Annotated in this window: 57 protein-coding genes (2 of these 57 only partly in view); 15 read left to right on the top strand and 42 right to left on the bottom strand. The window is 53.9% G+C overall.

The genetic code is table 11. The features are described 5' to 3' along the window. The 3 genes in view from lolE to lolC are tightly spaced (each overlapping or abutting the next) and all read right to left on the bottom strand, a layout consistent with a single transcriptional unit that may run on beyond the window. Positions 1-778 carry the 5' portion of a lipoprotein-releasing ABC transporter permease subunit LolE gene (gene lolE, locus ACLD3P_RS01135; RefSeq protein ID WP_000168092.1) on the bottom strand. Its footprint begins 467 nt before the window's first position, so only the first 778 of its 1,245 coding nucleotides appear in the window; the start codon lies at positions 776-778; its stop codon lies off the left edge, out of view. Further along, complete coding sequence (lolD, locus tag ACLD3P_RS01130; protein WP_001033714.1) at positions 778-1,479, bottom strand: lipoprotein-releasing ABC transporter ATP-binding protein LolD; 702 nt, start codon at positions 1,477-1,479, stop codon at positions 778-780. The genes lolE and lolD overlap by 1 nt, the downstream gene beginning before the upstream one ends. Next, complete coding sequence (lolC, locus tag ACLD3P_RS01125) at positions 1,472-2,671, bottom strand: lipoprotein-releasing ABC transporter permease subunit LolC (protein ID WP_001518787.1); 1,200 nt, start codon at positions 2,669-2,671, stop codon at positions 1,472-1,474. Before lolC ends, lolD begins: the two co-directional genes overlap by 8 nt. A gap of 337 nt (positions 2,672-3,008) precedes the next feature. Between lolC and mfd the strand changes: the two genes are divergently transcribed. Next, on the top strand, positions 3,009-6,455 hold the full coding sequence (mfd, locus tag ACLD3P_RS01120) for a transcription-repair coupling factor (protein WP_001114323.1): 3,447 nt from the start codon (positions 3,009-3,011) through the stop codon (positions 6,453-6,455). 147 nt (positions 6,456-6,602) lie between these two features. Beyond that, positions 6,603-7,568, top strand: coding sequence for a L,D-transpeptidase family protein (locus tag ACLD3P_RS01115; protein WP_411006345.1), 966 nt, complete (start codon positions 6,603-6,605; stop codon positions 7,566-7,568). 96 nt (positions 7,569-7,664) lie between these two features. On the opposite strand, the gene bhsA is transcribed toward ACLD3P_RS01115, so the two are convergent. After that, positions 7,665-7,922 carry a multiple stress resistance protein BhsA gene (gene bhsA, locus ACLD3P_RS01110; RefSeq protein ID WP_080223039.1) on the bottom strand — a complete coding sequence of 86 codons (258 nt, stop codon included), beginning with the start codon at positions 7,920-7,922 and terminating at the stop codon, positions 7,665-7,667. Between the two features lie 241 nt (positions 7,923-8,163). Here bhsA and comR point away from each other — a divergent pair, with 241 nt between their 5' ends. Next, a complete protein-coding gene (gene comR, locus ACLD3P_RS01105; RefSeq protein WP_000205986.1) occupies positions 8,164-8,799 on the top strand; it encodes a TetR family copper-responsive transcriptional repressor ComR in 636 nt (211 codons plus the stop codon). 74 nt (positions 8,800-8,873) lie between these two features. Here comR and ACLD3P_RS01100 read toward each other — a convergent pair whose 3' ends face one another. The 8 genes from ACLD3P_RS01100 to hinT all read right to left on the bottom strand — a co-directional run bounded on the left by ACLD3P_RS01100 (position 8,874) and on the right by hinT (position 14,946). Next, positions 8,874-9,413: a glycine zipper 2TM domain-containing protein gene (locus ACLD3P_RS01100; protein ID WP_001043449.1), complete on the bottom strand. Its 540-nt coding sequence runs from the start codon at positions 9,411-9,413 to the stop codon at positions 8,874-8,876. Between the two features lie 178 nt (positions 9,414-9,591). Continuing rightward, positions 9,592-10,896, bottom strand: coding sequence for an NADH-quinone dehydrogenase (gene ndh, locus ACLD3P_RS01095; RefSeq protein WP_000211053.1), 1,305 nt, complete (start codon positions 10,894-10,896; stop codon positions 9,592-9,594). A gap of 253 nt (positions 10,897-11,149) precedes the next feature. Next, positions 11,150-11,692, bottom strand: a complete 543-nt coding sequence (gene ycfP / locus ACLD3P_RS01090; protein WP_000587945.1) for an alpha/beta hydrolase YcfP — start codon at positions 11,690-11,692, stop codon at positions 11,150-11,152. 24 nt (positions 11,693-11,716) lie between these two features. Beyond that, positions 11,717-12,742: a beta-N-acetylhexosaminidase gene (gene nagZ, locus ACLD3P_RS01085; RefSeq protein WP_000529336.1), complete on the bottom strand. Its 1,026-nt coding sequence runs from the start codon at positions 12,740-12,742 to the stop codon at positions 11,717-11,719. 10 nt (positions 12,743-12,752) lie between these two features. Then, positions 12,753-13,577: a thiamine kinase gene (gene thiK / locus ACLD3P_RS01080; RefSeq protein ID WP_131046397.1), complete on the bottom strand. Its 825-nt coding sequence runs from the start codon at positions 13,575-13,577 to the stop codon at positions 12,753-12,755. After that, complete coding sequence (gene lpoB / locus ACLD3P_RS01075) at positions 13,558-14,196, bottom strand: penicillin-binding protein activator LpoB (RefSeq protein WP_000164359.1); 639 nt, start codon at positions 14,194-14,196, stop codon at positions 13,558-13,560. The genes thiK and lpoB overlap by 20 nt, the downstream gene beginning before the upstream one ends. A 13-nt stretch (positions 14,197-14,209) precedes the next feature. Then, complete coding sequence (locus tag ACLD3P_RS01070; RefSeq protein WP_000589563.1) at positions 14,210-14,584, bottom strand: YcfL family protein; 375 nt, start codon at positions 14,582-14,584, stop codon at positions 14,210-14,212. A gap of 2 nt (positions 14,585-14,586) precedes the next feature. Continuing rightward, positions 14,587-14,946, bottom strand: a complete 360-nt coding sequence (gene hinT, locus ACLD3P_RS01065) for a purine nucleoside phosphoramidase (protein WP_001532068.1) — start codon at positions 14,944-14,946, stop codon at positions 14,587-14,589. A gap of 341 nt (positions 14,947-15,287) precedes the next feature. Here hinT and fhuE point away from each other — a divergent pair, with 341 nt between their 5' ends. Beyond that, positions 15,288-17,462: a ferric-rhodotorulic acid/ferric-coprogen receptor FhuE gene (gene fhuE / locus ACLD3P_RS01060; protein ID WP_131046398.1), complete on the top strand. Its 2,175-nt coding sequence runs from the start codon at positions 15,288-15,290 to the stop codon at positions 17,460-17,462. An 85-nt stretch (positions 17,463-17,547) separates the two neighbouring features. Here fhuE and ptsG read toward each other — a convergent pair whose 3' ends face one another. The 6 genes from ptsG to pabC form a co-directional block, all read right to left on the bottom strand. Beyond that, positions 17,548-18,981, bottom strand: coding sequence for a PTS glucose transporter subunit IIBC (gene ptsG / locus ACLD3P_RS01055; RefSeq protein ID WP_000475705.1), 1,434 nt, complete (start codon positions 18,979-18,981; stop codon positions 17,548-17,550). A gap of 294 nt (positions 18,982-19,275) precedes the next feature. After that, the gene (locus ACLD3P_RS01050; RefSeq protein WP_000480268.1) at positions 19,276-20,073 is read right to left on the bottom strand and encodes a metal-dependent hydrolase; all 798 of its coding nucleotides are present in this window, start codon (positions 20,071-20,073) and stop codon (positions 19,276-19,278) included. A 10-nt stretch (positions 20,074-20,083) separates the two neighbouring features. Next, complete coding sequence (gene holB, locus ACLD3P_RS01045; RefSeq protein ID WP_000872450.1) at positions 20,084-21,088, bottom strand: DNA polymerase III subunit delta'; 1,005 nt, start codon at positions 21,086-21,088, stop codon at positions 20,084-20,086. Continuing rightward, entirely contained in the window at positions 21,085-21,726 is a 642-nt protein-coding gene (gene tmk, locus ACLD3P_RS01040; protein WP_076935121.1) for a dTMP kinase, read from the bottom strand. The genes holB and tmk overlap by 4 nt, the downstream gene beginning before the upstream one ends. Further along, positions 21,716-22,738 (bottom strand): cell division protein YceG, encoded by a 1,023-nt coding sequence (gene yceG / locus ACLD3P_RS01035; RefSeq protein ID WP_131046399.1) that lies wholly within the window; start codon positions 22,736-22,738, stop codon positions 21,716-21,718. Before yceG ends, tmk begins: the two co-directional genes overlap by 11 nt. 2 nt (positions 22,739-22,740) lie before the next feature. Beyond that, on the bottom strand, positions 22,741-23,550 hold the full coding sequence (gene pabC, locus ACLD3P_RS01030) for an aminodeoxychorismate lyase (protein WP_076935119.1): 810 nt from the start codon (positions 23,548-23,550) through the stop codon (positions 22,741-22,743). Positions 23,551-23,964: 414 nt separating this feature from the next. Here pabC and ACLD3P_RS01025 point away from each other — a divergent pair, with 414 nt between their 5' ends. The 6 genes from ACLD3P_RS01025 to ACLD3P_RS01000 all read left to right on the top strand — a co-directional run bounded on the left by ACLD3P_RS01025 (position 23,965) and on the right by ACLD3P_RS01000 (position 29,950). Further along, positions 23,965-24,507, top strand: a complete 543-nt coding sequence (locus ACLD3P_RS01025; protein WP_076935118.1) for a fimbrial protein — start codon at positions 23,965-23,967, stop codon at positions 24,505-24,507. Between the two features lie 75 nt (positions 24,508-24,582). Further along, a complete protein-coding gene (locus ACLD3P_RS01020; RefSeq protein ID WP_131046400.1) occupies positions 24,583-25,260 on the top strand; it encodes a molecular chaperone in 678 nt (225 codons plus the stop codon). Positions 25,261-25,283: 23 nt separating this feature from the next. Beyond that, positions 25,284-27,860 carry a fimbria/pilus outer membrane usher protein gene (locus ACLD3P_RS01015; protein WP_131046401.1) on the top strand — a complete coding sequence of 859 codons (2,577 nt, stop codon included), beginning with the start codon at positions 25,284-25,286 and terminating at the stop codon, positions 27,858-27,860. A gap of 14 nt (positions 27,861-27,874) precedes the next feature. Beyond that, on the top strand, positions 27,875-28,870 hold the full coding sequence (locus ACLD3P_RS01010; RefSeq protein ID WP_076935115.1) for a fimbrial protein: 996 nt from the start codon (positions 27,875-27,877) through the stop codon (positions 28,868-28,870). Between the two features lie 16 nt (positions 28,871-28,886). After that, complete coding sequence (locus tag ACLD3P_RS01005; protein WP_076935114.1) at positions 28,887-29,408, top strand: fimbrial protein; 522 nt, start codon at positions 28,887-28,889, stop codon at positions 29,406-29,408. A 17-nt stretch (positions 29,409-29,425) separates the two neighbouring features. Further along, positions 29,426-29,950, top strand: a complete 525-nt coding sequence (locus tag ACLD3P_RS01000) for a fimbrial protein (protein WP_076936394.1) — start codon at positions 29,426-29,428, stop codon at positions 29,948-29,950. 307 nt (positions 29,951-30,257) lie between these two features. Here the strand turns inward: ACLD3P_RS01000 and fabF are convergent, their stop codons facing one another. From fabF to yceD, 8 genes are all read right to left on the bottom strand, one after another. Further along, complete coding sequence (gene fabF / locus ACLD3P_RS00995; protein WP_411006612.1) at positions 30,258-31,499, bottom strand: beta-ketoacyl-ACP synthase II; 1,242 nt, start codon at positions 31,497-31,499, stop codon at positions 30,258-30,260. An 85-nt stretch (positions 31,500-31,584) separates the two neighbouring features. Then, positions 31,585-31,821, bottom strand: a complete 237-nt coding sequence (acpP, locus tag ACLD3P_RS00990; protein WP_000103754.1) for an acyl carrier protein — start codon at positions 31,819-31,821, stop codon at positions 31,585-31,587. A 155-nt stretch (positions 31,822-31,976) separates the two neighbouring features. Then, positions 31,977-32,711 carry a 3-oxoacyl-ACP reductase FabG gene (fabG, locus tag ACLD3P_RS00985; RefSeq protein WP_000007236.1) on the bottom strand — a complete coding sequence of 245 codons (735 nt, stop codon included), beginning with the start codon at positions 32,709-32,711 and terminating at the stop codon, positions 31,977-31,979. 12 nt (positions 32,712-32,723) lie between these two features. Next, positions 32,724-33,653, bottom strand: a complete 930-nt coding sequence (gene fabD / locus ACLD3P_RS00980; protein WP_000191343.1) for an ACP S-malonyltransferase — start codon at positions 33,651-33,653, stop codon at positions 32,724-32,726. Positions 33,654-33,668: 15 nt separating this feature from the next. Then, positions 33,669-34,622: a beta-ketoacyl-ACP synthase III gene (gene fabH, locus ACLD3P_RS00975; protein WP_000288148.1), complete on the bottom strand. Its 954-nt coding sequence runs from the start codon at positions 34,620-34,622 to the stop codon at positions 33,669-33,671. Positions 34,623-34,701: 79 nt separating this feature from the next. Next, positions 34,702-35,781: a phosphate acyltransferase PlsX gene (gene plsX / locus ACLD3P_RS00970; protein ID WP_001518286.1), complete on the bottom strand. Its 1,080-nt coding sequence runs from the start codon at positions 35,779-35,781 to the stop codon at positions 34,702-34,704. A gap of 133 nt (positions 35,782-35,914) precedes the next feature. Beyond that, a complete protein-coding gene (rpmF, locus tag ACLD3P_RS00965; RefSeq protein ID WP_000290727.1) occupies positions 35,915-36,088 on the bottom strand; it encodes a 50S ribosomal protein L32 in 174 nt (57 codons plus the stop codon). 51 nt (positions 36,089-36,139) lie between these two features. Then, positions 36,140-36,661: a 23S rRNA accumulation protein YceD gene (gene yceD / locus ACLD3P_RS00960; protein WP_001174492.1), complete on the bottom strand. Its 522-nt coding sequence runs from the start codon at positions 36,659-36,661 to the stop codon at positions 36,140-36,142. A gap of 197 nt (positions 36,662-36,858) precedes the next feature. Between yceD and ACLD3P_RS00955 the strand changes: the two genes are divergently transcribed. After that, entirely contained in the window at positions 36,859-37,443 is a 585-nt protein-coding gene (locus tag ACLD3P_RS00955) for a Maf family protein (protein WP_001137603.1), read from the top strand. A gap of 82 nt (positions 37,444-37,525) precedes the next feature. On the opposite strand, the gene rluC is transcribed toward ACLD3P_RS00955, so the two are convergent. Further along, positions 37,526-38,485: a 23S rRNA pseudouridine(955/2504/2580) synthase RluC gene (gene rluC / locus ACLD3P_RS00950; protein ID WP_114050821.1), complete on the bottom strand. Its 960-nt coding sequence runs from the start codon at positions 38,483-38,485 to the stop codon at positions 37,526-37,528. 573 nt (positions 38,486-39,058) lie between these two features. Here rluC and rne point away from each other — a divergent pair. Continuing rightward, positions 39,059-42,262 (top strand): ribonuclease E, encoded by a 3,204-nt coding sequence (gene rne / locus ACLD3P_RS00945; protein ID WP_411006613.1) that lies wholly within the window; start codon positions 39,059-39,061, stop codon positions 42,260-42,262. Between the two features lie 256 nt (positions 42,263-42,518). On the opposite strand, the gene flgL is transcribed toward rne, so the two are convergent. The 11 genes from flgL to flgB all read right to left on the bottom strand — a co-directional run bounded on the left by flgL (position 42,519) and on the right by flgB (position 52,369). Continuing rightward, entirely contained in the window at positions 42,519-43,472 is a 954-nt protein-coding gene (flgL, locus tag ACLD3P_RS00940) for a flagellar hook-associated protein FlgL (RefSeq protein ID WP_001223032.1), read from the bottom strand. A gap of 14 nt (positions 43,473-43,486) precedes the next feature. Beyond that, positions 43,487-45,148: a flagellar hook-associated protein FlgK gene (flgK, locus tag ACLD3P_RS00935; RefSeq protein WP_411006614.1), complete on the bottom strand. Its 1,662-nt coding sequence runs from the start codon at positions 45,146-45,148 to the stop codon at positions 43,487-43,489. A 64-nt stretch (positions 45,149-45,212) separates the two neighbouring features. Further along, complete coding sequence (gene flgJ / locus ACLD3P_RS00930) at positions 45,213-46,163, bottom strand: flagellar assembly peptidoglycan hydrolase FlgJ (protein WP_000578685.1); 951 nt, start codon at positions 46,161-46,163, stop codon at positions 45,213-45,215. After that, entirely contained in the window at positions 46,163-47,260 is a 1,098-nt protein-coding gene (locus ACLD3P_RS00925) for a flagellar basal body P-ring protein FlgI (RefSeq protein ID WP_001518955.1), read from the bottom strand. Before ACLD3P_RS00925 ends, flgJ begins: the two co-directional genes overlap by 1 nt. An 11-nt stretch (positions 47,261-47,271) precedes the next feature. Then, entirely contained in the window at positions 47,272-47,970 is a 699-nt protein-coding gene (gene flgH / locus ACLD3P_RS00920) for a flagellar basal body L-ring protein FlgH (RefSeq protein ID WP_001174897.1), read from the bottom strand. A gap of 54 nt (positions 47,971-48,024) precedes the next feature. Then, on the bottom strand, positions 48,025-48,807 hold the full coding sequence (flgG, locus tag ACLD3P_RS00915) for a flagellar basal-body rod protein FlgG (RefSeq protein WP_000625851.1): 783 nt from the start codon (positions 48,805-48,807) through the stop codon (positions 48,025-48,027). 13 nt (positions 48,808-48,820) lie between these two features. Beyond that, positions 48,821-49,576, bottom strand: a complete 756-nt coding sequence (locus ACLD3P_RS00910; RefSeq protein ID WP_000349278.1) for a flagellar basal body rod protein FlgF — start codon at positions 49,574-49,576, stop codon at positions 48,821-48,823. Positions 49,577-49,596: 20 nt separating this feature from the next. Continuing rightward, positions 49,597-50,808 carry a flagellar hook protein FlgE gene (flgE, locus tag ACLD3P_RS00905; protein WP_000010567.1) on the bottom strand — a complete coding sequence of 404 codons (1,212 nt, stop codon included), beginning with the start codon at positions 50,806-50,808 and terminating at the stop codon, positions 49,597-49,599. 26 nt (positions 50,809-50,834) lie between these two features. After that, complete coding sequence (flgD, locus tag ACLD3P_RS00900) at positions 50,835-51,533, bottom strand: flagellar hook assembly protein FlgD (protein ID WP_000020450.1); 699 nt, start codon at positions 51,531-51,533, stop codon at positions 50,835-50,837. An 11-nt stretch (positions 51,534-51,544) separates the two neighbouring features. After that, a complete protein-coding gene (gene flgC, locus ACLD3P_RS00895) occupies positions 51,545-51,949 on the bottom strand; it encodes a flagellar basal body rod protein FlgC (protein WP_001196448.1) in 405 nt (134 codons plus the stop codon). 3 nt (positions 51,950-51,952) lie between these two features. Then, positions 51,953-52,369: a flagellar basal body rod protein FlgB gene (gene flgB, locus ACLD3P_RS00890; protein ID WP_000887043.1), complete on the bottom strand. Its 417-nt coding sequence runs from the start codon at positions 52,367-52,369 to the stop codon at positions 51,953-51,955. Positions 52,370-52,525: 156 nt separating this feature from the next. On the opposite strand from flgB, the gene flgA reads away from it, so the two are divergent. From flgA to flgN, 3 genes are all read left to right on the top strand, one after another. Further along, on the top strand, positions 52,526-53,185 hold the full coding sequence (flgA, locus tag ACLD3P_RS00885) for a flagellar basal body P-ring formation chaperone FlgA (protein ID WP_001194086.1): 660 nt from the start codon (positions 52,526-52,528) through the stop codon (positions 53,183-53,185). Between the two features lie 91 nt (positions 53,186-53,276). Next, on the top strand, positions 53,277-53,570 hold the full coding sequence (gene flgM, locus ACLD3P_RS00880) for a flagellar biosynthesis anti-sigma factor FlgM (protein WP_000020893.1): 294 nt from the start codon (positions 53,277-53,279) through the stop codon (positions 53,568-53,570). Positions 53,571-53,574: 4 nt separating this feature from the next. After that, positions 53,575-53,997: a flagella biosynthesis chaperone FlgN gene (gene flgN / locus ACLD3P_RS00875; protein ID WP_000197547.1), complete on the top strand. Its 423-nt coding sequence runs from the start codon at positions 53,575-53,577 to the stop codon at positions 53,995-53,997. A gap of 81 nt (positions 53,998-54,078) precedes the next feature. Here flgN and murJ read toward each other — a convergent pair whose 3' ends face one another. From murJ to rimJ, 4 genes are all read right to left on the bottom strand, one after another. Beyond that, positions 54,079-55,614, bottom strand: coding sequence for a murein biosynthesis integral membrane protein MurJ (gene murJ / locus ACLD3P_RS00870; protein WP_001537775.1), 1,536 nt, complete (start codon positions 55,612-55,614; stop codon positions 54,079-54,081). Positions 55,615-55,915: 301 nt separating this feature from the next. Then, a complete protein-coding gene (locus tag ACLD3P_RS00865) occupies positions 55,916-56,839 on the bottom strand; it encodes a Gfo/Idh/MocA family protein (protein WP_131046404.1) in 924 nt (307 codons plus the stop codon). Between the two features lies 1 nt (position 56,840). Next, positions 56,841-57,488 (bottom strand): YceH family protein, encoded by a 648-nt coding sequence (locus ACLD3P_RS00860; protein WP_131046405.1) that lies wholly within the window; start codon positions 57,486-57,488, stop codon positions 56,841-56,843. A gap of 35 nt (positions 57,489-57,523) precedes the next feature. After that, positions 57,524-57,671, bottom strand: partial view of a ribosomal protein S5-alanine N-acetyltransferase gene (gene rimJ, locus ACLD3P_RS00855; RefSeq protein WP_000468204.1) — the 3' end only. It continues 437 nt past the right edge of the window; the window shows 148 of its 585 coding nt (coding positions 438-585); its start codon lies off the right edge, out of view — the gene reads right to left on this strand; it ends in the stop codon at positions 57,524-57,526.

Genomic DNA, 57,671 nt, shown 5'->3' with positions numbered 1-57,671 from the left:
AGCCGTAGGTGCCGATCCAGCTCTTAATGTAGACATAGCTGTTAGTCACTTCACCCGCATCACGCACCAGTTTGTTCGCATTAAACACGTCGTGGACTTTAAGCGCGATACCGGAAACGCTGGACCCCATATCCAGATACTGCTGCGCATCCTCAAGCGGGATCATGGCGAAGCTGTGATCGAGCTGGCCGCTCAGTTGCAGAATCCCGATGACATGCAAACGCACGCGTTTGGGCTGGAGCAGCTTATGGTCGGCATTCGCATTGGGGATCATGATGGACACCCAGTCGCCCTGTTTCACGTTCAGCGCATCGGCGACGCCTTTACCGATAATGATCTGCTGCTCGCCCGCTTTGAAATGATCCCAGGCGTGATTTTGCACAAATGACGGTAACGCGCTAAGCTGCTGCTCTTGCTTAGGGTCGACGCCTTTAACCTGAATGGCGCGCAAATTCGCCCCGCTCTCTACCAGGCCGGTAAAATTGATATACGGCGCGGCGGCGGCAATGCCCGGCACCTTCTGCACTTTTGCCAGCGCTTCACGCCAGTTGGTCCACGGCTGATTGACCGCTTCAATCTCCCCGTGCGGAACCACCGCCAGAATACGGTTATTCAACTCGCGTTCGAAACCGTTCATCGCGCTTAAACCGACAATCAATACCGCCACGCCCAGCGCGATACCGATGGTAGAAATGACGGAAATGAGCGAAACCATACCGCCGCGCCGCCGTCCACGGCTGAAACGCAAGCCAATTAACAATGATAAAGGCGACGCCATTACTCCGCCCCCATCAGGCTCAGTTCCGCCGTCAGGCGGCCATCGCGCATCTCAAGCTGGCGGCTCATACGTTTCGCCAGTTGCAAATCGTGAGTCACCACCAGAAACGCGGTTCCCTGCAGACGATTTAACTCGCCCAGAAGCTCAAAAATACTGTCGGCATTACGCGCATCCAGATTACCGGTCGGCTCATCCGCCAGTACCAGACGCGGATTATTCACCAACGCGCGCGCTATCGCGACACGCTGGCGCTCACCGCCGGAAAGTTCCGAAGGTCGATGGGTTGCGCGATGCTCCAGCCCTACAGCATGCAACATTTCTCGCGCCCGAGCGTCAATCTCCGCCGGTTTCTTTTTGCCAATCAATAATGGCATCGCCACGTTTTCCAGCGCCGTAAAATCCGGCAGGAGATGATGAAACTGATAGATAAACCCCAGTTTCTGGTTACGTAATTCCGCTTTTGCCGCAGAAGAGAGTTTGCTCATCGGCTGGCCGCTAAAAATCACATCGCCAGAGGTAGGCGTATCCAGCCCGCCTAACAGATGCAGCAACGTACTTTTACCCGAACCGGAACTGCCGACGATCGCCATCATTTCGCCTTCGCCGATACTGAAGCTGACATCGTGCAACACGTCGGTTTGTACGGTGCCTTCCTGATAGCGTTTGCACAGGTTGTCGCATTGCAACAGGATCTTATTCATAACGTAAAGCCTCAGCGGGTTGAGTGGCGGCAGCGCGCCAGGAAGGATAAAGCGTAGAAAGCAGCGCGATGGCCATTGCCACCAGAGCGATAACGATCACCTGTAACGGCTCTATCGCCACGGGCAACGCAGCGCCATCCAGAAACGCGCCGATGATCGGCATCAGGTTATTCAGTTGGCTGGCAAGCAATGCGCCCAGCGCGGCGCCCAACAGCGCGCCGATAATCCCGGCGCTGGCGCCCTGCACCATAAAGACCATCATAATTTGTCGCGGCGTCAGCCCTTGAGTTTGTAAAATCGCCACTTCGCCCTGCTTCTCCATGACCATCAGGCCCAACGAAGTAATAATGTTAAAAGCCGCGACCGCCACGATGAGGCTCAGCAACAATCCCATCATATTCTTTTCCATGCGCACAGCCTGGAACAACTCGCCTTTGCGTTCGCGCCAGTCCTGCCACTTCGTACCTTGCGGCAGCGTCTGTTGGCTGAGGGTATCGACTTGCAGCGGTTCATCCAGCCACAGACGCCAGCCGGTAATATTGCCTGCCGGATAGCGCATTAAACGCGACGCGTCCTGAATATTGACCAGCATTTCATAGCCATCGACCTCGCTATTGGCGGCAAATGTGCCAATCACCGTAAACAGACGCTGACTGGGCAGGCGTCCCATTGGCGTAAACTGGCTGGCAGATGGCACCATTAGCCGAATCTGATCGCCGCGGTTGACCCCTAACTGTCCGGCGAGCTGCTCGCCGAGGATGACATTATACTTACCCGGCTGTAATTCGCTTTGCTTCACATTGACCAGATACGGCGTTAATGGATCTTTTTGCGCCGGATCGATACCCAACATCACGCCAACCGCAACGCTACGCGCGCTTTGCAGTACGACATCGCCCGTCGTCAGCGGCGCAATACGGTTAACGCCTTGCAGATTCACCGCTTTTTCCGGCATCTGATTCGGGTTAAGAGAGCCATGTTCAGCAGAGAGGATGGCCTGAGGCATCAAACCAAGAATGTTATTTTGCAGTTCGCGCTCAAAACCGTTCATCACCGACAATACCGTGACCAGCGCCATCACCCCCAGGGTAATGCCGATAGTGGAAAGCCAGGAAACGAAGCGACCGAAGCGATCTGCTGCACGCCCGCGCATGTAACGCAGGCCAATGAATAGAGCGACAGGTTGATACATGTAATCCGTCTGGTTGCTGTTAGCAAAGTCCCGAGTATATAAGCGAAAGCGGAATGCGTAAATGTCTGAACCGTAAGAGTTCGTCAGCGTTATTCTGAAAAAGGCCGACAAATCAAGTCACTTACATGTTCATACTTTACCTGTTCGGCGTGTTATCCGGCGGATTCAATTTGCTAATAAACAACGATCGCGGATAATAAAGAACATTGCTTATCAGTCATATGCCCCTGAATACCTGAGTCCTTCATGCTGTCCCGGCGCGCAGCCAACCATGAAGCAGCCTGAAGGGTGACGCGTAGAGTGCGGCGTAAAACAAAAAGAGATACTGACAACCGTTATGCCTGAAAAACAACGTTACACGCTGCCGACAAAAGCGGGCGATCAGCGCCAGTTGGGCGAACTTACCGGCGCCGCCTGCGCTACGCTGGTGGCGGAGATAGCCGAACGCCATGCCGGTCCGGTGGTACTCATAGCGCCTGACATGCAAAATGCTCTGCGATTGCATGATGAAATCCGCCAGTTTACCGATCAGATGGTCATGAACCTGGCGGACTGGGAAACGCTACCGTATGACAGCTTCTCCCCGCATCAGGAAATTATCTCTTCGCGCCTGTCCACGCTCTACCAGTTGCCGTCAATGCAGCGCGGCGTCTTGATTGTACCGGTAAACACCCTGATGCAGCGCGTTTGTCCGCATAGCTATCTGCATGGTCATGCGCTGGTGATGAAAAAAGGCCAGCGGCTGTCCCGCGACGCTCTGCGCGCGCAGCTTGACAGCGCCGGTTATCGGCATGTCGATCAGGTGATGGAGCATGGCGAATACGCGACGCGCGGCGCGCTGTTGGATCTCTTTCCGATGGGCAGCGAACAGCCTTATCGCCTCGACTTTTTTGATGATGAAATCGACAGCCTGCGTCTGTTTGACGCGGATACCCAACGTACGCTGGAGGAGGTCGAGGCCATCAATTTGTTGCCCGCGCACGAATTTCCTACCGACAAAGCCGCTATTGAGCTTTTCCGTAGCCAGTGGCGCGATACCTTTGAGGTAAAACGCGACGCCGAGCACATCTATCAGCAGGTCAGCAAAGGCACCCTGCCCGCCGGGATCGAATACTGGCAGCCGCTCTTTTTCAGCGAACCGTTACCGCCATTATTTAGCTATTTCCCCGCCAATACTCTGGTGGTGAATACTGGCTCGCTGGAAACCAGCGCCGAACGCTTTCAGGCCGATACGCTGGCGCGTTTTGAAAATCGCGGCGTCGATCCTATGCGCCCGCTTTTGCCGCCGGAAGCCCTCTGGCTACGGGTAGATGAGCTCTTTTCCGAGCTTAAACGCTGGCCTCGCCTCCAGCTTAAAACCGACCATCTGCCGGAAAAAGCCGCCAATACCAATCTTGGTTTCCAGAAATTACCGGATTTGGCTATCCAGGCGCAGCAGAAAGCGCCGCTGGACGCGCTGCGTAAATTCCTCGAATCTTTCAGCGGTCCGGTGATTTTTTCGGTGGAAAGCGAAGGACGCCGCGAAGCTCTGGGAGAGCTCCTGGCTCGCATAAAAATCGCGCCGAAGCGAATATTACGCCTGGACGAGGCGCAGGATGCGGGACGCTATCTGATGATTGGCGCCGCAGAACATGGCTTTATCGACACCCAACGCAATCTGGCGCTGATTTGTGAAAGCGATCTCTTGGGTGAGCGGGTCGCGCGTCGCCGCCTGGATTCCCGCCGCACGATCAACCCGGATACGTTGATTCGTAACCTGGCGGAGCTCCACGTCGGTCAACCGGTAGTGCATCTGGAGCACGGCGTCGGACGCTATGCCGGCATGACCACTCTGGAGGCTGGCGGCATCAAGGGTGAGTATCTGATGCTCACCTACGCCAATGACGCCAAACTGTATGTGCCGGTTTCCTCATTGCATCTGATTAGCCGCTATGCCGGCGGCGCGGAAGAAAGTGCGCCGCTGCATAAACTGGGCGGCGACGCCTGGTCGCGCGCCCGGCAGAAAGCGGCGGAAAAAGTGCGCGATGTCGCAGCGGAACTGTTGGATATTTATGCGCAACGGGCGGCAAAAGAGGGTTTTGCCTTTAAGCATGATCGTGAGCAGTATCAGTTATTCTGCGACAGCTTCCCGTTTGAAACGACGCCCGATCAGGCACAGGCGATTAACGCCGTATTGAGCGATATGTGCCAACCGCTGGCGATGGACAGGCTGGTGTGCGGCGACGTCGGCTTCGGCAAAACCGAAGTGGCGATGCGCGCCGCGTTCCTGGCGGTGGAAAACCATAAACAGGTGGCGGTACTGGTGCCGACTACGCTGCTGGCGCAGCAACACTATGACAACTTCCGCGACCGTTTCGCCAACTGGCCGGTACGCATTGAGATGCTGTCTCGCTTTCGCAGTGCCAAAGAGCAGACGCAAATCCTGGCGGAAGCCGCCGAGGGTAAGATCGATATTCTGATCGGTACGCATAAACTGCTACAAAGCGATGTGAAGCTGCGCGACCTCGGCCTGCTGATTGTCGATGAAGAGCACCGTTTCGGCGTGCGCCACAAAGAGCGAATTAAGGCGATGCGCGCCGATGTCGATATTCTGACGCTCACGGCGACGCCGATCCCGCGGACGCTGAATATGGCGATGAGCGGTATGCGCGATCTCTCCATTATCGCCACCCCCCCTGCCCGTCGTCTGGCGGTAAAAACCTTTGTCCGTGAGTATGATAGCCTGGTGGTAAGGGAAGCGATTCTGCGTGAAATCCTGCGCGGCGGTCAGGTTTACTATTTGTACAATGACGTCGAAAATATTCAGAAAGCCGCAGAGCGGCTGGCGGAACTGGTGCCGGAAGCGCGAATCGCTATAGGCCACGGGCAGATGCGCGAACGTGAGCTGGAACGGGTCATGAATGATTTCCACCATCAACGTTTTAACGTGCTGGTGTGTACTACCATTATCGAAACGGGGATCGACATTCCCACCGCTAACACGATCATCATTGAACGCGCGGATCATTTCGGCCTCGCGCAGTTGCACCAGCTGCGTGGCCGCGTTGGGCGCTCGCACCACCAGGCCTACGCCTGGCTGTTGACGCCACATCCTAAGGCCATGACCACCGATGCGCAAAAACGGCTGGAGGCGATTGCGTCGCTGGAGGATTTAGGCGCCGGGTTTGCGCTGGCGACCCACGATCTGGAGATCCGCGGCGCGGGCGAACTGCTTGGCGAAGAGCAAAGCGGCTCAATGGAAACCATTGGCTTCTCACTCTACATGGAACTGCTGGAAAACGCCGTCGATGCGCTGAAAGCAGGCCGCGAACCCTCGCTGGAAGATCTCACCAGTCAGCAAACGGAAGTCGAGCTGCGAATGCCGTCGTTACTGCCGGATGATTTTATTCCGGATGTTAATACCCGACTGTCATTCTATAAACGCATTGCCAGCGCGAAGAACGAAAACGAGCTGGAAGAGATCAAAGTGGAATTGATCGATCGCTTCGGCCTGCTGCCCGATCCAGCGCGTAATCTGCTGGATATCGCCCGCCTGCGCCAACAGGCGCAAAAGCTCGGCATCCGAAAACTGGAGGGTAACGAGAAAGGCGGAACGATTGAGTTCGCCGAGAAAAACCACGTTGACCCTGCCTGGCTTATCGGGTTGCTGCAAAAACAACCGCAGCATTTCCGTCTGGATGGCCCGACGCGCCTCAAGTTTATTCAGGATTTAAGCGAACGTAAAACGCGTATAGACTGGGTACGCCAGTTCATGCAGCAACTGGAAGAAAACGCTATTGCATAAGCGTCAGGCCGGGCGTCATTACCCTGCGTCCGGCCTAATCTTTACAAATTCTTTGCACTTCCCTGCAGTTCCAGACACAGCCAGCCGCCATAATTCTTATTTCCTCTTTTATAAAAATAACCACATAATAATCATGGGTTTATTATAATGTTCAACAATACGCGACTCTCTCGCTGGTGGGCGTTGTTTGCGCTTACCGCGACCATCATGCTTGCCCTTCCCGCGCAGGCGAATACGTGGCCTCTTCCACCCCCCGGCAGTCGACTGGTGGGAGAAAATAAATTCCATGTCGTTGAAGACGACGGCGGCTCGCTGGAGGCGATCGCCAAAAAATATAACGTGGGCTTTTTAGCCCTGTTACAGGCCAACCCCGGCATTGATCCTTACGTGCCACGCGCAGGCAGCGTGCTAACGATTCCGCTGCAAACGCTGCTACCGGACGCGCCACGTGAAGGTATCGTCATTAACCTCGCGGAATTACGGCTTTACTATTATCAACCGGGGAAAAATACGGTCACGGTCTACCCTATCGGGATTGGCCAACTAGGCGGCGATACCCTGACGCCAACGATGGTGACGACCATTTCGGATAAACGCGCCAATCCAACCTGGACGCCGACCGCCAATATTCGCGCCCGTTATAAAGCGCAAGGCATCGATCTCCCCGCCGTGGTGCCTGCCGGTCCCGATAACCCAATGGGGCATCACGCGATTCGTTTAGCGGCCTACGGCGGCGTCTATCTGTTACATGGCACGAATGCCGATTTTGGCATTGGTATGCGCGTCAGTTCCGGCTGTATCCGTCTGCGCGACGGTGATATAGAGACATTGTTCCGTCAGGTCACGCCGGGAACCAAAGTGAATATTATCAATACGCCGATTAAAGCCTCGGTGGAGCCAGGCGGCGTGCGACTGGTGGAAGTTCATCAGCCGCTGTCTAAAAATATAGGCGACGATCCGCAGGTGTTGCCGATTGTGCTGAATGGCCCGATGCAGGCCTTTAAGGACGCGCCGCAGACCGATGCTGCGGTGATGGAACATGTTATGGAAGTGCGCTCCGGAATGCCGGTGGATATAACCCGTCAAGCAGAGGCGAAACCGCAGTCGCTGTAAGCGTGAATAGCTGACCGACAAAAAAGCCTCGCGATGCATCGCGAGGCTTTTTCTTTTTATTGTGGCAATCGCAGCGGCATTAATGAGGGTTAATGCTTACTTATAGATTACCGCCGTACCGTGGAGGGTATTCGGGCCGGTAACAGAGGTAATACGGAAAGACTTCGCCCCCATCTCCTGCGCTTTTTGCGCCAGCTGATCTTCCAGCGAGCCCAGATTCGTGCCGCCATTCGCGGAAATGGTGCCGAACTTCTGTTGACCTTCTGGCGTTGCCTGAACTTCAACAGCGGCGAAGCTGGCGAATGAGAGCGAACTCAGTACGGCAGCAGCGATGAGTTTTTTTACGTTTTTCATAGTGATGACCTTTAGCAGATGAATGGGTGTCGTAAGCATTAACTTAACGATCGATAAATTAATCATAGATGTGATCTGCATCACACGTCAACCTCTTTTTATAATGATCGTTATATAATTTATAAAGATGTTATTTTTCATGTGAATAGAATTGATTTATTTTTCTAATGAATACTCTGGAGCCAGAAGTGGTTTGTTTTTATAATAGAGAGACCGCTCTTTAAACAGGTACAACGGCATCATGACAACGGATACCACGAGTTGCGCGAAGAAAAGCCGTGGCCGACCAAAAGTGTTCGACAGGGAAGCCGCGCTTGATAAGGCCATGACTCTCTTCTGGCAGCACGGCTATGAAGCAACTTCGCTTGCCGATCTCGTAGAGGCTACCGGGGCGAAAGCGCCTACTCTCTATGCGGAATTCACTAACAAAGAAGGATTATTTCGCGCTGTCCTGGATCGCTACATCACTCGCTTTGCCTCAAAGCACGAAGCCCAGCTCTTTTGTGAAGAGAAAAGCGTGGAATCGGCGCTGGAAGATTACTTCACAGAAATTGCCGCCTGCTTTACCAGTACAGACACGCCGGCTGGCTGCTTTATGATTAATACGTCCGCCACCCTGGCCGCCTCCTCGCGCGATATCGCCCGCACGGTAAAATCACGCCACGCCATGCAGGAACAGACGCTCATCCAGTTTTTGCGCCAACGTCAGGAGCGCGGTGAAATTCCGGCGCACTGTAACCCGCAGGCGCTCGCAGAATATATAAACTGTATTTTACAGGGAATGTCGATCAGCGCCCGTGAAGGTGCCACCTTCGAACAACTGATGCAAATTACGCGTACGACTCTGCGCATCTGGCCTGAACTGCTCAAGTCCTGAACGACGCGGCTTCGGATAAAAAAAAGCCCCTCAGCCTGAGCGAATGAGGGGCTAACTTGCAGAGTACAGCTTTTTTATGCTTTGTTATTCAGAACCAGTTGGCCATTGCCGTCGAGGGGAATTTGCGTTCCGGGGTCTTTATCCATGCGGATTTTGCCCTGCTGATCGCCAATTTTGTAGGTCACGTCGTAGCCAAGCATCTTTTCAGATTTGTCATACACCGTCTTACAGCGTTGCTGCGTGGTAGTGTAGGTATCACTTTCTTGCATTGATCCCTGGATTTGATTGCCAGCATAACCGCCGCCCAGCGCCCCGACGACCGTCGCCACATCTTTACCACGACCGCCGCCAAATTGATGTCCAATCACGCCGCCTGCTACTGCGCCAAGCACCGAGCCGGCAATACGGTTTTCGTCCTGAACCGGTCTGCGATGCGTGACCGTGACATTACGGCACTCCTGACGCGGCGTTTTTACCGTCTCTTTAATCGGTTTAGCCGATATCACCTGCGCATATTGCGGACCACGATCAAATACGTTGAGACTGGCCACTGCCGCCACACCCAGCGCAGCCGCTACGCCAATCCCTATACCCGCCAACATTGATTTATTCACGGGAGTTCCTCCTTCGTTGCTATTGGTAACAATTTTGCAACCAGTATGCGAACAAAGCCAATCGGAATGAGGATGAAAAATGCGGGATGAGGCGGTAAAGCTGAAGGATTCGGACAACTCCGAAGCGAGTGATGGAGAAGCGCTCACCGGCGCGAGCAGCCGGTGAGGCGCAGAGAAATTAATGCAGTTTCAGGCGCGGACGAATGACGCGGTTAATACTGCCCACCAGCATCATCAGGCCGGTTTTAAAATATCCATGCAGCGCTATCTGGTGCATACGGTATAGCGAGATATACACGAAGCGGGCGATACGTCCTTCAATCATCATTGAACCGCGGGTCAGGTTCCCCATCAGACTACCCACGGTAGAGAAGTTGGACAGAGAGACCAGCGATCCATGATCTTTATACTGGTAAGCTTTCAGCGGTTTGCCATTCATCTGCGCCAGAATGTTATTCATCGCGCAGGTAGCCATCTGATGCGCCGCCTGAGCGCGAGGCGGCACAAAACCTCCCTCCGGACGTGCGCAGGAAGCGCAGTCGCCAATCGCATAAATATCAGGATCGCGCGTGGTTTGCAGCGTCGGTTCCACCACCAGTTGGTTAATGCGGTTCGTTTCCAGACCACCAATTTCTTTCATAAAATCCGGCGCTTTGATACCCGCCGCCCACACCATCAGATCGGCCTGAATATATTCACCTTCTTTCGTATGCAGACCGCCTTCGTCGGCGCTGGTGACCATAGTTTGCGTCAGCACGCGAACGCCCAGTTTGGTCAGTTCATTATGCGCGGCGCTGGAGATACGCGGCGGCAACGCAGGCAGAATACGCTCGCCAGCCTCAACCAACGTCACGTTCAGCGCGTCGTTGGTCAGCCCCTTATAACCATAGCTATGCAACTGTTTTACCGCATTATGCAGTTCAGCCGACAGCTCAACCCCCGTCGCACCGCCGCCAACGATGGCGATATTGACCTTACCGTTCGCGCCCAGATTAGCCGAATACTTGAGGAACAGGTTCAGCATCTCCTGGTGAAAACGGCGCGCCTGATGCGGGTTATCGAGGAAGATACAGTGCTCTTTCACGCCCGGCGTGTTGAAATCATTAGAGGTGCTGCCCAGCGCCATCACCAGCGTGTCATACGCGATTTTGCGCTCCGGCACCAGCAGTTCGCCCTTTTCATCACGCAACTCGGCAATGGTGATGGTTTTCGCTTCGCGATCGATATCCATCACCGACCCCAGTTGGAACTGGAAACCATGATTACGCGCATGAGCCAGATAGCTCAGCGCATCCACGCCTTCGTCCAGAGAGCCAGTCGCCACTTCGTGCAGCAATGGTTTCCACAGATGGCTGTGATTTCTGTCTACCAGCGTGATTTTCGCTTTTTTCTTGCGCCCCAGTTTATGGCCTAACTGCGTCGCCATTTCCAGCCCGCCAGCGCCGCCGCCGACAATCACGATCTTTTTTAATGGTGTAGTCAACGTGACCCCCTTAAATTTATTAACCAATTGTTAATTAAAAGTTATTAGCATAGCCTTTAATTAACAACAAGTTACGTTAATGAGAATAAGCTTCTGATATGAGAATAGCATGAACGGTGCATTGGTCATACCAAAATTGATGTGCATCAAGTTTTCATGCTGAAAAGATAGACAGTTTGCGAGAATTGAGCATAAAAAAACCAGCCGCAAGGCTGGTTATCCGGTCACTGATAACGCCATATTGCCGGGGGCGTTACCCCAGCGTTTTAAACGCTTTGATACGTTGCAAGTGCGGCGAAATATTTTTGAATTTGTGAGTCTGTTCCTCATCCCACACAATTTCATAATACGGGTGAAGCGCTTGCGCTGAGCGTTGGCTATCCAGCGCTTCATCATGACGCGAGAGGATCACCAGACAACGATCGCGATTTTTTTCGCGAAAGTTGGTCACGCACTTTGTAGCGATGTCCGCATATTCTTCCGGGCGATCGATTTTCCCCTCCATGTTTTCATAGGGGAACAGATTCGGGTTAAAAACCACCTGACGGATATCGCACAAAAAGCCAATCCGCTCCGCCCAGTAACCGCCCAGCCCCACGCCACAGATTAAAGGGCGCTCGTCCACATTCAACTGCAACATTTTGTCCACTTCTTTCAGCAGATGCTGCATATCGTGCTTAGGATGCCGCGTACTGTAGCTTACCAGCCGAACATCCGGGTCGATAAACTGTAATTGCAACACTTTTTCATGGTTGCCCGGACTATTTGAATCAAAACCGTGTAAATAAATAATCATCTGGCACCCTCACGAAAACTCGAGTTAATGACCTGCTTTTTCTTCCTGCCAGCGTTCATGTAACTGGTTGAGCTGGGCGCTGGCTGTTTTCCAGCGTGCTGAGTCCATGAGCTCCCGGCGTGAAAATGAACCTTTATGATACAAACGTGTAACACGTTCTGCTTTGATCGGCGACAGATTATCCAACACGCTGACTGCGCCTTTACGATTATTGCAGACCAGAATCATATCGCAACCCGCATCCAGCGACGCCTGAGCGCGCTCAGCATAGCTGCCCATAATCGCCGCGCCCTCCATAGACAGATCGTCGGAGAAAATGACGCCGTCAAAGCCTAACTCCTGACGCAGCACCGTTTTCAGCCAGTACGGCGAACCGCTTGCCGGACGCGGATCGATAGCGCGGTAGATCACGTGGGCAGGCATAATCGCATCCAGTTTATTCTCGCTAATCAGCGTGCGGAACACCGACATATCTTTGCCACGGATGTCCGTTTCAGGACGTGGATCGCACGGCGTCTCTTTGTGGGAGTCCGCCGTGACTGCGCCGTGGCCGGGGAAATGCTTACCGGTCGTTTTCATCCCGGCGTCATGCATGCCGTCAATAAAGCGCGTTGCCATTGCCAACGCTTTTGCGGGATCGGCATGATAAGAGCGCTCGCCAATTGCCGCGCTGATATGCCCGACGTCCAGCACTGGCGCAAAACTGATATCAATATCCATCGCGATCATTTCGCTGGCCATTAGCCACCCTGCCTCCTGCGCCAGTCGTCCCCCCTCTTGCAGTCCATGCAGCGCAAAAAAAGATTGCGCCGCGGGCAGGCAGGTAAACCCGTCACGGAAACGCTGTACGCGCCCGCCTTCCTGATCGACGGCCACCACCAGATGGTTACGCGATGCCGCCCGAATCTGGCGCACTAATTCGCGCAGCTGTTCCGGGTCATGGTAATTACGCGTGAACAGAATAAGCCCGCCAACCAGCGGATGCGCCAGTATCTCGCGCTCCTCCGCATCCAGCTCACATCCTTCGACATTCAACATTACTGGGCCCACACTGCTCTCCTTATCCTTTCATACGTAGCTGGCGCCAGGTTTCATCGGCCAGCCTGATAAATTGTTGCTCGCCGGTTTGTCGCCAGCGATATTCGAACCACCCTGCTTTTAGCATAATGACCCAGGGGTGCCATAAGCGTATCTGTCGCCATAGCTGCCGGGCGTCGATTCGCGCGCACGCGGCATAAGCGTCTGCCAGTTGTCGGTGCTGGCGTTCATCCTCAACCCATACTGCCGCCAGCTCCAACGCAATATCGCCGTCGCCGGCATACTCCCAGTCAATCAGTTTCAACCCGGCGGACGTTAATACTATATTGTCGCCATGGACATCCATATGCAAAGGCGCGAGCCGCAGCGGGCGAGGTTCACCGTTTTTTTGCAACTGTTTGAGCCGCCGCAACCAAAACGGCGTACGCCTTGCCGGATCGCAACACGACCAGTACTGCGCCAATAGTGGCGATAGCGCGATACGCCAGCCAAAACGCGGCTGTTGATGCAAATGATACAGTAAGGCCGCCAGTTCGTCGGCATCTGGCAGAGCGGAATTTACCACACCATGCAGATATTCTACCGCCATCCAGCCTGGCGTATAAAAAAGCGCTCGCGGCGCAAGACTGGCCGGCAATTGGGATAAGGCGCGGTAATGACGTAAAAAATGGGCTGGTGGAGCGTCGGGGTCGTGATGACGGCGCAGCACGATACGGTGAGTATCGTGGGCAATAATACCGCTCCCGCCGCTTAGCCCCTGCGATGCGGCGACGGCGGGACGATACTGGGGAAAATAGCGCGACAGGATCTCGTCGCGCGTTAAGGGATTATTGTTGTTGGACCGCACCTTTACCTGACCAGATTATCTCGCCAGTTTGCACCAGCATTAACTGCATCTGTAATGCAGGCGCGTTAACGTTACCGGATGCGCTGGAGTAAAGTACATATTGCGCCCCGACATTGCGCGCAATGCCAATAGCTTTACTGCGCGTTCCCAGACTATCCTGCGGAGACAACCCTAACTGCTGTTTTGCCATCGAGAGTTGCTGTACGGAGACCAGCGTAAATTTACCGTTGTTCGCCAGCGCATTACGTAACGTTTCCGTTGCCTCGTTCGCATTTAATGACCCATTCGTCCGGTTATTCACGCTGTCGACAAGCAATACGCTTCCGGCCGTCACGCCATCAGCCTGCAACATTTTGCTGACCAGCGGTTGCATCGCGCCGTTCCAGTCATAGTGGCGCACCTTAGGCGCTGGCTGGCCCGTTTGATCTTCATGTTCGATCGGCCCCGGTTGCTGTGGAATGGTTGGCACAGACGGCACAACAGGAGGCTGCGGCGGCTGCGCGGGTTGTTCTGGCGCTGGTTTTACCTCTTCAACTGGCGCAGGTTGACGTTGCGCCATACACCCGGAGAGAAATATCGCCAGCGCAGCAATGGCAGCGTAGCGATGCATTTTTGTCATCAAAATTCACTCCTCACAAATAAAGATAAAGCCTGACCTTATGCGCCCCCAGATAATTGGCGCTGCCAAATAGCGTTACCGACGAACGCGCGGGTATGGTTACGCTACGCGGCGCCTCCAGCGGATGCATCTCCAGCCCCCGCGCGTCATACCAGTAAAACCGATAATGAACGGTTATGGGCTCTTGCCTTTCGTTATAGACGCGGGAAGAGGCTGATGGCTGGATATCAGACGCCGTCAGTTCAGGCGGCTCTGCGGTGACACCCGCCGCCAGAACCGTGGACTCCATCACCAGCGACTGCGCGTCGCTTACCGGAATTTCAGGGTGTGACCGGCAGCCGGTAAGCAGCAGCAAGCCCAGAGAAACCGCGATGCATCCTTTGATCATACTTACAAGCCTTTATGCGCCAGCATCGGGCCTAGCGGGCGGCCGCCCAGTAGGTGCATATGGATATGATAAACCTCCTGGCCCCCATGACGGTTGGTATTCATGATTAAACGATACCCATCTTCGGCAATGCCTTCCTGTTCGGCGATTTTCGCCGCCACGGTGATCATCCGACCTAACGCCTGTTCATGTTCCGCCGTCACGTCATTGACGGTTGGGATCAGGATATTGGGAATAATCAAGATATGCGTCGGCGCCTGCGGTGAAATATCACGAAAGGCGGTGACCAGCTCATCCTGATAAACGATATCCGAAGGGATTTCACGACGAATAATTTTGCTGAATATAGTTTCTTCTGCCACGACGTTTTCCTTTTTCATAATAGCCCTTGCAGCGCACATGCTACGCCGAGCCATACTGCGAGTATAGAGTATGAGCGAGTTACCGACGCTCTTTCAACTTTAACCCACGATTTATTAAGCGAAAAATGACTACATGCTGGACTTACCGCCATATCCCCCTGCCATGACGCCTTTGTACGCTTAAAAAATATTTCTAGTTTCCCTGGTTATACCGTTTTACACATTTAATACAAATGCGTATATTTCTCATTTGCATTTTTATGCGCATTAGCCAGCAAAGAATGAAAAGGTTCAACGTCATACGTCCTGAACTTACCCCAATAACAAGCAAGGATTTTCAGATGTCTTTCATTCAATACCGCCGGGATAAACACCTTCAGTCCACCGCCGCACCGTCGCTGTTAGCTATGGGTATGGCGATGGCATTTATGCCTGCCGCCTTCGCGGCTGAGGATACCGTTATTGTCGAAGGCGCGACGACCGCTGACGCCGTAAACCGCGAAGAACAGGATTACAGCGTGAAAACGACCGCAGCGGGCACCAAAATGCCGATGACTCAGCGCGATATCCCGCAGTCAGTCAGTATTGTCAGCCAGCAGCGTATGGAAGACCAGCAGTTGCAAACCCTGGGCGAGGTGATGACCAATACACTGGGGATCAGCGGAAGCCAGGCTGACTCCGATCGCATCAGCTATTACTCGCGCGGGTTTGAAATTGACAACTATATGGTTGACGGTATTCCAACGTATTTTGAGTCCCGCTGGAATCTGGGCGATGCGCTAACGGATACCGCGCTGTATGAGCGCGTGGAGGTGGTTCGCGGCGCGAATGGGCTGATGACCGGAACCGGCAATCCTTCTGCCTCAATTAATATGATTCGTAAACACGCCACCAGTCGGGAGTTCAAAGGTAACGTCTCCACAGAATACGGTAGCTGGAATAAGCAGCGTTACGTCATGGATCTGCAAAGTCCGCTCACCGCGGACGGCAATGTCCGTGGGCGCATCGTGGCGGGTTATCAGAATAATGATTCCTGGCTGGACCGCTATAACAGTGAGAAAGCGTTCTTTTCCGGAATTGTCGATGCCGATCTGGGTGCAACCACTGGTCTTTCAGCCGGTTATGAATATCAAAAAATTGATGTCAACAGCCCAACCTGGGGCGGTCTGCCACGCTGGAACACCGATGGCAGCAAAAATAGCTATGACCGCGCGCGTAGTACCGCCCCGGACTGGGCTTATAACAACAAAGAGATAAATAAATTCTTCGTCACGCTTAAGCAGCGTTTTGCCGAAAGCTGGCAGGCGACCCTGAATGCGACCCATACTGAGGTCAAATTCGACAGTAAAATGATGTATATCGATGCGTTAGTCGATAAAGAGACAGGTACGCTGGTGAGTCCTTATGGCGCAAGCTACCCCGTGGTCGGCGGTACGGGCTGGAACAGCGGCAAGCGCAAAGTAGATGCCATAGATCTCTTTGCCGATGGCGCTTATGAGCTGTTTGGCCGTCAGCACAATATGATGTTTGGCGGCAGTTATAGTAAGCAGAATAACCGCTATTTTAGCGCCTGGGAGAACGTCTTTCCGGACGACATTGGCAACTTCAGCGCCTTTAACGGTAATTTCCCCCAAACCCACTGGGCGCCACAAAATCTGGCGCAGGACGATACCACGCATATGAAATCGCTGTATGCCGCTACGCGCATTTCGCTGGCCGACCCGCTGCATCTGATTCTTGGCGCTCGTTATACCAACTGGCGTGTTGATACACTGACCTACAGCATGGAGAAAAACCATACCACGCCGTATGCCGGGCTGATTTATGATATCAACGACAACTGGTCCGCTTATGCCAGTTATACCTCTATCTTTCAGCCGCAAAATAAACGCGACAAAGCGGGTCAATATCTGGCTCCAATTACCGGTAATAACTATGAAGCGGGCCTGAAGTCCGACTGGATGAACAGCCGCCTCACCACCACGTTGTCCGTGTTCCGCATTGAGCAGAATAACGTCGCTCAGGCAACCACTATTCCCATCCCTGGCAGTAATGGGGAGTTTGCCTGGAAGTCTACTGACGGAACGGTGAGCAAAGGCGTCGAATTCGAAGTGAACGGCGCAATTACCGATAACTGGCAGATGACTTTCGGGGCTACCCGGTATGTTGCCGAGGACAATGAAGGTAACGCCGTGAACCCTAATCTTCCGCGCACCAGCGTGAAGTTATTCACCCGCTATCGTCTGCCGGCGATACGGGAGCTGACGGTCGGCGGCGGCGTGAACTGGCAGAATCGGGTTTACAAAGATACCACGACGCCGTACGGCACTTTCCGCGCCGAACAGGGCAGCTATGCGCTGGTCGATCTGTTTACCCGCTATCAGGTGACGAAAAATTTCTCCGTACAGGGGAACATCAACAACCTGTTCGATAAAACCTACGACACCAATATTGATGGTTCCATTGTTTACGGCGCGCCGCGTAACGTCAGCCTCACCGCCAATTATCAGTTCTGACAGACTGTCGGAGAGCGGCATGTAAAGCGCCATTAAAAAAAGGCAGCCGAATGGCTGCCTTAATTCTCCCCAACATCATTACTGCTTAGCTGTTACGGATGTACTCATCCATTTCCGTTTTCAGGTTATCGGATTTCGTACCGAAAATAGCCTGAACGCCGGAACCCGCGACGACAACGCCTGCCGCGCCCAGTTTCTTCAGGCCAGCCTGATCCACTTTCGCTACATCGGCTACGCTCACACGCAGACGCGTGATACAGGCATCCAGGTTAGTGATGTTCTCTTTACCGCCAAACGCCGCAACCAAAGCCGGCGCCATTTCGCTGGTCGCACCCGCTTTTGCGTCATCAGTAGTGTCTTCACGACCCGGCGTTTTCAGATCCAGCGCTTTGATCAGCACGCGGAACACGGTGTAGTACACAATCGCATAACCGGCGCCAACAATCGGGAACAGCCACAATTTGCTGCTGTTACCGGACAGCACGATAAAGTCGATCAGACCGTGGGAGAACGACGTACCGTCACGCATCCCCAGCAGGATACAGATCGGGAATGCCAGACCTGCCAGAATCGCGTGAATGATGTACAGGATCGGCGCCACGAACATGAAGGAGAACTCGATAGGCTCGGTAATACCCGTCAAAAACGAGGTCAGCGCGGCGGAAATCATGATACCGCCCACTTTTGCGCGGTTTTCCGGTTTAGCAGAGTGCCAGATAGCAATGGCCGCAGCCGGCAGACCGTACATTTTGAACAGGAAGCCGCCAGACAACATACCTGCCGTCGGGTCGCCCGCCATATAACGCGGAATGTCGCCGTGGAATACCTGGCCCGCTGCGTTGGTGTATTCGCCGATCTGCATCTGGAAAGGAACGTTCCAGATATGATGCAGGCCAAACGGCACCAGGCAACGCTCGATAAAACCGTAAATGCCAAACGCGACAACCGGGTTCTGATAAGCCGCCCACTGCGAGAACGCCTGGATAGCCGTACCGATTGGCGGCCATACGAAAGACAGCACCACACCGGTAAAAATAGCGGCCAGACCCGAAATGATCGGCACGAAGCGTTTGCCCGCAAAGAAGCCCAGATACTCAGGCAGTTTGATACGGTAGAAGCGGTTAAACATATACGCTGCGATCGCACCGGAGATAATCCCCCCGAGAACACCCGTATCAGCAAGGTGTTTAGCGGCGATCTCTTCAGCAGGTAAATGCAGAACCAGCGGCGCAACCACAGCCATGGTTTTCACCATGATGCCATACGCTACTACCGCCGCCAGAGCCGAAACGCCGTCGTTGTTGGTAAAGCCCAACGCCACGCCGATAGCGAAAATCAGCGGCATATTGGCAAAAACAGATCCGCCCGCTTCTGCCATAACGTGCGATACAACGGCTGGCAGCCAGCTGAAGTTAGCGGAACCGACACCCAGCAGGATACCTGCGATAGGGAGTACGGATACCGGCAGCATCAGCGATTTACCGACCTTTTGCAGGTTAGCAAATGCATTCTTAAACATAATTGAGAGTGCTCCTGAGTATTTGTGCTTTTCTACGTTCTCACGCATTGGCGAGGGGGGAGAACCCCGCCGTGGACAGGACATCTAAGTGCCCTTTTATTTATTACACAGAGTAAAATAAATACGTCTGATTTTGTTTGACGGCTATCACGTTTCAGCGCCAGATAGCCTAAAAAGTATCACATTCTGCCAAAATGAGTTTCCGAATGTTTCTATAATCTCGCTCACCGCCCCTTTTGTGGCGGTGAACTTTACGCGCTTTGCTTATTAATTACGAGCTTTAAAAAAACTCGTTTAACGGATTGATGACAGGCGAGACGCGTCAATATGGAACAGGCGAGCAAAGTTATCGGTGGTGATCTGCGCCAGTTCTTCAACGGCAACCCCTTTCAATACCGCCATATATTCTGCGACGTCGCGTACCATCGCAGGCTGGTTCTCTTTACCGCGATGCGGCACCGGTGCCAGATAAGGAGAATCGGTCTCGACTAATAACCGATCCAGCGGCACATAGCGCGCCGCATCACGCAACTGCTCAGCGTTACGGAACGTTACGATGCCGGAAAAAGAGATATAAAACCCCAGATCCAACAATTTGCCGGCCGTTTCTCTGTCTTCTGTAAAACAGTGTAGTACGCCGCCGCAATCCGTCACTTTTTCTTCGCGCAGGATAGCCAGCGTATCGGCACGCGCGTCGCGAGTATGGACAATCACCGGTTTATGCAATTCGCGGCCAATCTGGATATGATGAATAAAAGACGCCTGCTGGCGGATTTTGGTCTCAGGCGTGTAAAAGTAATCAAGCCCGGTCTCGCCCATCGCCACCACATCGTCTTCTGCAGCAAGGAGGCGCAGTTCTTCTACGTCATATGCTTCATCCTGATTTAACGGATGCACGCCACAGGAAAAGACCACATTATCGCGCTTGCCCACCAGCTCGCGCATATGGCGATACCCCGGCAGCGTCGTCGCCACCGCTAAACAGAACTTCACATCGCGCGCGGCGGCTTTTGCCAGCACATCGTCCACGTCCTTATGCAAAGATTGATAATCCAGACCATCAAGATGGCAGTGTGAGTCGACTAAAAACATAATGTCTCTCTCAAAGATGAGGAACAGGCAACAAGGTGCCTGGTTGCAGGTAATGCTCGATGCGGAGAATGAGATCGGTTAATACCAGTTCGCGGTTTAATCCGGTCACATGAAGTAATTGATCACGACAATGGCAAACATCGTTCAGGATTGCCTGAATACGCGCCGGGGATAGCGGCCCCGCCAGCGCGGCAACAACCGCGTCCGCATCAACGTTTGTCAGGTACGACGCGCCGTGCTGACGTTTAAGCGCGTCTACCAGCAGCGTCGCCAGCCAGTGCAGGCGCGCCGGAGCTTGCTCATGATTGAGCGCCGTTAATAACGCATACCAGTCGCCCGTATGTAAACTGTCCATCAACGCCTGACACAGCGCCTCACGCTGCGCCCAGCGTTCAGACTGCAACAGCGCCAGCGCGGCGCCGGGCGACCCCGCATTCAGGCGTAGCGCCGTGAGCAATGCTTCTTGTGACGCTGTCACTTCTCGTGACAGCCATGACATCGCATACGATTCGGACGGCGGCGCCAGATGATGCAGCCGGCAGCGGCTGCGTAATGTCGCCAACAGACGAGCAGGCTCCGGGCTGGCAAGGAAAAACCAGGTTTGCTCCGGCGGCTCTTCCAGCGTTTTGAGCAACGCATTGGCAGCGGCGTCGGTTAATAGCGCCGCATCCGCAATCCACACCACCTTCGCACCGCCCAGACGGGAGTGCTCGTACAATTTCTCGCTGACCTCGCGTACCGCATCTACGCCGAGGCTGCTTTTGCCTTTATCCGGCGTCAGCGTGTAATAGTCCGGATGCGTGCCAGCCTGCATAAGCTGACAGCCACGGCAATGCCCACAGCTTTTGTGGCCCTCAGGCTGCTGGCATAACAGATAACGGCTCAGCGCATAGCACAGCGCCTCGTCGCCCATGCCAGGTAAGGCCTGAATCAGTAGCGCATGGTGCCCACGTCCCGCCTGGTAACTTTCTACCAGTTTTTCATAGGCGGGCCGTAACCATGGATACCATTTCATGCCGCTTGCTCCTGCACCCACTTCGTCACCGTGGCGCGAATGTCGCGCATGACGGCATCCAGCGGCTGGGTCGCGTCAATGGTGCGGATACGCGAGTCTTGCGCCGCCAGTTCCAGATAACGCGAGCGAGTCCGGTTAAAGAAATCAAAAGATTCCTGCTCAATGCGATCCAAATCGCCGCGCGCTCTGGCGCGTTTTAGTCCGACTTCCGGCGTGACATCCAGATACAGCGTCAGGTCAGGGCGAAAATCGCCCAGCACGGCATCGCGTAGTGTCGCCAGCATGGTTTGATCAATGCCGCGCCCTCCCCCCTGATACGCCTGGGTCGAGAGGTCGTGGCGATCGCCGATCACCCATATGCCTTGCGCCAGCGCGGGTTTGATTACCGTTTCGACGAGCTGTACGCGAGCGGCATAAAACATCAGTACTTCCGCTTTATCGGTAATCACTTCGTCGCCTACCGATCGGATATCCAGCACCAGACTTCTTAGTTTTTCGGCAAGCTGCGTACCGCCCGGCTCACGGGTAAAAATCATGTTACGAATACCCAGTTGCTCAAGGGTCTCCACCACCACGTCGCGCGCAGTGGTTTTTCCGGCGCCTTCCAGGCCCTCGATGACGATATAATTACTGCCCATTTTTTTCCTTAAGCACTTTCAGATACTCCTTCACTGACCGATTATGGCTGGCAAGATTGGTGTTAAATGTGTGACCGCCTTTACCGTCGGCCACAAAATAGAGATACGGCGTTTTCGCCGGATGCGCCGCCGCCTGCAATGACGCTTCGCTGGGCGATGCAATCGGTCCTGGCGGCAGCCCGGTTATGGTATACGTGTTATAAGCCGTCGGCTTTTCCAGATCCGCACGCGACAAGTTACCATTATAACTCGTCCCCATCCCGTAAATCACGGTGGGATCGGTCTGAAGGCGCATACCGATTCTCAGGCGATTAATAAAGACTGAGGCCACCTGATCGCGTTCGCTGGCGACAGCCGTTTCTTTTTCAATAATCGAGGCCATTGTCACCAGTTGGTTCTGATCTTTATAAGGCAGCCCCTCGGCCCGGCCTTTCCAGACAGTATCGACAGCTTTCACCATCTTTTGGTGCGCTCGCTTGAGAATAGCGACATCGCTGGTGTTGGCGGTATACATCCAGGTATCAGGCCAGAACCACCCTTCTACCCATTCCGGATGCGCAAGCTTTAATGCCTGAGCGACAGTGGCGTAGTCATCATCCGGCAATGTATGGCGAATATACGGCGCCTCTCGTAGCTGTTTCAGGTAATCGCTAAGGCGCATCCCTTCCACAAACCGCAACGGGAATTGCGCTTCTTTGCCGCTCTCCAGCAACTCAAGCATCTCCCGTACGGTCATCCCGGGCGTAAAACGGTAAGTTCCCGCTTTAAAGTGCGATAACTCAGGCTCCACGCGCAGCAGCCACTGAAATACCCGGGGGCGATTAATGATTTTTTCATCATAAAGCTGGTCGCCAAGCGCCAGCCGCCCCGTTCCCGCCTTGAGCGTAAAGATAGTCTCGTTTTTAATAAGTAACGTGCTGTTTGCCAGATGGCGAACTTTCCACATCCCCACGCCCGCGGCAATACCCAGCACAACCAACAGCAGAAGGAAAACGCCTGACAATTTTTTCATAACTAATTCGGATGCTCACAAAATGGGGCTAAAAATTGAAACAGTGTTCGCGAAGAATACGACGTCCCGTGATAGGCGCGTATGGGAATAATCGGCATTAGCGCGTTGCAGATGATAACCTCATCCGCCTGCCTGACCGCCTCCTCTCTCGCCTGTACTTCAAGAACCTGGAAAGGAGATTGCGCCAGTTGGCGTAAACAAAATTGTCGCATAATGCCGTTCACCCCGGCCTGATCCAGACGCGGCGTAAAAACAATATCGCCTGTACGCCAAAACAAATTAGCCGCACAGCATTCCGTAACCCATCCCTCGCTGTCAAGAACCAGCGCCTCATCGGCGTCCGTCTGCTCAAGATGAGAGCGAATCAACACCTGTTCGAGGCGGTTCAGATGTTTTAATCCGGCAAGATAAGGATTGCGCCCAAGCGGTATGGGACTAAGGGTGAGAGTGATGCCCTCGTTTTTCCAGCGGGCATAGTGGGCAGGATAAGGCGACACGCTAAGAATCCGTGTGGGTAATTGACAACTGGCGGCGCTGTAACCGCGTCCGCCTGCGCCACGAGTAATCATCACTTTCAGCACGCCTTCCCGATGCGGTTGTGCCAGGCGGCGCATCTCTTTTGCTAATACATCCCAATCGTTAAAGGGGATCGCCAAACGAGAGCACGTTTCTTCCAGGCGAGCCAGATGACGGGAAAATAGGGCAATCTCCCCCGCCGCGATCCGAGCAGTGGTAAAGCAACCGTCTCCGAACTGCACCCCCCGGTCATTCACCGCGAGTCGTTCAGTGGATTGGCCGTTAATCAGATACATTCATCCTCCAGATAACAGCCCATCAGAGTGTCAGGGGAATGGCCTGCGCGCAAGGGCTTTGCCAGCAAGATAACACGTTATTTTTCGGATTTTCCTTATTTTAATAAGAAAAGGCATATTTATGTCAACCATGACAAATAAATTATAGCAATAATATTAATCACAACATCTTAAATTACGAAATTGATTTATCGAGCGAATATATTTAGCAAAACAAAAAGCACTAATTAGATATTATTTATAGCCATAACTTTCATATATGGTCAAAATGCAATTGGGTATCGCCTGACGTTACCCTATCATATTTAATACTGCAATTAGAAAGTCATAATTAATATATTTATTACTCAAAGCCTATTTATCGTGCGCTGAGTAATATCTACGTATCGAGTCGACCATGAAAGGACATTTTTAATGAAAGGAAAATTTGCCGCTGCTGTATTATTCACCGCAATGGGGCTTGCTTCGACTGCAATGGCTCAGGATGGCCAAGTTAATTTTACCGGCAAAATCATCGAAGCAGGTTGCAAAATTAACGGCAGTGTCACCAGTTCTCAGGATGTCAAGCTGGGCGAGGTCTCTAAAACAGCGTTTACCAACGCTGGCTCAACGGCAGCAACCACCAAGTTTTCACTGGTATTAACCGCCTGCCCTGCAGAGCTGCTGGGAAAACCGGTTTCCGTAAAATATGACGGTACGCCGGACACCCTTAATAACGACTATCTGCAAATCACCGGTTACGGCACTACCGGCGTCGCTAAAGGTGTCGCTATCCAGTTATTGAATAGCGATACCAGCGAACTGCCGCTGGGTACTGAGTCTAAATCCGTTACTATTGCCTCCGATGCGGCAGAAGAAACAAACCTCGACTTTTTCGCCCGTTATATCGCGACAGAAGACAGCGTATCAGGCGGCGATGCCAACGGCGTCGTTAACTTTACTCTGACCTACAACTAATCGCGCGGAATTTATTCTCTCGTTTTAGTAAACCAATAAAGCCGGATGGACCCGGCTTTGCTTTGGAGATACTCCATGAATAAATATAGTTTACTCACTGCCGCCACGCTTATATTCACTACGGCAACCGTACAGGCTGGTGTTATTATCGGCGGAACCCGTATTATTTATAACGGCGATAAAAAAGAAACGTCGATTAGCGTTAAAAATCCGGACCAATCTTCTTATCTCATTCAATCATGGAGTGACGCTGGGGAAAAAAGCAGCGATAAATCGCCGTTTATGGTCACGCCGCCGCTTTTTCGTTTAGGCGCAGGGCAGGAAAATAATCTGCGAATTCTCCGTACTGGCGGCAATCTGCCGGAAGATCGTGAGTCCCTCTACTGGATGAATATTAAGTCGATCCCATCGACGACGGAAAAGCAGGATAACGTTAACACTCTGCAAATTGCGGTGAAAACCCGCATTAAATTAATTTACCGTCCGCAGGCGTTGACGGAGCAACCGGAAAACGTCACCGCGAAGCTGACCTGGCAGCACAGCGGTAACCGTCTTACCGTGACCAATCCCACAGCCTACTATATGAACTTCAGCACGGTGAAGATAGGAACCAGCACCGTGAAAGACGCTACCTATGTCGCGCCGATGAGTTCCGCCAGCTTTACCGCGCCCGCCGAGGCCAGCGGCGACGTAACCTGGACACTTATTAACGATTTCGGCTCTATCGGGTCTGAACACCACAAACGCCTGTGAGACCACACCGAAAGGATATCGGGATGAATGCAGACGCATACAAAAAAATAATGACGCTCAGTCGAATCGCCTGCTTTATCGCCCTGCAGTGCGCACTGCCAGCCGGTAACACTGCGTTTGCCCGCGAATATTTTAACCCAGCGCTGCTGGGGATCGACGGGCCGGGAAAAGAGCTTACCGATCTTTCCGCTTTTGAAGAAGGCATAGGCCAAATGCCTGGCACCTATCGCGTTGACGTCATTGTGAATAAATCGTCCGCTGGCGTGCATGACGTTAATTTTGTTATGCAAAAGGATACTACAGGCAACACCACTTTGCAGCCCTGCTTCAGCGTTGACTCGCTGCGCGAGTTCGGTATTCGTACCGACGCGTTTCCAAATCTTGCTGGTCACGGCGACTGCGCTAACCTGGCGGCGATCCCGCAGGCCAGCGCCGAGTTCGCCTTTGAACGCCAGCAGCTACGGCTGTCTATTCCGCAGGCCGCCGTAGACAGCCATGCCCGCGGCTACATTGCCCCGGAACGGCTCGATGAGGGCATTAACGCCCTGCTGCTCAACTATAGCTTTTCCGGCGCCAACACCAAAGCGCGCCGCGGCGATATGATCGACTCCGACAGCTATTATCTGAGCCTGCGTCCGGGCCTGAATATTGGCCCCTGGCGCATTCGCAACTACAGCACCTGGAATCGCAACGTCAACGGCGATAGCGCCGATGAAAGCTGGGATTCGCTCTACACCTACGCCCAGCGCAATATTATCGCGCTGAAAAGTCAGCTGACGCTCGGCGACAGCACCGCGCCCTCCGAGCTGTTTGATAGTGTGCCGTTCCGCGGCGCACAGCTGGCCTCCGACGATGATATGTTGCCCGATAGCCAGCGTGGCTACGCGCCGGTGGTGCGCGGCATCGCCCGTACTAACGCGCAGGTAATTATCAAACAGAATGGTTACACCATTTATCAAAGCTATGTTTCGCCGGGCGCATTTGAGATTACCGATATGTACCCGACCGGCAGCAGCGGCGATCTTGACGTCACAATTAAAGAGGCCGACGGTAGCGAACAGCATCAGACGGTGGCCTTCGCCTCTCTGCCTATTCTGCAGCGCGAAGGGCGGCTAAAGTACAGCGTGACCAGCGGCCAGTATCGCCCCTATGAGAGCGATATCGACAAAAAAATGTTTACCCAGGCCACCCTGATTTATGGCCTGCCAGCCGGGCTTACGGTATACGGCGGGGGCCAGTTCTCACAGCACTACAAGTCCCTGCTCACCGGGCTTGGAAAAAACTTCGGCGAGTTGGGTGCCGTCTCGGTGGATGGCACTCAGGCATGGTCAACGCAAAAAGATCAGGATAAAGAGAGCGGCCAGTCCTGGCGCATCCGTTACAGTAAAAATATTCTCGAAACCGGCACCAATGTCTCTATTTCGGGTTATCGCTACTCTACATCGGGCTACTACACCCTCCAGGAGGTGCTGGACACCTGGCGGGACGACGACTGGCAGAACACCACGGATCGTAAAAAGAACCGCGCCGAAATCCAGCTCAGCCAGAATTTGTGGGAGAACGGCGGCTCCGTCTCACTTAACGCCATCAGCCAGGATTACTGGAACAGTGACCGAAAAATGCGCTCCATCGGTGTGGGTTACAGCAACAGTTGGAACGGCATCACCTACAGCCTGAACTACAGCTATAACCGTAATACCAACGCCAGTGACGATAGCAATAACAATGGTCACGACAGCACCAAAACCTACGAAGAGGATCAGATTTTCTCTCTGAACATCAATATTCCGCTCGATTACTGGCTGAAGAACAGCTGGGCCAGCTACAACCTGAATACCAGTAAACAGGGCGATACCAGTCATACGGTGGGACTAAACGGGGCTGCGCTGGAAGATCAGAATCTCAACTGGAGCGTGCAGGAGAGCGAAACCAACCACGGCGAGGGCAACGGCGGTTATGGCAGTCTCGATTACCAGGGTTCCTATGCTCGGGTCAATGCGGCATACGGTTATGACCACGATCAGCAGCGCGTGAACTACGGCATTGAAGGCGGCGTTGTGGCCCATGCCCACGGCATTACCTTGAGTCAGCCGCTGGGCGAAACGATCGCGCTGGTAGAAGCCCCGGGCGCCAGCGGCGTCAGCATCAATAACCAGACCGGAGTCAGCACCGACTTCCGCGGTTATACCATCGTGCCGTACATCAGCCCCTATCGGGAAGGTGCGATTTCACTGAACACGGAAGAGTTACCTGACGATGCCGACCTGACGCTCTCCAGCCAGACCGTCACCCCAACGCGCGGCGCGGTGGTTCGCGCCCGATTCGATACTCACGTGGGCAAGCGCGTCCTGATGACGTTAACCCGCAGCAACGGCGATGTCGTACCGTTTGGCGCGATGGTGTCCGATAGCCAGTCCACCACCGCCTCGGCGGCGATAGTTGGTGATGGTGGTCAGGTTTACCTGTCAGGGATGACAGATCAAGGGACACTAACCGCAAAATGGGGCCAGACAGGCAATGAACAGTGCCGCATCACCTATCAGCTACCTGAAGCCACGCCCGCCAGTGGCGTTGTGGAAATGAATGCGCGTTGTCAGTAATAAAGGAGAACCTGATGCAAAAGTCTTTTTTAACCATACTGCTCATCGTCGGTAATTTTTTATTATCGAATACGGCTAGTGCTGATTATTTTTACGATGCGACTATCACGCCTAAACAGTATAAATTTATCGATTTGACTATCCCGGCCAACGCCGGTCAGGACAATGGCTGGTGGGCCGAAAATGGCTCAACGCCTATTAAGATATATGTTAACGATGACACGCATAACTCTTATGCCGATCTATCCATCAGCGGCACTCAGCTTGGGGATAATCTTTATGCGACCAATAACGCCGGCATTGGCATTAAATATAGGCTGAAGATCACATCATCTTCCACCGATCCGGTTGATGGCTCAACTACCTCGCCAGATTATCGTGTAAATCTTTCTGGAAATATCTCAACCGATACACTGAACACATATATTCATGTGTATTACCAACTTGTTAGATTGACTGATAACGTTCCTGCTGGGAATATCACATCGGCCCCCATTGTGACACTAAACATTCATAACCCAGATGGCGTTGGTACCCCTTTATTTTCTGGTGTTGTTTATAACGGTATTTCTGGTAGCCAACCGAAGATGACGGCATGCACAATTAATGCACCTACAGAAATCAAACTACCTCCATTGTATGGCAGTAATCTGGTTAACGGGGCGCAGAATGTCATTGATATCACGCCACCGCTCAAGCTCACTAACTGCCCCGGCGCGATTAACGGCATCAGTTATGAACTGAAAGCCGTTTATGGTGCCCATGATGCTTCGAATGGCGTGATGAAAACGGAAACCGGCACAGGTTATGCCAATGGGGTATATGTGCAATTACAAAATGCCGACGGATCTGGCTATGGAAAATTTAATACAGATATCCCCCTCGATTATACCGGTTCGGGAGATTATGACATCCCGAATTATAAAATTGGCTATTACATTGATAACAGCAGCACCGTCACTGCGGGCAGAGTGAAGTCAGCACTGGAGTTTGATGTTAGCTATAACTAAACGTTAAGGAATAACAATGAAAATGATCGTAAATAAAAAACTGGCGCTGGCAACACTGATCTGTAGTGGTTTGTTTTCTGCGACCAGTCAGGCCGTGAATATTGATATTACTGGTACTGTTGTCGCTTCCCCCTGCGTGGTCAATGGGGGCAACGACTCACTGGAAGTAAACCTGGGGGATAATATTCAGGCGGACAGTTTATCCGCTGGTGGCAGTTCTACCGGCTGGAAAGAATTTACCCTGAGGCTGACCGCCTGCCCGGCCTCAACTTCCAGCTTTAGCGTCGCCTTCAGCGGTACCACAGATACCGACGCTACCAAATATCTGAATACCGGTTCCGCCACAAACCTGGCGTTGGAGTTAACCACCCAGGATGGTGCGACAACATTAAGCAATGGCACTTCTCTGGAAAACGTTACCATTCCATCAGGTACTCATGCTTACGATCTGCAACTACGTACCCGTGCAGTTTCGAAGGGCGGCGTGGGGCCAGGTACGATTGTAGGCCAGGTACAGGCTACATTTACCTATCAATAAGACGAGGTAGCATGATCATGCAACAGGCAACCAGAACACGCGCCGCCATTGTTGTCAGCCTGTGGATTATCCTGGCCTGCACGCATGCCCGGGCAGCCGATATTAACCTGAGCGGCACGGTGGTCGCTTCCGCTTGTACCGTCGATGCCGAAACGAAAGACCAGACAGTGACGTTTGAGCAGGCACGCGCTGTCGATTACCCCAATGTTAGCGATACCAGCGAATGGCAAGATTTTGCACTAACACTCTCCGCCTGTCCGGCCTCCACCACGCAGGTCACTGTCACGTTTACCGGCGACGCCGATAACGACGATCCGACTAAGTTTGCCAATACGCAGGGGGATGCCACCGGAATGGCGCTACAGATCATGAGCCGTGACCACATCACGGAGATCTCACCGCAGGGGGCGTTGGCCGTCAATGTGGATAGTATCAGCCGTAGTGCCACGTTCCCGCTTTCCGCTCGCTTATATACGCCAACCGGCTACGTCACCGCCGGGGAGTTCAAAGCGGTAGTGCAATTCTCCTTCACTTATCAGTAAACACTGCCCATAAGATCGAGTAGGAGGCGCGGGATTGCTCCCGCCGTCCTCTCACACCACCGTACGTACGGGTTCGTATACGGCGCTTCCAGTTCGTCAGGCCAGCATTTTGCTTCCGGCTTCCTTCAGATTCTCCTCGCGGTAGACACCCTTGCCTTCGGCCAACACTTCCTCTCACCGGGTGTGTGGAGGTCTTTCACCTCTTAGTCGTTCTTTAGCCACCACAGCTGAAGAACAGCGTCTGTCACGGCGCACGTAAAAAAAAACAGAGCGCATCGCGCTCCGTTTTTATAGGCTTTGAAACCAACTACACGCGTTTGAAAATCAACGAACCGTTAGTACCGCCAAAACCAAAGGAGTTACACAGAGCGTACTCCAGATCGCTGACCTGGCGCGCTTCATGCGGCACGAAGTCCAGATCGCAACCTTCATCCGGGTTATCCAGATTAATGGTTGGCGGAATGGCCTGATCGCGTAGCGCCAGAATAGAGAAAATAGACTCTACTGCGCCTGCGGCACCCAACAGATGGCCGGTCATCGATTTGGTCGAGCTCACCATCACTCGGCTTGCGGCATCGCCAAAGACTGACTTAACCGCCTGCGTCTCAGCTTTGTCGCCGGCAGGCGTCGACGTGCCGTGTGCGTTGACGTAGCCAATCTGAGCAGGCTCAATCGCGGCATCACGCAACGCGTTAACCATCGCCAGCGCAGCGCCTGCGCCATTTTCCGGCGGCGACGTCATATGGTAAGCATCGCTGCTCATACCAAAGCCGACGATTTCAGCATAGATTTTCGCACCACGCGCTTTTGCATGTTCGTACTCTTCAAGCACCAACATACCGGCACCGTCGCCCAGTACAAAACCATCGCGTTCTTTATCCCACGGACGGCTCGCCGCCTGTGGGTTATCGTTGCGGGTCGACAGCGCGCGCGCTGCGCCAAAACCACCTACGCCCAGCGGCGTACTGGCTTTTTCTGCGCCACCTGCCACCATCGCGTCCGCATCGCCATAGGCGATGATACGCGCGGCATGGCCGATGTTATGCACGCCTGAAGTACAGGCAGTCGCAATAGAGATGCTTGGCCCACGCAGGCCATACATGATAGTCAGATGGCCTGCTACCATGTTAACAATCGTCGACGGGACAAAGAACGGGCTAATCTTACGCGGTCCGCCTTTTACCAGCGAACTGTGGTTTTCTTCGATCAGACCGAGACCACCGATACCGGAGCCGATAGCGGCGCCAATACGGCTTGCGTTCTCTTCCGTCGCTTCAAGGCCAGAATCCTGCATGGCCTGTACGCCAGCGACAATTCCATATTGAATGAAGGCATCCATCTTGCGCTGTTCTTTGCGCGAGATAATGTCATCACAGTTAAAATCCTTTACTAAGCCAGCAAATTTCGTTGCATAGGCGCTAGTATCGAAATGGTCGATCAGGCTGATGCCACTCTGACCGGCAAGGAGAGCTTTCCAGGTAGACTCTACGGTATTGCCGACAGGAGACAACATGCCCAGTCCGGTCACAACTACACGACGCTTAGACACGGTTGTCCTCCAGGGAGGGAAAATGATTCTAGTGGGACAAAAAGATAAAACTCAGGCGGTCGAACGACCGCCTGGAGATGTTCACTTACGCCTGGTGGCCGTTGATGTAATCAATGGCAGCCTGAACGGTGGTGATTTTCTCAGCTTCTTCGTCCGGAATCTCAGTATCAAACTCTTCTTCCAGAGCCATTACCAGCTCAACGGTGTCAAGAGAATCTGCGCCCAGGTCTTCAACGAAAGAAGCATTGTTGGTTACTTCTTCCTGCTTAACGCCCAGCTGTTCGCCGATAATTTTCTTAACGCGTTCTTCGATAGTGCTCATACTCTTAAATTTCCTATCAAAACTCGCTTTCGCGATGGTTTTCGTAGTGTATAAAATGTTGAAAAATTTGCAACTAAATCCCGGCAGGTCTTACCACGATTTTACGTTATTTTGCGGCCTTTCGCCCTAATAACGCAAATATTTTTCAATCGTGATTAAACCATGTACATTCCGCCGTTGACGTGCAAAGTCTCACCAGTGATGTAACTCGCTTCGTCAGAGGCTAAAAATGCAACCGCACTGGCGATTTCCTGAGCGCCGCCGAGGCGACCCGCAGGCACCTGCGCCAGAATACCCGCACGCTGATCGTCAGACAGCGCACGCGTCATGTCCGTTTCAATAAAACCCGGAGCCACAACATTGACAGTAATACCACGGGACGCAACTTCACGCGCCAGTGATTTACTGAAACCGATCAGGCCCGCTTTCGCCGCAGCGTAGTTTGCCTGACCTGCATTTCCCATGGTACCAACCACAGAACCAATAGTGATAATGCGACCACAACGCTTTTTCATCATAGCGCGCATTACCGCTTTTGACAGGCGGAAAACGGATGATAAATTGGTTTCGATAATATCGTTCCACTCATCATCTTTCATTCGCATCAACAGATTATCACGAGTGATACCGGCATTATTAACCAGGATATCCACTTCACCAAATTCTGCGCGAATATTTTCCAGAACAGATTCAATAGATGCAGGATCGGTCACATTCAACATCAAACCTTTCCCGTTAGCACCTAAATAGTCGCTAATGTTCTTCGCACCATTTTCACTGGTCGCAGTCCCGATAACTTTCGCGCCGCGGGCAACGAGAGTCTCTGCAATTGCGCGGCCTATGCCACGGCTTGCACCAGTCACCAGCGCAATCTTTCCTTCAAAGCTCATGGTTTTCCTCTTTTATTGCGTAAGTGCCGCAGACAGCGCCGCCGGCTCGTTCAGCGCCGACGCTGTCAGGGTGTCGACAATACGTTTCGTCAGACCAGTGAGGACTTTACCTGGACCCACTTCATAAAGATGTTCAACGCCCTGCGCCGCGATAAATTCCACGCTCTTCGTCCACTGTACCGGATTGTACAACTGGCGAACCAGCGCATCGCGGATAGCGGCGGCATCGGTTTCACATTTCACGTCAACGTTGTTTACTACCGGCACCGTTGGCGCGCTAAAGGTAATTTTGGCTAATTCAACCGCCAGCTTATCTGCCGCTGGTTTCATCAGCGCGCAGTGCGACGGTACGCTCACCGGCAGCGGCAGCGCGCGTTTCGCGCCAGCGGCTTTACAGGCTGCGCCCGCGCGTTCTACCGCCTCTTTATGCCCGGCGATAACCACCTGTCCAGGCGAGTTAAAGTTAACCGGCGAAACAACCTGCCCTTCGGCAGATTCTTCACAGGCTTTAGCAATAGAGGCATCATCCAGCCCGATGATCGCAGACATGCCGCCAGTACCTTCCGGAACCGCTTCCTGCATGAATTTACCGCGCATTTCCACCAGACGAACGGCATCAGCAAAGTTGATGACGCCAGCGCAAACCAGCGCGGAATATTCGCCCAAGCTGTGACCTGCCATTAACGCAGGCATTTTACCGCCCTGCTGCTGCCAAACGCGCCAAAGCGCGACGGAAGCGGTTAATAACGCCGGCTGCGTCTGCCAGGTTTTATTCAGTTCTTCCGCTGGACCTTGCTGGGTGAGCGCCCACAGATCATATCCCAGAGCCGCAGAAGCTTCAGCAAACGTTTCTTCTACGATAGGGTAATTTGCCGCCATTTCGGCCAACATCCCAACGCTCTGAGAACCCTGACCGGGGAACACAAATGCAAATTGCGTCATGTTTAAATCCTTATACTAGAAACGAATCAGCGCGGAGCCCCAGGTGAATCCACCCCCGAAGGCTTCAAGCAATACCAGCTGACCGGCTTTAATTCGCCCGTCACGCACGGCTTCATCCAGCGCGCACGGCACAGAAGCCGCGGAGGTATTGCCGTGCCTGTCCAGCGTGACGACGACATTGTCCATCGACATGCCGAGTTTTTTCGCTGTCGCGCTAATGATACGCAGGTTAGCCTGATGCGGCACCAGCCAGTCGAGTTCTGAGCGATCCAGGTTATTAGCCGCCAGCGTCTCATCGACAATATGCGCCAGTTCAGTGACCGCCACTTTAAAGACTTCATTGCCCGCCATCGTCAGGTAAATCGGGTTATCCGGATTTACGCGATCGGCATTCGGCAGGGTCAGTAATTCACCGTAACGGCCATCGGCATGAAGATGAGTGGAGATAATACCCGGTTCTTCAGAAGCGCTCAGTACGGCCGCGCCTGCGCCATCGCCGAAAATAATGATCGTACCGCGATCGCCAGGATCGCAAGTGCGGGCTAATACATCGGAACCGACCACCAGCGCGTGTTTAACCGCGCCGGATTTAACGTACTGGTCGGCGATGCTTAACGCGTAGGTGAAACCTGCGCACGCTGCCGCGACATCAAACGCCGGGCAACCTTTAATACCGAGCATACTTTGAATCTGACATGCCGCGCTTGGAAATGCATGCGTTGCTGATGTGGTAGCCACCACAATCAAGCCAATTTGGTCTTTATCGATCCCCGCCATCTCAATCGCGCGATTCGCAGCGGTAAAGCCCATCGTCGCGACAGTTTCATTCGGCGCGGCGATATGGCGTTCACGAATACCTGTACGAGTGACAATCCACTCGTCAGAGGTCTCAACCATTTTTTCCAGATCGGCGTTAGTCCGCACTTGTTCGGGCAGATAGCTGCCAGTACCAATAATCTTCGTATACATGTACGCTCAGTCACTTTTCGGTTATATACCGTTACCTGTAAACGTCTGGCACGCTGGCGGCGCCGGGGAGACAGCGATATTATCTGTGCGCCCGCAGGTTTACGCCTTTGCCATCGTCCAGCGGTTCAAATCCGGCTGGGTATACAGATTCCAGGCGAGCGGCAATTCGCTGAGGAACTTGTCGCTGCACCGCCTGCACTGCCTGTTCAATCGCGACTGCAAATGCTCGCTGATTGGCCGCACCATGACTTTTTATCACCGTGCCGCGCAATCCTAACAGACAGGCGCCATTATACTGGTCGGGGTTGAGGTGACTGAATCGCCTCGTCAGGCTTTTTTGTAACCAACGTTTTAATAACAGCAGCCACCACGACCGTTTTTTCCCCTCGCCCTGTGATTTCAGCAGTGAAAGGAACATTCTGACAACCCCCTCCATCGTTTTAAGTGTGACATTGCCTGTAAAGCCGTCACACACCAGTACATCGGTTTTTCCCGTCAGTAACTCATTCGCCTCAAGGTAGCCGATGTAATTGATGGTTGGGACTGTTTTTAACATTAAAGAGGCTTCGCGAATACTGTCGAGACCTTTGGTTTCTTCTTCCCCGATATTGAGTAGCGCCACGCGGGGATTTTTGATCCCGACGACCTCTTCCGCCAAAACGGCGCCCATCACGGCAAACTGCACCAGCATGGTACTGTCACAGTCGACGTTGGCACCCAAATCAAGCACTACCGTTTTGCCCTTTTGCTGATGCGGTAATACCGTCACCAACGCCGGACGCTCAATCCCCTCAAGAGGCTTGAGCAATAATTTCGCCAGCCCCATCAGCGCCCCGGTATTACCGGCGCTAACGCAAGCTTCGGCTCGGCCTTCTTTCACAAGCTCCAGGGCCACACGCATGGATGTCCCGCGACTGGCGCGGATCGCCTGCGAAGGCCGGGCATCACTGGCAATAACTGACTGTGCAGGGATAATCTGCAGACGCGAACGTTGTTCAAAGTCAGCTTTGGCAAGTAATGGCGTGATAATATCGGGATTCCCGACTAAAAGAAGAGTGAGCTGCGAATTAGCGTTCAGTGCCTGCAATGCTGCAGGCACCGTCACGGAAGGACCAAAATCGCCCCCCATGACATCTAACGCCAGGGTTAGACGTGTCAAGGTATCGTCGCTGCCTGGTTCGGTGTTCTCCGCTTACGCGGAGAAATCCTCACTAAGCTTTATCACGCTTGTACTCTTCGGCTTTTACACCACAGGCACGCCTGTGATGCAAAAGGCATCGAGTATCGCGCGATTACTTAGCGATGACCTTACGGCCGCGGTAGTAACCGTCGGCAGTGATGTGGTGACGCAGGTGTTTTTCACCAGAAGTTTTGTCTACAGACAGGCTGGTGACTGCGGTCAGAGCGTCATGGGAACGACGCATGCCACGTTTGGAACGGGTTGGTTTATTCTGTTGTACGGCCATGGACCTTACTCCTCAATTACGGTTTATCCCTGCGTCCGCGGGGAAGACCTATTACTTACGCTTTAAGCTGGCTAATACGGCAAATGGGTTTGGCTTTTGCGCTTCATCAGGCAGTTCGCCAAAGACCATGTCCGCCTCGGACACTTCACAGTGTTCAGAATCATGCACCGGAACTACCGGCAAGGCGAGGATGATTTCATCTTCAACCGTCGCCAGCAGATCGATTTCGCCGAATTCGTTTACCTCAATCGGCTCATACGCTTCCGGCAGTGCTTCAGCCTGCTCGTCGGAACGGACAGGGCTAAAACAATACGTTGTGTGAACCTGATGGGTAAACGGTTTCCCGCAACGCTGGCATTCGAGCGACACCGTAACGACCGCATCGCCGGTTAAAACGGCGAGACGCTGGTTATCGATAGCGAACGACATGGAGCATTCCACATCACTGTCCACACTGACTACAGACTCGGCAACGCGCTCAACCTGATCGGGGGTATAGATACCCTGGTAATCAAGGCGTTTTTGAGCGGTACGAACCGGATCAAGAGTCAGGGGTAATTTTACCTTTTGCATAGGGCGCGCATATTAACTTCGTAACGTCATATAGTCAAAGAAAAAGGCAGCCTGCGGTTGCCTTTTGCCAATAATTCGCACACATTGCGGGTTACAGACTTATTTTCGCTCAAGACGAGTCAGTATGACAGGCTTGAAGACCGAAGAGCATAGTTTAAGATGGCTCTCATCATTACGCTATATCTGAGGGAAAAAATATGCCCCGTCTCATCCTTGCGTCTACCTCTCCCTGGCGTCGCGCGCTGCTGGAAAAGCTGACGATTCCTTTCGAATGCGCCGCGCCGGATGTTGATGAAACCCCCATGCCGGGCGAAGCGCCGCGTCAGTTGGTGCTGCGGCTGGCGCAGGCGAAGGCGCAATCGCTCGCCGCGCGTTTCCCGAATCATTTGATTATTGGCTCCGACCAAATTTGTGTTCTGGACGGCGAAATCACCGGCAAACCGCTGACGGAAGAAAAAGCGCGTCAGCAATTAGCCAAAGCCAGCGGAAATATTGTGACGTTTTATACCGGACTGGCACTGTATAACTCCGCCTCCGGGCACTTACAAACCGAAGTGGAGCCTTTTGACGTTCATTTTCGCCATTTAAGCGAAGCGGAAATAGACGACTATGTCCGTAAAGAGCATCCGCTGCACTGCGCGGGAAGTTTTAAAAGCGAAGGTTTAGGCATTGCATTATTTGAACGCCTGGAAGGTCGTGACCCAAATACCTTGATCGGTTTGCCGCTGATCGCGTTGTGTCAAATGCTGCGGCGGGAAGAGATGAACCCGCTGAATGCCTGATTAATCTGCCTGATGGCGACGCGATGCGTCTTATCAGGCCTACGGTGCATCACACGATTGTAGGCCTGATAAGCAACGTGCATCAGGCTTTACTACGTAATACCTCAAGGCAGCGCTTCAATTGCTTATCCATTGGCGCTTCAATGCGCATGACTTCGCCCGTTCCCGGATGCGTGAACTTCAGCGCCGCGGCGTGCAGAAAGAGACGTTTAAGACCAGTTCCCGCTTCGGTAAGCTGTTGATCAAACTCACGGTCGCCGTAGCGATCGTCGAACGCAATAGGGTGACCGGCATATTGGGTATGTACGCGAATCTGATGCGTACGGCCCGTGACCGGGCTACAGCGCACCAGCGTGGCGAAGGCATAGCGCTCTTCCACCTTGAAGCGCGTTTCTGACGGTTTGCCTTCCTGGCTCACGCGAACAATGCGTTCGCCGCTTTGCAGAATGTTCTTTAATAATGGCGCCTGTACGGTTTTAACGTGCGATTGCCACTGGCCGCGCACCAGCGCCAGATAATCTTTCTGCATTCCCTTTTCGCGCAGTTGCTCATGCAGCGAACGCAGCGCGGAGCGTTTTTTCGCCACCAACAGCACGCCGGAGGTATCGCGGTCAAGACGATGCACCAGTTCCAGGAATCGCGCTTCCGGACGCAACGCCCGCAGCCCTTCGATGACGCCAAAACTTAACCCGCTCCCGCCGTGTACGGCGGTGCCGGAAGGCTTATTCAGCACCAGAATATGCTCGTCTTCATACAAAATGACGTCCGCCAACGCCGCTACTTTTTGCAAATGCGGCGACACGGCCTCTTCTTCCCGTTCAGCAACGCGAACCGGCGGAATGCGGACTTCATCGCCCGCTTCCAGTTTGTATTCCGGTTTAATGCGTTTTTTGTTCACCCGCACCTCGCCTTTACGCAAGATGCGATAAATCATACTTTTTGGTACCCCTTTCAGTTGGGTGCGCAAAAAGTTATCAATGCGTTGCCCCGCTTCGTCAGCGGCGATAGCAACAATTTTTACGGATGGCGTTTCTGTTTTCATGGGGGGCGATTCTAAATAGCCTGTGAGATTCGCGCCACACATTTTTCTATGCTTATAGAGACGTCTACGCCAGTGGATGAACATTTTTCACTGCGGTTTTGCTGGTTATTAAAGCGATTGGCTCGCGCTGGTGAAAAAACTGTGAGTAAGCGGGTGATAAATGGTAAAAGTCATCTTGCTATAACAAGGTTAGCAGTGGAATAATGATGCGGTTTCCGCACCGAAACTTGTTAAAACAAAAAGTTTAGCGGAATAACCCATTTTGTCTGACCGATCATCAACGCAGCAATGGCGTAAGACGTATTGATTTTTCAGACAGTTAGCGGGCTGCGGGTTGCAGTCCTTACCGGTAGATAGGATCTTCTCTGGAGAGTAATGCCCAGGCTGCTTCCCTGATAATTGCGCTGTGTTTCCGTATGAAATACAGGCAACCGACACTCTGCGCCTCTTTGAGCTGACGATAACCGTGAGGTTGGCGACGCGAAATAGTCACGAGGCCATCGGTTCATGCCCGGTAAGGCGTCACCATGCCCGCAGCTTAGTCGTCAACGTAAGAATAATGAGTAAGTTACGATGAAAAGAATGTTAATCAACGCAACTCAGCAGGAAGAGTTGCGCGTCGCCCTTGTAGATGGGCAGCGTCTGTACGATCTGGATATAGAAAGCCCCGGACACGAGCAGAAAAAAGCGAACATCTATAAAGGCAAAATTACCCGTATTGAACCGAGCCTGGAAGCGGCTTTTGTTGATTACGGCGCAGAACGCCACGGTTTCCTCCCGTTAAAAGAAATTGCCCGCGAATATTTCCCCGCTAACTACAGCGCTCATGGTCGCCCGAACATTAAAGACGTGTTACGCGAAGGCCAGGAAGTCATTGTTCAAATCGATAAAGAAGAGCGCGGCAACAAAGGCGCGGCGTTAACCACCTTTATCAGTCTGGCGGGCAGCTACCTGGTACTGATGCCGAATAACCCGCGCGCGGGTGGTATTTCCCGTCGCATTGAAGGCGACGATCGTACCGAGTTAAAAGAAGCGTTGGCCAGTCTGGAACTTCCTGAAGGGATGGGGCTTATCGTACGTACCGCGGGCGTGGGTAAATCCGCCGAAGCGTTGCAGTGGGATTTAAGCTTCCGCCTGAAACACTGGGAAGCCATTCAGAAAGCCGCTGAAAGCCGTCCCGCGCCGTTCCTGATCCATCAGGAAAGCAACGTCATCGTACGCGCGTTTCGCGACTATCTGCGTCAGGATATCGGTGAAATCCTGATCGACAATCCAAAAGTGATGGAAATGGCGCGTCAGCATATCGCCGCGTTGGGCCGCCCGGATTTTAGCAGCAAAATTAAGCTGTACACCGGTGAAATCCCGTTGTTCAGCCATTACCAGATCGAATCGCAGATCGAGTCAGCGTTCCAGCGTGAAGTGCGCCTGCCCTCCGGCGGCTCCATTGTCATTGACAGTACCGAAGCGTTAACCGCCATCGATATCAACTCCGCCCGCGCGACTCGCGGCGGCGATATCGAAGAAACCGCGTTCAACACTAATCTCGAAGCGGCCGACGAGATTGCCCGCCAGCTGCGTCTGCGCGACCTGGGCGGCCTGATCGTTATCGACTTTATCGATATGACGCCGGTACGTCACCAGCGCGCGGTAGAAAACCGCCTGCGTGAAGCGGTACGTCAGGACCGGGCGCGTATTCAGATTAGCCATATTTCCCGCTTCGGCCTGCTCGAAATGTCGCGTCAGCGCCTGAGCCCGTCGCTGGGCGAATCCAGCCATCACGTGTGTCCGCGCTGTAGCGGTACCGGCACCGTGCGCGATAACGAATCTCTGTCGCTGTCCATTCTGCGCCTGATTGAAGAAGAAGCGCTGAAAGAGAATACGCAGGAAGTCCATGCCATTGTTCCTGTGCCGATCGCCTCTTATCTGCTTAACGAAAAACGGACGGCAGTTAACGCTATTGAGACGCGTCAGGATGGCGTCCGCTGTGTCATCGTCCCGAACGATCAGATGGAAACGCCGCACTATTCCGTGCTGCGCGTACGCAAAGGGGAAGAAACGCCGACCCTGAGCTACATGCTGCCGAAGCTGCACGAAGAAGCGATGGCGCTGCCTTCTGAAGAAGAGTACGCCGAGCGTAAACGCCCGGAACAGCCTGCGCTGGCGACATTCGCTATGCCAGATGTGCCTCCGGCGCCGACGCCTGTCGAACCGGCGGTTAGCGTCGCCACGGCGAAAAAGGATAATGTTGCCGCCGCGCAGCCTGCCCAGCCGGGTCTGTTTAGCCGCTTCCTTAACGCGCTGAAACAACTGTTCAGCGGTGAAGAAACGAAAACCGTCGAAACAGCCGCGCCGAAAGCGGAAGAAAAAGCGGAGCGTCAGCAGGATCGTCGCAAGCCACGCCAGAACAACCGTCGCGATCGTAACGAACGCCGCGACACCCGTGATAACCGTGCCGGACGTGACGGCGGTGAGAGCCGCGACGATAATCGTCGTAACCGTCGCCAGGCGCAGCAGCAAAATACGGAAACGCGCGATATCCGCCAGCAGGAAACGGCGGAAAAAGTGAAAACCGGCGATGAGCAGCAACAGACGCCGCGTCGCGAACGCAGCCGCCGCCGCAATGATGACAAGCGCCAGGCGCAGCAGGAAGTAAAAGCGCTTAACCGCGAAGAACAACCTGTCCAGGAGACCGAGCAGGAAGAACGCGTTCAGCAGGTTCATCCGCGCCGCAAGCAGCGTCAGCTTAATCAGAAAGTCCGCTTTACCAACAGCGCAGTGGTTGAAACGGTTGACACGCCGGTCGCCGTCGACGAACCACGCCCGGTTGAAAACGTTGAACAGCCCGTTCCAGCGCCGCGTACCGAGCTGGCGAAAGTTGATTTACCTGTCGTTGCCGATATCGCGCCGGAGCAGGATGATAGCGTAGAACCTCGCGATAATACCGGTATGCCGCGTCGCTCCCGCCGTTCTCCGCGCCACCTGCGCGTAAGCGGTCAGCGTCGCCGTCGCTATCGTGACGAGCGCTACCCGACACAATCGCCGATGCCGCTAACCGTCGCCTGCGCGTCGCCGGAAATGGCGTCCGGTAAAGTCTGGATCCGCTACCCGATTGTCCGTCCTCAGGAAACGCAGGTTGTTGAAGAGCAGCGTGAAGCAGATCTGGCGCTGCCACAACCGGTTGTCGCTGAACCGCAGGTTATCGCTGCGACCGTAGCGTTAGAACCACAAGCGTCGGTACAGGCGGTAGAAAACGTTGCCGTTGAGCCGCAGACCGTCGCCGAACCACAGGCGCCGGAAGTCGTCGAGGTCGAGACAACGCATCCGGAAGTCATTGCCGCGCCGGTTGATGAACAGCCGCAACTGATTTCCGAAAGCGATACGCCGGTGGCGCAAGAGGTTATTGCTGACGCCGAACCGGTAGCAGAAACCGCCGACGCATCCATTACGGTGGCTGAAAACGTGGCTGATGTTGTCGTTGTCGAGCCAGAAGAAGAGACAAAAGCGGAAGCGGCTGTTGTGGAGCACACGGCAGAAGAAACCGTTATCGCACCGGCCCAGGTGGTGGAAAAGCCGCAGGACGTTGTCTGCGTTGACGATCATAACCACGCCAGCGCGCCGATGACGCGTGCGCCAGCGCCGGAATATGTGCCGGAAACCCCGCACCATAGCGACTGGCAGCGCCCTTCCTTCCACTTTGAAGGTAAAGGCGCAGCAGGCGGACACAGCGCCACACGCCACGCCAGCGCCCCGGCGACACGCCCACAGCCGATAGAATGATGTAAATGCTGATACAAAGCCGACCACCAGGTCGGCTTTTTTATGCCCCTTACAGGGCGATGCCTCACCCCATGGCGTCTTTTAGTCACTCCTGGCGTTTATGAGATCAGGCGGGATAATACGTACGGATGGCGTCGCTACGGGCGCGACAATATGACCACTAACTCAATGACGACTAAAAAAATGCCCGCGCCGGGGTGGATGGCGCGGGCAGACAAAACATATCCAGTTTCGTGATATGTTTCAAAAAGAGGCGTTACCGGTTCAACTGGAAAAGCGACATTCCCTGCATGTCGGTAAACGTTTTATAGGACGCCTGTAATGCCGCCTGTTGCATGACGTAGGAGGAAATGACCGAGTTCCAGTCCACATCTACCAGGTTGCTCATCTGCAGCTTCTGTCCCAGCGCACGGTCGCTTCCCAGTGAATCCAGCGTACTGAGTTCGCTCAGTTGCGTTCCCAGTTCCGCACGAACGGTCAGGACGTTATTGAGCGAATTTTTTAAGCCGCGATTGGTTTTATCAATGGCGGCAGCGGCTTTTTCTTTTTCCACGTCATTGCCTTCCACCGGGGTCTTGAGCGCGGCAATTGCCGTATCGAGCATGACAAACAGATTCTTTTCGGAGTCCGAGCCATCCGGTTCCGGCACCGCATTGCTGGTGATGCTATTAAAAATTTGCGCTCCCGTATGGCCAATTACCATCGTGCGTGCGGAATCCACCTGCTGGGTAACACTTTTCTCGCCGCCATGATAACCACCTGTCGCCTGGTCGAATGGCGCCGCTTCCGTTTTATACCCGGCAAAGATATAGCGACCATTGCCGTCAGTGCTGTTTGCCAGGTTCATCAGCTGATCGCGGATCCCCTGTAAATCCGTCGCCAGCGACGCACGGTCATCGTCGCTTAACGTGCCGTTTCCGGCATAGACGATTTTTTCCTGCGCGGTTTGAATCGCCGTCGTCACCTGACTGAGTACGCTTTCTTCCAGCGACACTTTTTGGGTGGCAAACGTACGCGCCAGGGCGTACTGGCTATTCTGCGCCTGCGCCTGAGAGAGTACTACCGCCTGCGACGCGGCGATCGGATCGTCAGATGGGTTGGTAACGCGCTTACCGGTAGACATCTGCTCGCCCAGCTTCATCCATTCGGCCTGAGAATTAGTGATACCGCTCATATTTTGTTCGTACATCATCTGAGTACTGATACGCATGTCATCCTTCTCCTTTAGCGAATATTCAGTAACGCATCAAACAGCGCATTCGCGGTCTGCAATACTTGCGCATTCGCCAGATAATACTGCTGATAACGCTGCAAATTGCCGTACTCTTCGTCGAGGTTAACGCCGGAAACCGACTGTTGCTGTTTATAAAGCTGTTTAACCACATTCGCTTGCGTGGTGCTGCTGGTTTTCAGCGTTGACGTTTTGTTACCCACATCGCTGACCAACGTGGCGTAAGCATCGTTAAAGGTTTTGTTGCCGCCCACTACATTGCTGTTTTGTAAGTCCAGCAATGCCTGACCATTGCGGTTATCGCTGTCGCCGGTATCCACATCAGGATCGAGTTTTGACTCAGACGCCATCGCAATCTCGGCTTCATTTGTCACTTTAACGTTCATGTCGACGATAGCATTGCTGACCGGCTTGAGAAGAAAACTGTCGTTTTTCTGTGCGCCGGTCCCTACCGTCACTTTCAGACCGTCAATCTCCAGTTTTCCGTCAGCATCTTTTGTCGCCGTGAAAGTGGTGTTATCCGCAGTGCGAGTAACCTGCCAGTCTGTACCGTCAAAAATAATCTTATAATCCGTCGCCTGAACCTTCGTGCTGTCGACCACCTTAGCGGTTAGCGATACCGTTTTATCGGCATTATTACTGTTGCTATATACCACCGGCGAGCCAATGCTAAAGAAGTCTTTCCCTTTATTGCCGTCGGCGTCATAACCTTTGGTATGCTGCGCGTTAAACGCATCGGCAAACGCCAACGCCAACTGGCCCAGCGTATTACGAGTCTGATCCAGATCCTGAGAACGGAACGTCAGTAATCCGCCGAGCGAACCGGTGTTCAGCAACTTTTCCGGAATTTCGATGTTACCGGCGGCCTCATCGACATAAGCGACAGTCGTTCGCGTCGGGTCGGCGCTGGAGGGAACCGCCGCCAACTGACGCGCCGTCGACCCCTGCACCAGCGTATAGCCATTGGCCATCGTCAGGTTATAGGTGCCGCCGTCCTGTACGCTCACCTCGACGCCAACGATCTTGTTAAGCTCGCTGACCAACTGATCACGCTGATCGAGCAGGTCGTTCGGCGATGCGCCCGCGCCTACGCCCGTCATACGGGAGATTTGATCGTTCAGGTTAGCTATCTGCTTCGCGTAATTGTTGATTTGCGCCACGCTGGAGCCAATCGCGATATTGACCTGTTTATCCTGATCGCGCAGATACTGATCGGTGGTTTTGAACTGGTTTACCAGCCCTTCCGCTTTACCAATCAGCGCCTGACGCGCCGCAGGATCTTCCGCATTACTGACTAACGTTTGCAGGCTGGTAAAAAAACTCTGCAGCGAGCCAGACAGCGAGCTGGATTTATCGGCCAGCAGGTTGTCGATTTTCGACATCTGTTCATAGCGCGTGGTTAAGCCGCTGCTCTGGTTTTGCGCGCCGCGTAGCTGATTAGTGATAAACGCATCATATTCGCGCTGTACGCCTGAAACGTAAACGCCATTACCTATCCAGCCGCCAGCCCCTAACGTACTGTTTGCCTGCGCCAGAATAGTTGTCTGCCGGGTATAACCCGCAACGTTATAATTGTTGATGTTATTACTGACCGTATTTAACGCGGCCTGCGCGGCGTTAAGTCCGCTCATGGCGTGATTAATCAAGCTGGACATGATGGTTCCTTTTAATCCTTCAATACTCGTTGTTATCGGCAGCGACTACGTGGACTTGAGCAATTTAAAAGAGATTGTCGAGATTCGCGCTGTAGGTTTTGCTGACCTTTTCACTCATCGCTTTCAACTGCTGAATCATGCTGGTCAATTTACGCGCGTAATTCGGGTCAGTGGCGTATCCGGCGTTTTGCAGGGCCACTGCGCCTTGCTCTGCCGTGGCGGCAGTGGTCACGGCAGCGTAGCGTGGGTTACGCGTTAACAGCGCGACATAATCCGATAACGCCTCCAGATACGAGCTATAGACGCGGAATTTCGCTTTCACTTTTTTCGCTTCGCCATTTTCGTATTCAGTGGTGGTGATTTCCGTCACCGGCCCTTTCCAACTGGCGGTCGCTTTCACGCCAAATACGTTATAGCTGGGTTCGCCATTCTCCCGCAGGATTTGCCGCTGCCCCCAGCCGGACTCCAGCGCCGCCTGCGCCAGAATCAGATGATGCGGCACCCCGCTTTGTTCGCTGGCCAGCCTCGCCGGGAGCGAAAGCCGGGCCAGAAAGTCTTTACTGTCGCCGGAGAGCGGCGCATCGCTGCTGTCCGGCGTTTTCGGTATGGCTTTGCGCACCAGTTGGGTCAGCGCCTGATTTTGATAGCTGTTTACCGTCTCCAGGGAGAATTTAAGCGGTACTTGCGGCGCGTCATCCGCAGGCATCGTCTGCCCGCCCGTCATCTGTTTAACCATCATATCCGCCAGCCCCAATCCCTTACCGGCGGTCATCTGCTGGGCGATCTGTTGGTCATACATGCTGGTATACAGACGCGTCTGATCGCTGCTGAATAAACCATCTTTGGGTAAAGCCTCGCGCATACTTTTCAGCATCATCTGGACAAACATCCCTTCCACCTGACGGGCCACAGGACGGATATTCGCCGCCGGGTCCTGGCCCGCTTTCGCTTTCAGTTCGTTCAGAGATTGCGCATCCCAGGCCGCGCTGGCCAGCAATTTACCGTCTCCGATCATCAGATGATTTCCAGTTTGGCGCGTAGACAGCCCGCGCTCTGCATGGACTGCAAAATCGACATCAGGTCCATCGGCGTCGCGCCAAGCGCATTCAGCGCACGCACTACGCTGTTCAGATTGGCGCTGGAACGCACGCTCTGTAGCGATCCGCCGCTCTGACGCAAATCTATTTGAGTTTGTGGCGTCACCACGGTCTGCCCGCCGCCAAATGGCGTATTCGGCTGGTTGACGTTGAGCTGGCGATTGACTGTCACTGACAAATTGCCCTGCGCCACAGCGCAGCTATCCAGCGTGACTTCCCGATTCATGACCACCGAACCGGTACGCGAGTTGATCACGACTTTTGCATCCTGCGGCGTCACGTTGACTTCCATATTTTGAATGTCCGCCAGAAAACGCACCTGCGAGCTGTTGCCGCTGGGCACGCGTACCTGTACCGTTCGCGCATCAAGCGCAGTGGCGCTGCCGTAACCGCGGGCGCGGTTGATGGCGTCGGTAATTTGCTGCGCCATCGTAAAATCTTCGTCGTTCAATTGCAGATTAATGGTGTTGCCAGCGCCGAACTGAGTCGGCAACTCGCGTTCGATAATCGCGCCATTAGTGATGCGCCCGCCATTAAGCTGGTTAACCTGCACGCTACTGCCGCCTGCGGAAGCGCCCGCGCCGCCGACCAGAATATTGCCTTGCGCCAGAGCATACACCTGGCTGTCCACCCCTTTTAACGGCGTCATTAATAACGTCCCGCCACGCAGACTTTTAGCGTTCCCCATTGAGGAAACGACGACATCGATCGTTTGTCCCTGTCGCGCAAAAGGCGGATACGACGCCGTCACCATCACCGCCGCCACGTTTTTCAACTGCATGTTGGTGCCGGTGGGGACCGTAATCCCCAGTTGTGACAGCATGTTATTCAGCGTCTGGGTGGTAAATGGCGTCTGAGTCGTCTGGTCGCCCGTACCGTCCAGCCCAACCACCAGCCCGTAGCCGATCAGCGAGTTTTCCCGAACCCCCTGGACACTGGTCAGATCCCGGATACGCTCGGCGTGCGCCAAAGTGGCAACCAGTGCCAGAACGATTCCTGCAAGAGCTTTAAACACATACACCTCGCTTACATCGGCGACAAATTAAGGAAGAAACGTTGCAGCCAGCCCATATTTTGCGCTTCGTTAATATAGCCGTTCCCGACATATTCAATCCGCGCATCCGCCACCTGTGTCGAGGGAACGGAGTTGCTGCCGCTGATGGTGCGTGGATTTACCACGCCGGAGAAGCGGATGAATTCCGTTCCCTGATTAATCGCGATCTGTTTTTCCCCCACGACGTGTAAATTGCCATTGGCCAGAACCTGATCGACGGTCACGGTCAGCGTGCCGCTAAAGGTATTGCTGGCATTCGCGCCGCCTTTGCCGTTAAAAGAGTTGCCGCCGGAGGCCTCCATATCCGCGCGGGAATTACCGAATAATCCCTGCAGATAACGCGGTACCGTATCAAAACCAAAGCTGGTTTTGCCGTCGCGACTGGCATTTGCCGACGAGCTTTTACTGGCGCTGACGTTTTCCTGTAACACAATCGTGAGCGTATCGCCGATATTACGCGGTCGACGATCTTCAAAAAGCGGCTGATAGCCATAATTAATCGGCTGCGCAGACTGAAATATGGAGCCATTCGCCACCGGTACCGGGCCAGGTATCGGCTGCGCCGTGGTCGCCCCCTGCACGAGCGGTTTAGCGGGTATCCAGGCGCATCCTGTCAGCGTCGCGACCATCAGGGCCATAACTGGGTAAGCGTGAAGCGCGTATTTTTGCATTACCTTCATCTTCAAAATCAGGGAGCCGGTGGCGTATCCCCCACCGGCGGCCCCTTAGAGTTGCGTCAGTTTCTGCAGCATCTGATCGGTCGTCGATACTGCTTTACTGTTAATTTCATAGGCGCGTTGAACCTGAATCATGTTCACCAGCTCTTCCGCCACGTTAACGTTCGACGTTTCGACATACCCTTGATACAACAACCCCGCGCCGTTGAGCCCCGGCGTGCTTTCGTTCGGCGCGCCGGACGATTGCGTTTCGATATAGAGGTTCTCGCCGATGCTTTCCAGCCCGGTGTCGTTCATAAAGGTGGTCAGGTTAAGCTGCCCGACCTGAACCGGCGCGGCCTGCCCCTGCTGGGTAACGCTGACCACGCCGTCGCGGCCAATCGTGATACTTAACGCGTTGGCCGGAATGGTGATTGCCGGCTGCACCTGAAAACCGCCCGCCGTCACCAGTTGACCATTCTGATCCACCTGGAAAGAGCCGTCGCGGGTATAGGCAGACGTACCGTCCGGCAGCATGACCTGGAAAAAGCCCTGCCCTTTAATCGCCACATCTTTACTGTTGTTGGTCTGCGACAGGTTACCCTGACTGTGCAGACGCTCCGTGGCGACCGGACGCACGCCGGTACCGATTTGCAGCCCGGAAGGCAGCGTCGTCTGCTCGGACGACTGCGCGCCCGGCTGGCGGATGGTCTGATACAACAGATCTTCAAATACCGCGCGCTGACGCTTAAAACCATTGGTGCTGACGTTTGCCAGGTTATTGGCAATCACATCCATATTGGTTTGCTGCGCGTCCAGACCGGTTTTGGCGATCCATAATGAACTGATCATAAAATGTCCTGTATTAACTCATCGACAGCAGTTGGTTAGCTCGCCCTTCGTTCTCATCTACGCTGGTGATAACCTTCATCTGCATTTCAAAACGACGTGCGTTGGCGATCATGTCGGTCATGGCTTCAACCGGCTTGACGTTACTGCCCTCCAGCACGCCCGACATAATGCGAATTGACGGGTCGGCGGCCAGTACCGCCCCGCGTTCAGCCTGTGCCTCGGCGGTAAGGCGGAATAAACCGTCATCGCTCCGCTGCACCTCATTGCCTTCCGCTTTGACCAGCTTCAGTCGCCCAACGGGCGCCACCGTGTTTGGCGGGTCGCCGGGATTGAGCGCGGAGATCGTGCCGTCTGCCGCAATGGTGATTTCCGACCCTTCAGGAACGGTAATCGGGCCGCCTTCGCCGATAACCGGATGTCCCTGAATGGTTAACTGCCCGGTCGGGCCCACCTGGATATTCCCGTTACGGGTATATCCTTCAGCGCCATCCGCCGCTTGCACTACCAGCCAGCCGTCCTGCTGTAACGCAACATCCAGCGGGCGTGAAGTGTAGTCCAACTGACCTGGGGTCATATCCGCCCCCGGCGTCGATGCCGTAACCAGCGTACGCGTCGCTAAAGAGAGGCCATCAACGGGCACCGCGCGTAGCGCGTTAAGCTGTGCACGAAAGCCCGGCGTTGAGGCATTAGCCAGGTTACTGGCCGTTACCGCCTGCTGGTTAAGCGTCTGGCTGGCCGCCCCCATGGCGGTATAAATTGCGTGATCCATTAAGCTATCCCGTCAGGCGCTTAGCGCAGGTTAACCAGCGTATTGAGGATCTGGTCCTGGGTTTTGATGGTCTGCGCATTCGACTGGTAGTTACGCTGCGCGACGATCATATTCACCAGCTCTTTACTCAAATCCACGTTAGAGGCTTCCAGCGCGCCGTTCGTCAGCTTACCGAAGTTGCCGGAACCGGCAGTCCCCAGCAGCGCAACCCCGGAGGCCTGCGTCGCCGCCCAGACGTTATCGCCCTGGGATGCCAGACCTTCGTTGTTGGCGAAGTTAGCCAGCACTATCTGCCCCAGCACCTGCTCCTGCTCGTTGGAGTAGTTGCCAACCACGGTGCCGTCGTTGTTAATCTGGTAGCTCACCAGGTCGCCAGGCTTATAGCCGTTTTGATTGGTGGCGACGATGTTGTTAGCCCCGGTGTTCTGCTGCATGGAGTTAAGGAAGCTGAGGGAGAAAGTGGCTGCTGTCGCGCCATTAATCGTACCGGTGGTGATGTTCACCGTACCGCCAGACTCCAGAATCCCGTTTTCATTGAATTTCAGCGTAGTGGACGCCGTTGTTGGCGCAGTGGCTGCAGGATCGCTGCTGTCATGGGTGTACACGGCCCATTCATTATCTTTGGTTTTCACAAAATAGACGTTCATGTCATGGGCATTACCCTGGCTGTCATAAACGGTGACGGTGCCTTTTTTGTTATACGAATCCGCATCACTCACGCTAAAGGGCGTTTTAGACGGTACAGGGTCCGTTGAGTTCAGGTTGATCTGCATTGACGCGGTGGTGGTCGATTTCGCCGCCATCAGCGTGTTCGGAATGGTGATCGGCGCAGGATTCGCCCCCTGCTGAATGGTCGGCGGCGTACCGGTGGCCGGATAGCCGGTCAACTGCATCCCCTGCATATTGACCAGGTTACGGTTCTCGTCCAGTTTGAACTGGCCGTTGCGGCTATAGAACACGGAACCGTTGCTGTCTACCAGGCGGAAAAAACCGTTCTGGCTAATCGCGACATCCAGCCCGCGCCCGGTGTTCGTTGTCGTACCGTCGGTAAAATCCTGGGTAATCCCCGCCACTTTTACGCCCAGCCCCACTTTGGAACCGGCGAACATATCGGCAAATGATGCCGTACCGGACTTAAAGCCATAGGTGGCGGAGTTGGCGATGTTATTACCGATAACATCAAGGTTGGTGGCCGCAGCGTTCAGGCCGCTAACCGCTTGAGAAAAAGACATGACTGACTCCTGATAAGTGTAAGGGCTTAGATTATTTGCCGAACTTCGTCGAGTGTGGTGGTGCCGTAGGTACCCAGATCCAACAGGTTGCCGTTACTGCCCTTCGTCACGCCCTGTACCAGAGCGAATTGCAGCGGCTGCGCCACCAGTTGCGTCCCGCCATTGCTGGCGGTAATCGCAATGTTGTAAGAACCATTCGGTACCGTTGTTCCGTCCGTTTGCTTACCATCCCAGGTAAAGGTGTGTACCCCGGCTCGCAACTCACCGATCTCCAGCGTCCGTACCACCCGGCCATCTTTATCGGTAATGGTTGCCGTCACTTTGTCCGCAGGCTGTTGCAATTCCACGCCAAACGGCGTCGTGGACGTCACGGCCCCTTCTTCCGCGCCTTTACCCGCCAGAATTGTGGTGCCAGGCACCATAACGCCATGTCCAATCAGCGTGGTCGCCTGTAGGGACTGACTATTATCGATTTGCCCGGAAATAGCCCCCAGCGTCGTATTCAGTTTTTCAATGCCGCTCACGGTACTGATTTGCGCCAACTGTGTCGTTAACTCATTATTTTGTAATGGGTTAGTCGGGTCCTGGTTCTTCAATTGCGCGACCAGTAAGGTCAGGAAACTGCTTTGCAGATCGGCAGCGTTGCTTCCGGTCATCGACCCGCTGCCGGTCGTCGTTTTGACGCCCGTGTTGGTCGGGTCATTCATATTTACGGCAATAGACATACGCGCCTCCTTTACTGGCCTAATGTCAGCGTTTTAAGCATCATGCTTTTTACGGTATTCAGGACTTCGATATTTGCCTGATAGCTGCGCGAGGCTGACATCGTGTTAACCATTTCGCCGACCACATCGACGTTGGGCATTTTGACGTAACCATTAGCGTCCGCCAGCGGGTTGCCTGGCTCATAAACCAGCTTTTCCGGTGCCTGACTTTCAATCACGCTGGCGACCTTTACCCCGCCAGTGGCTTGACCCGGTGCGGCATCCACCTGAAAAACCACCTGTTTGGCGCGATAAGGCTGTCCGTCCGGGCCGGTGACGCTATCCGCATTCGCCAGGTTACTGGCCGCAACGTTCAACCGCTTGGACTGTGCGGCAAGCGCCGATCCGGCAATATCAAAAATGTTTAACAGCGCCACGAATTAGTTTCCTCCCTGTAGCACATTCATCATGCCTTTGAGTTGGCTACCCAGAACGGTAAGCCCCATCTGATATTTGAGACTGTTATCCGCAAACTGCGTACGTTCCCTGTCCATATCTACGGTGTTACCATCCAAAGAAGGCTGATCGGGTACGCGGTAAAGCAGATCCACTGCGGGAGAAGAGACCGCCTGGGCGGGAATATGGTGAGAGGAAGTCAACGTTAACGCGACGCCGCCGGTTTCTTCCCGTCCACGCACCATCACCTTTTTTAACTCACTGGCAAAATCAATATCGCGCGCCTGATACCCCGGCGTATCGGCATTGGCGATATTCGCCGCTAATATTTCCTGACGTTGCGCGCGCAGATTTAGCGCTTCCTGCTGAAATCGTAAGGCGGCATCGAGCCTGTCGAGCATATCTCCTCCGCAAATGGCAAAATTCAGCCGACAGCTTAAATGCCTTCACGCGCGCGTTATCGCCGGAATAAACGCAAAATGCGTCGCTATTTATTGCGTTGATGCTTGCTTCACACGGGTAGAATCCTGTCATGACATCAACCAGGGGGAAGTACCATGCAAACGTTAAAACGAGGATTCGCCGTGGCGGCTTTGCTGTTCAGCCCCCTGACAATGGCGCAGGACATCAACGCCCAGCTGACCACGTGGTTTTCCCAGCGTCTGGCTGGCTTCAGCGACGAGGTGGTTGTCACGCTCCGTTCATCGCCCAATCTGCTACCGAGCTGCGAGCAGCCAGCCTTCAGCATGACGGGCAGCGCGAAGCTGTGGGGCAACGTCAATGTGGTGGCGCGCTGCGCCAATGAAAAACGTTATTTGCAGGTGAATGTGCAAGCGACCGGCAATTATGTCGCCGTTGCCGCGCCCGTCGCGCGCGGCGGAAAATTGACGCCGGCCAACGTCACGCTAAAACGTGGCAGGCTGGATCAGTTACCGCCGCGGACGGTACTGGATATCCGTCAGATTCAGGATGCCGTCAGTTTGCGCGATCTCGCTCCCGGGCAGCCGGTACAGCTTACGATGATACGTCAGGCCTGGCGCGTCAAAGCGGGGCAACGAGTACAGGTCATCGCCAATGGCGAGGGGTTTAGCGTCAATGCGGAAGGTCAGGCGATGAATAATGCCGCCGTCGCGCAAAATGCGCGCGTACGCATGACATCGGGTCAAATCGTGAGTGGAACCGTCGATTCTGATGGGAATATTCTTATTAACCTATAATTGTGTAAAGATTTTGTCGCGGCTGCCGATGAGATATTCAACCATGATGGTAGCTGGCCGCTACAACGTAACCCTCGATGAGGATAAATAAATGAGCATTGACCGTACCTCACCTTTGAAACCCGTTAGCACTGTCCAGACGCGCGAAACCAGCGACACGCCGGTACAAAAAACGCGTCAGGAAAAAACGTCCGCCGCGACGAGCGCCAGCGTAACGTTAAGCGACGCGCAAGCGAAGCTCATGCAGCCAGGCGTCAGCGACATTAATATGGAACGCGTCGAAGCATTAAAAACAGCTATCCGTAACGGTGAGTTAAAAATGGATACGGGAAAAATAGCAGACTCGCTCATTCGCGAGGCGCAGAGCTACTTACAGAGTAAATAAGCGTATGACTCGTTTGTCAGAAATACTTGACCAGATGACCACCGTCCTGAATGACCTGAAGACGGTGATGGACGCCGAGCAACAACAGCTTTCCGTAGGCCAGATTAACGGCAGCCAGCTACAGCGTATTACAGAAGAAAAAAGCTCGTTGCTGGCGACGCTGGATTATCTGGAACAACAGCGCCGTCTGGAGCAGAACGCGCAGCGTAGCGCAAACGATGACATTGCAGAGCGCTGGCAGGCGATTACCGAAAAAACGCAGCATCTTCGCGACCTCAACCAGCACAACGGCTGGCTGCTGGAAGGGCAAATTGAGCGTAATCAACAGGCGCTGGAGGTGCTGAAACCTCACCAGGAGCCGACCTTGTACGGGGCTGACGGTCAGACTTCCGTCTCTCACCGCGGCGGTAAAAAAATTTCTATCTAATCATTGCCGGATGGCGACGTTGCGCCTTTCCGGCCTGAATGCCTTGTAGGCCTGATAGCACAGCGCTATCAGGCACTGAATTTACGCCGTCCGGCGAACAAACTCTTTCACTTTAAAGCCCAGCACGGCAAGCGCGGCGAAATAGGCCGCGATACCCGCGATCACTACCGCCATCAAACGTAGCAAACGCCATAGCATCGACCCTTGCGACCACTCCGGCATAATATGCAACACGCCGAACAATACGGCGGCCATCACCAGTACGGAAATGATCAGACGCATCAGGAACCACATCCAACCCGGTTGTGGCGTAAAGATATTCTGTTTGCGCAGTTGCCAGTACAGCAGCGACGCATTGAGACATGCCGCCAGACCAATAGAGAGCGACAGTCCAGCGTGTTTCAGCGGTCCAATAAACGCCAGGTTCATTAACTGAGTCATGATTAACGTCACGATGGCGATTTTCACCGGCGTTTTAATATCCTGGCGAGAATAGAAGCCCGGGGCCAGCACTTTTACGACGATCAAGCCAATCAGCCCCACCGAATAGGCGATTAACGCCCGCTGCGTCATTGCCGCATCAAAGGCGGTGAATTTACCGTACTGAAACAGCGAGACCGTCAGCGGCTTCGCCAGAATGCCTAACGCTACCGCGCTCGGCAACGCCAGTAAAAAGCACAAACGCAGCCCCCAGTCCATCAGGCGGCAGTACTCATCATGATTGCCGCTGGCAAAGCTTTTCGACAATGACGGCAACAGGATGGTCCCCAATGCCACGCCCAGCACGCCGGACGGGAACTCCATCAACCGATCGGCATAGTACATCCATGAGACCGAGCCGGAGGCCAGAAACGAGGCGAAAATGGTATTGATGATAAGGGAGATCTGACTGACGGAAACGCCCAAAATCGCCGGCCCCATCTGTTTGACCACCCGCATCGCCCCAGTGTCGCGAAAGTTAATGCGCGGCAGCACCAGCATACCGATCTTTTTCAAATACGGAAGTTGATACACCAGTTGCAGCACGCCGCCGACGGTGACTGCCCAGGCTAACGCCAGCACCGGCGGATTAAAGTATGGCGCGGCGAATAATGCAAAACCGATCATGCTGATATTAAGAAATGTCGGCGCAAAAGCGGGAATAGAGAAGCGATTCCAGGTGTTGAGAATGGCACCAACCAGTGAAGCCAGCGAGATCAGCAGAATATAGGGAAACGTAATCCGCAGCAGTTGCGTCGTCAGCGCGAATTTATCCGCAGTATCGGCAAAACCCGGCGCGGTTACCATAATCACCCACGGGGCGGCCAGCATACCGGCCACCGTCACGACGGCCAATGCCAGCGTCAACAGGCCGGAAACGTAAGCGACAAAGATCCGCGTCGCTTCTTCACCCTGCTTGCTCTTATATTCCGCCAGGATAGGCACAAAGGCCTGAGAAAAAGCGCCTTCGGCAAAGATCCGGCGTAGTAGATTGGGGAGTTTAAACGCCACAAAAAAGGCGTCGGTCGCCATCCCTGCGCCAAAAATTCTGGCGACAATCGCATCACGGGCAAAGCCCAACACGCGTGAAAACATAGTCATCGAGCTGACGGCAGCCAGCGATTTCAATAAATTCATTTCTTTTGTATTCCAGACCCTGGCGTAAAACTCCTGCATGGCTGATCCATCGACCGGATAACGCATTCTGCCGTATCCGGCTGTATCACCGCGCCTGACGGCGACGTCAAAACGTCTTATCAGGCCTTACAGACTCCCCACGGTTTGCCATTATTCACTGTGAAAAGAGGTATTATGTAGAGTGGGCATATATACCCGCCATACTTCGAGCTGCATGTGCGTTAGCTTTTCTGCAACTCGAATTATTGAGGGTATAGTACCTGGATTACGATGAATTACTACCGCCAGATGTTACAGAGGGTTATTCGCTGATGGCGTCCCGCCACAGCGCCTCCACGACGCGCTGGGCCAAAATCGCCTGCTCCCCCGCCGTTTCCGGAACCGTCTGATTTTGTACGCAGTCAATGAAATGCCGCGCGCATCCGACAAAACCACGCTGTTCAAGCGTCGTTTGCCAACCAGGAATGGGTTTGATGAGAATACCCTGCCCGCGCTCTTCGCGCCATTCACGCATATCCGTCACGTCATACAGCCCGCCGTCGGTGACGGCCTGGACCGATTCACGCTGACTTCCGGCGCGCCGGTGCATACTGGTGGTAATTTGTAGTTTGTCGGCGGAAAAATGATGTTCCGCATAGCACATTTCGCCGGACTCGCTGGTGAGCAACGTGCCGCAGGCAAGGCGCGCCTCGCCGCCCGCCAGCCACAGAGCGGTATCCACGACATGCAGATAGTCATCGAGCAAAGTAAAACGTAAGTCGTGCGGCCCGATGCTATCGGTACGATGTTTATCCATACGCAGTGACGCCGCAGTGCCGAGGCGCATCTTCAGTTCGCGGTACAGCGGCGCGAAACGGCGATTAAAGCCAACCATCAGCGTCAATTTTTTTTGCGCCGCCAGCGCCACCAGCCGTTCGGCATCACGTAGATTTTCCGCCAGCGGTTTATCCACGCAAACATGGACGCCGGCATTGAGAAGTTCGCTGACCACGGCATAATGGCTTGCGGTACTGGAGTGGACGAAGACCGCATCGCAGCCGGACGCTAAATTCGCCAGCGAATCCACATACGGTATGCGCCAGCTTTCGCAGATACGTAAGGCTTTATCCCGCGAAGGAGACCAGGCGCCCTGTAACGTCCATCCGGCGGTGTTGGTTAATACCGGCAGCCAGGCCTTCTGCGCAATACCGCCTAATCCGACAATGCCAATCCGTAATGTTCTCACATTACTCTCCCAGGTGAGCTAACAAATAATCCAGCCGCTGCTTTAACTCCGCCACTTCGCTCTCCAGCGCTTCGACGCGCGACTGAAGATCGCCCGACGCACTTTTCGGCGCAGACGTCTGGAGAGACAGTTCATCGACGTCGCCGCAAAAAAGGTGCATATAACGGCTTTCGCGCTTACCCGGTTCACGCGCCAGACGGACGACATACGGGCCGTCCTCACGGCTGGCAAGCCGTTCCAGCGTGGATTCAACTTCCGCCATATCGCTGAATTCATGCATCCGCGACGCCCGGCTACGCAACTCGCCGGGCGTTTGCGCGCCGCGCAGCAGCAGCGTAGTGACAAGCGCCACTTCCGCCGCGCTAAGTTTCAGATCGCCAAATTCGGAATTACAGAAACGCTGTTCATATTTGGTGACGCGATTGCCAAACCCGCTGACCGTACGCAAAAAGTGGCGTTTCACCAGGTTATCGAGCTGTTCTTGTACCTCTTGTTCCGTCAGGTTCATCACCGGTTCACGGTTGGTTTTCTGATTACAGGCTGTCACCACCCCGTTGACGGAAAGCGGATACTGTTCCGGCGTTGTCACCTGCTTTTCCAGCAGACAGCCAATCACTCGCGCTTCAGTGGCGGTTAATTCATATTTCATCGTTTTCTCCCTTTGCCTCTCATTCCGTAAGCCGCTCAACGCCCCGGCGTCCATAACGGCGTGGTTAACGCCGTCAGGACATGGTCGCGCCATTGTCCATCAATCAACAGGTAATCTTTCGCATAGCCTTCTTTTTCAAAGCCAAGCCGCGCCAGCAACGCGCCGCTACGTTTGTTGTGCGGC

The sequence above is a fragment of the Salmonella sp. 741265073_HBA genome (assembly GCF_046569105.1).
GTDB lineage: Bacteria > Pseudomonadota > Gammaproteobacteria > Enterobacterales > Enterobacteriaceae > Salmonella > Salmonella enterica.
The sequence above is the reverse complement of the archived record's forward strand: the minus strand, read 5'-3'. Positions and strand labels throughout refer to the sequence as shown.

Excerpts from the sequence above, each read along its gene's own strand:
- fabG (WP_000007236.1), bottom strand. The coding sequence starts at position 32,711 with ATGAGCTTTGAAGGAAAGATTGCGCTGGTGACTGGTGCAAGCCGTGGC.
- ptsG (WP_000475705.1), bottom strand. The coding sequence starts at position 18,981 with ATGTTTAAGAATGCATTTGCTAACCTGCAAAAGGTCGGTAAATCGCTG.
- flgJ (WP_000578685.1), bottom strand. The coding sequence starts at position 46,163 with ATGATCGGAGACGGTAAATTGCTGGCCAGCGCGGCCTGGGATGCGCAA.
- flgE (WP_000010567.1), bottom strand. The coding sequence starts at position 50,808 with ATGTCTTTTTCTCAAGCGGTTAGCGGCCTGAACGCTGCGGCCACCAAC.
- flgN (WP_000197547.1), top strand. The coding sequence starts at position 53,575 with ATGACTCGTTTGTCAGAAATACTTGACCAGATGACCACCGTCCTGAAT.
- lolC (WP_001518787.1), bottom strand. The coding sequence starts at position 2,671 with ATGTATCAACCTGTCGCTCTATTCATTGGCCTGCGTTACATGCGCGGG.
- lolD (WP_001033714.1), bottom strand. The coding sequence starts at position 1,479 with ATGAATAAGATCCTGTTGCAATGCGACAACCTGTGCAAACGCTATCAG.
- yceG (WP_131046399.1), bottom strand. The coding sequence starts at position 22,738 with ATGAAAAAATTGTCAGGCGTTTTCCTTCTGCTGTTGGTTGTGCTGGGT.
- bhsA (WP_080223039.1), bottom strand. The coding sequence starts at position 7,922 with ATGAAAAACGTAAAAAAACTCATCGCTGCTGCCGTACTGAGTTCGCTC.
- ycfP (WP_000587945.1), bottom strand. The coding sequence starts at position 11,692 with ATGATTATTTATTTACACGGTTTTGATTCAAATAGTCCGGGCAACCAT.
- ACLD3P_RS01050 (WP_000480268.1), bottom strand. The coding sequence starts at position 20,073 with ATGTTTTTAGTCGACTCACACTGCCATCTTGATGGTCTGGATTATCAA.
- flgA (WP_001194086.1), top strand. The coding sequence starts at position 52,526 with ATGCAAACGTTAAAACGAGGATTCGCCGTGGCGGCTTTGCTGTTCAGC.
- ACLD3P_RS00955 (WP_001137603.1), top strand. The coding sequence starts at position 36,859 with ATGCCCCGTCTCATCCTTGCGTCTACCTCTCCCTGGCGTCGCGCGCTG.
- ACLD3P_RS00860 (WP_131046405.1), bottom strand. The coding sequence starts at position 57,488 with ATGAAATATGAATTAACCGCCACTGAAGCGCGAGTGATTGGCTGTCTG.
- flgL (WP_001223032.1), bottom strand. The coding sequence starts at position 43,472 with ATGCGTATCAGTACTCAGATGATGTACGAACAAAATATGAGCGGTATC.
- murJ (WP_001537775.1), bottom strand. The coding sequence starts at position 55,614 with ATGAATTTATTGAAATCGCTGGCTGCCGTCAGCTCGATGACTATGTTT.
- ACLD3P_RS01020 (WP_131046400.1), top strand. The coding sequence starts at position 24,583 with ATGAATAAATATAGTTTACTCACTGCCGCCACGCTTATATTCACTACG.
- ACLD3P_RS01115 (WP_411006345.1), top strand. The coding sequence starts at position 6,603 with ATGTTCAACAATACGCGACTCTCTCGCTGGTGGGCGTTGTTTGCGCTT.
- ACLD3P_RS01005 (WP_076935114.1), top strand. The coding sequence starts at position 28,887 with ATGAAAATGATCGTAAATAAAAAACTGGCGCTGGCAACACTGATCTGT.
- ACLD3P_RS01015 (WP_131046401.1), top strand. The coding sequence starts at position 25,284 with ATGAATGCAGACGCATACAAAAAAATAATGACGCTCAGTCGAATCGCC.
- comR (WP_000205986.1), top strand. The coding sequence starts at position 8,164 with ATGACAACGGATACCACGAGTTGCGCGAAGAAAAGCCGTGGCCGACCA.
- ACLD3P_RS01010 (WP_076935115.1), top strand. The coding sequence starts at position 27,875 with ATGCAAAAGTCTTTTTTAACCATACTGCTCATCGTCGGTAATTTTTTA.
- lpoB (WP_000164359.1), bottom strand. The coding sequence starts at position 14,196 with ATGACAAAAATGCATCGCTACGCTGCCATTGCTGCGCTGGCGATATTT.
- rpmF (WP_000290727.1), bottom strand. The coding sequence starts at position 36,088 with ATGGCCGTACAACAGAATAAACCAACCCGTTCCAAACGTGGCATGCGT.
- flgD (WP_000020450.1), bottom strand. The coding sequence starts at position 51,533 with ATGTCTATTGCCGTAAATATGAATGACCCGACCAACACGGGCGTCAAA.
- flgK (WP_411006614.1), bottom strand. The coding sequence starts at position 45,148 with ATGTCCAGCTTGATTAATCACGCCATGAGCGGACTTAACGCCGCGCAG.
- holB (WP_000872450.1), bottom strand. The coding sequence starts at position 21,088 with ATGAAATGGTATCCATGGTTACGGCCCGCCTATGAAAAACTGGTAGAA.
- acpP (WP_000103754.1), bottom strand. The coding sequence starts at position 31,821 with ATGAGCACTATCGAAGAACGCGTTAAGAAAATTATCGGCGAACAGCTG.
- fhuE (WP_131046398.1), top strand. The coding sequence starts at position 15,288 with ATGTCTTTCATTCAATACCGCCGGGATAAACACCTTCAGTCCACCGCC.
- ACLD3P_RS00910 (WP_000349278.1), bottom strand. The coding sequence starts at position 49,576 with ATGGATCACGCAATTTATACCGCCATGGGGGCGGCCAGCCAGACGCTT.
- flgG (WP_000625851.1), bottom strand. The coding sequence starts at position 48,807 with ATGATCAGTTCATTATGGATCGCCAAAACCGGTCTGGACGCGCAGCAA.
- mfd (WP_001114323.1), top strand. The coding sequence starts at position 3,009 with ATGCCTGAAAAACAACGTTACACGCTGCCGACAAAAGCGGGCGATCAG.
- fabH (WP_000288148.1), bottom strand. The coding sequence starts at position 34,622 with ATGTATACGAAGATTATTGGTACTGGCAGCTATCTGCCCGAACAAGTG.
- ACLD3P_RS01070 (WP_000589563.1), bottom strand. The coding sequence starts at position 14,584 with ATGATCAAAGGATGCATCGCGGTTTCTCTGGGCTTGCTGCTGCTTACC.
- fabD (WP_000191343.1), bottom strand. The coding sequence starts at position 33,653 with ATGACGCAATTTGCATTTGTGTTCCCCGGTCAGGGTTCTCAGAGCGTT.
- tmk (WP_076935121.1), bottom strand. The coding sequence starts at position 21,726 with ATGGGCAGTAATTATATCGTCATCGAGGGCCTGGAAGGCGCCGGAAAA.
- flgH (WP_001174897.1), bottom strand. The coding sequence starts at position 47,970 with ATGCAAAAATACGCGCTTCACGCTTACCCAGTTATGGCCCTGATGGTC.
- yceD (WP_001174492.1), bottom strand. The coding sequence starts at position 36,661 with ATGCAAAAGGTAAAATTACCCCTGACTCTTGATCCGGTTCGTACCGCT.
- flgB (WP_000887043.1), bottom strand. The coding sequence starts at position 52,369 with ATGCTCGACAGGCTCGATGCCGCCTTACGATTTCAGCAGGAAGCGCTA.
- flgM (WP_000020893.1), top strand. The coding sequence starts at position 53,277 with ATGAGCATTGACCGTACCTCACCTTTGAAACCCGTTAGCACTGTCCAG.
- rluC (WP_114050821.1), bottom strand. The coding sequence starts at position 38,485 with ATGAAAACAGAAACGCCATCCGTAAAAATTGTTGCTATCGCCGCTGAC.
- rne (WP_411006613.1), top strand. The coding sequence starts at position 39,059 with ATGAAAAGAATGTTAATCAACGCAACTCAGCAGGAAGAGTTGCGCGTC.
- ACLD3P_RS01025 (WP_076935118.1), top strand. The coding sequence starts at position 23,965 with ATGAAAGGAAAATTTGCCGCTGCTGTATTATTCACCGCAATGGGGCTT.
- pabC (WP_076935119.1), bottom strand. The coding sequence starts at position 23,550 with ATGTATCTGATTAACGGCCAATCCACTGAACGACTCGCGGTGAATGAC.
- ACLD3P_RS01000 (WP_076936394.1), top strand. The coding sequence starts at position 29,426 with ATGCAACAGGCAACCAGAACACGCGCCGCCATTGTTGTCAGCCTGTGG.